This is a genomic window from Streptomyces sp. NPDC101234, from assembly GCF_044767525.1.
GTDB classification, from domain to species: domain Bacteria; phylum Actinomycetota; class Actinomycetes; order Streptomycetales; family Streptomycetaceae; genus Streptomyces; species Streptomyces sasae.
Map to the genome: position 1 here is coordinate 56,229 of NZ_JBIWOA010000024.1, position 57,485 is coordinate 113,713.

49 protein-coding genes (2 of these 49 cut by a window edge) are annotated in these 57,485 nt (G+C 71.2%); 23 read left to right on the forward strand and 26 right to left on the reverse strand.

Annotated features, from left to right (window positions below):
* A protein-coding gene (locus ACIRR9_RS35850; RefSeq protein ID WP_123978284.1) for an ABC transporter permease crosses the window boundary here: on the reverse strand, positions 1–193 show its start. It extends 584 nt beyond the left edge of the window; the window shows 193 of its 777 coding nt (coding positions 1–193); the start codon lies at positions 191–193; its stop codon lies off the left edge, out of view.
* Positions 190–1,125, reverse strand: coding sequence for an ATP-binding cassette domain-containing protein (locus ACIRR9_RS35855; protein WP_403760743.1), 936 nt, complete (start codon positions 1,123–1,125; stop codon positions 190–192). Before ACIRR9_RS35855 ends, ACIRR9_RS35850 begins: the two co-directional genes overlap by 4 nt.
* Positions 1,126–1,188: 63 nt before the next feature.
* On the opposite strand from ACIRR9_RS35855, the gene ACIRR9_RS35860 reads away from it, so the two are divergent.
* Positions 1,189–1,899, forward strand: coding sequence for a TetR/AcrR family transcriptional regulator (locus ACIRR9_RS35860; protein WP_403760746.1), 711 nt, complete (start codon positions 1,189–1,191; stop codon positions 1,897–1,899).
* 86 nt (positions 1,900–1,985) lie between these two features.
* Here the strand turns inward: ACIRR9_RS35860 and ACIRR9_RS35865 are convergent, their stop codons facing one another.
* Genes ACIRR9_RS35865 through hmgA form a run of 3 tightly spaced genes read right to left on the reverse strand, consistent with a single transcriptional unit; the run spans position 1,986 to position 5,285 of the window.
* A complete protein-coding gene (locus ACIRR9_RS35865; protein WP_403760749.1) occupies positions 1,986–3,140 on the reverse strand; it encodes a type ISP restriction/modification enzyme in 1,155 nt (384 codons plus the stop codon).
* 12 nt (positions 3,141–3,152) lie between these two features.
* Entirely contained in the window at positions 3,153–3,902 is a 750-nt protein-coding gene (locus ACIRR9_RS35870; RefSeq protein WP_403760752.1) for a GntR family transcriptional regulator, read from the reverse strand.
* A gap of 27 nt (positions 3,903–3,929) precedes the next feature.
* A complete protein-coding gene (gene hmgA / locus ACIRR9_RS35875; protein WP_403760755.1) occupies positions 3,930–5,285 on the reverse strand; it encodes a homogentisate 1,2-dioxygenase in 1,356 nt (451 codons plus the stop codon).
* 168 nt (positions 5,286–5,453) lie between these two features.
* Here hmgA and ACIRR9_RS35880 point away from each other — a divergent pair, with 168 nt between their 5' ends.
* The 7 genes from ACIRR9_RS35880 to ACIRR9_RS35910 all read left to right on the forward strand — a co-directional run bounded on the left by ACIRR9_RS35880 (position 5,454) and on the right by ACIRR9_RS35910 (position 13,776).
* The gene (locus tag ACIRR9_RS35880; RefSeq protein WP_403760757.1) at positions 5,454–6,047 is read left to right on the forward strand and encodes a hypothetical protein; all 594 of its coding nucleotides are present in this window, start codon (positions 5,454–5,456) and stop codon (positions 6,045–6,047) included.
* Between the two features lie 64 nt (positions 6,048–6,111).
* Positions 6,112–6,726, forward strand: coding sequence for a TetR family transcriptional regulator (locus ACIRR9_RS35885; RefSeq protein ID WP_403760759.1), 615 nt, complete (start codon positions 6,112–6,114; stop codon positions 6,724–6,726).
* Between the two features lie 107 nt (positions 6,727–6,833).
* On the forward strand, positions 6,834–9,074 hold the full coding sequence (locus ACIRR9_RS35890) for a molybdopterin oxidoreductase family protein (protein ID WP_403760762.1): 2,241 nt from the start codon (positions 6,834–6,836) through the stop codon (positions 9,072–9,074).
* A gap of 187 nt (positions 9,075–9,261) precedes the next feature.
* Entirely contained in the window at positions 9,262–10,599 is a 1,338-nt protein-coding gene (locus tag ACIRR9_RS35895) for an ABC transporter ATP-binding protein (protein WP_403760764.1), read from the forward strand.
* A gap of 51 nt (positions 10,600–10,650) precedes the next feature.
* On the forward strand, positions 10,651–11,103 hold the full coding sequence (locus ACIRR9_RS35900; protein ID WP_403760767.1) for a DUF3574 domain-containing protein: 453 nt from the start codon (positions 10,651–10,653) through the stop codon (positions 11,101–11,103).
* A gap of 182 nt (positions 11,104–11,285) precedes the next feature.
* Positions 11,286–12,674: an aldehyde dehydrogenase family protein gene (locus ACIRR9_RS35905; RefSeq protein ID WP_403760770.1), complete on the forward strand. Its 1,389-nt coding sequence runs from the start codon at positions 11,286–11,288 to the stop codon at positions 12,672–12,674.
* A 22-nt stretch (positions 12,675–12,696) separates the two neighbouring features.
* Positions 12,697–13,776 carry a Zn-dependent alcohol dehydrogenase gene (locus ACIRR9_RS35910; protein ID WP_403760957.1) on the forward strand — a complete coding sequence of 360 codons (1,080 nt, stop codon included), beginning with the start codon at positions 12,697–12,699 and terminating at the stop codon, positions 13,774–13,776.
* Positions 13,777–13,789: 13 nt separating this feature from the next.
* Here the strand turns inward: ACIRR9_RS35910 and ACIRR9_RS35915 are convergent, their stop codons facing one another.
* Positions 13,790–14,734, reverse strand: a complete 945-nt coding sequence (locus ACIRR9_RS35915; protein ID WP_403760772.1) for a DMT family transporter — start codon at positions 14,732–14,734, stop codon at positions 13,790–13,792.
* Positions 14,735–14,901: 167 nt separating this feature from the next.
* Positions 14,902–15,558 (reverse strand): TetR/AcrR family transcriptional regulator, encoded by a 657-nt coding sequence (locus tag ACIRR9_RS35920; protein WP_365342236.1) that lies wholly within the window; start codon positions 15,556–15,558, stop codon positions 14,902–14,904.
* Between the two features lie 95 nt (positions 15,559–15,653).
* On the opposite strand from ACIRR9_RS35920, the gene ACIRR9_RS35925 reads away from it, so the two are divergent.
* The 3 genes from ACIRR9_RS35925 to ACIRR9_RS35935 all read left to right on the forward strand — a co-directional run bounded on the left by ACIRR9_RS35925 (position 15,654) and on the right by ACIRR9_RS35935 (position 17,936).
* Positions 15,654–16,805: an acyl-CoA dehydrogenase family protein gene (locus tag ACIRR9_RS35925; protein ID WP_403760960.1), complete on the forward strand. Its 1,152-nt coding sequence runs from the start codon at positions 15,654–15,656 to the stop codon at positions 16,803–16,805.
* Between the two features lie 82 nt (positions 16,806–16,887).
* The gene (locus ACIRR9_RS35930) at positions 16,888–17,175 is read left to right on the forward strand and encodes a YiaA/YiaB family inner membrane protein (protein WP_123978298.1); all 288 of its coding nucleotides are present in this window, start codon (positions 16,888–16,890) and stop codon (positions 17,173–17,175) included.
* A 137-nt stretch (positions 17,176–17,312) separates the two neighbouring features.
* Entirely contained in the window at positions 17,313–17,936 is a 624-nt protein-coding gene (locus tag ACIRR9_RS35935; protein WP_365342234.1) for a TetR/AcrR family transcriptional regulator, read from the forward strand.
* A gap of 12 nt (positions 17,937–17,948) precedes the next feature.
* Here the strand turns inward: ACIRR9_RS35935 and ACIRR9_RS35940 are convergent, their stop codons facing one another.
* On the reverse strand, positions 17,949–18,410 hold the full coding sequence (locus tag ACIRR9_RS35940) for a MaoC family dehydratase (protein WP_384561932.1): 462 nt from the start codon (positions 18,408–18,410) through the stop codon (positions 17,949–17,951).
* Positions 18,411–18,532: 122 nt separating this feature from the next.
* On the opposite strand from ACIRR9_RS35940, the gene soxR reads away from it, so the two are divergent.
* Positions 18,533–18,997, forward strand: coding sequence for a redox-sensitive transcriptional activator SoxR (soxR, locus tag ACIRR9_RS35945; RefSeq protein WP_365342231.1), 465 nt, complete (start codon positions 18,533–18,535; stop codon positions 18,995–18,997).
* A 185-nt stretch (positions 18,998–19,182) separates the two neighbouring features.
* Here soxR and ACIRR9_RS35950 read toward each other — a convergent pair whose 3' ends face one another.
* Together ACIRR9_RS35950 and ACIRR9_RS35955 are read right to left on the reverse strand one after the other, a co-directional pair.
* Positions 19,183–20,250 carry an RNA ligase (ATP) gene (locus tag ACIRR9_RS35950; protein ID WP_403760777.1) on the reverse strand — a complete coding sequence of 356 codons (1,068 nt, stop codon included), beginning with the start codon at positions 20,248–20,250 and terminating at the stop codon, positions 19,183–19,185.
* Between the two features lie 141 nt (positions 20,251–20,391).
* Entirely contained in the window at positions 20,392–20,994 is a 603-nt protein-coding gene (locus tag ACIRR9_RS35955; RefSeq protein ID WP_384561937.1) for a hypothetical protein, read from the reverse strand.
* A gap of 269 nt (positions 20,995–21,263) precedes the next feature.
* Here ACIRR9_RS35955 and ACIRR9_RS35960 point away from each other — a divergent pair, with 269 nt between their 5' ends.
* On the forward strand, positions 21,264–24,047 hold the full coding sequence (locus tag ACIRR9_RS35960) for a penicillin acylase family protein (RefSeq protein WP_403760780.1): 2,784 nt from the start codon (positions 21,264–21,266) through the stop codon (positions 24,045–24,047).
* A 62-nt stretch (positions 24,048–24,109) separates the two neighbouring features.
* On the opposite strand, the gene ACIRR9_RS35965 is transcribed toward ACIRR9_RS35960, so the two are convergent.
* Complete coding sequence (locus tag ACIRR9_RS35965) at positions 24,110–25,453, reverse strand: serine-threonine protein kinase (RefSeq protein WP_403760783.1); 1,344 nt, start codon at positions 25,451–25,453, stop codon at positions 24,110–24,112.
* An 80-nt stretch (positions 25,454–25,533) separates the two neighbouring features.
* Entirely contained in the window at positions 25,534–26,769 is a 1,236-nt protein-coding gene (locus ACIRR9_RS35970; protein ID WP_403760786.1) for an exo-beta-N-acetylmuramidase NamZ domain-containing protein, read from the reverse strand.
* A gap of 159 nt (positions 26,770–26,928) precedes the next feature.
* On the opposite strand from ACIRR9_RS35970, the gene ACIRR9_RS35975 reads away from it, so the two are divergent.
* The 6 genes from ACIRR9_RS35975 to ACIRR9_RS36000 all read left to right on the forward strand — a co-directional run bounded on the left by ACIRR9_RS35975 (position 26,929) and on the right by ACIRR9_RS36000 (position 41,876).
* Entirely contained in the window at positions 26,929–27,693 is a 765-nt protein-coding gene (locus ACIRR9_RS35975) for an SDR family oxidoreductase (protein WP_123978307.1), read from the forward strand.
* On the forward strand, positions 27,690–29,366 hold the full coding sequence (locus ACIRR9_RS35980) for a class I adenylate-forming enzyme family protein (RefSeq protein ID WP_403760790.1): 1,677 nt from the start codon (positions 27,690–27,692) through the stop codon (positions 29,364–29,366). The genes ACIRR9_RS35975 and ACIRR9_RS35980 overlap by 4 nt, the downstream gene beginning before the upstream one ends.
* Before the next feature lie 29 nt (positions 29,367–29,395).
* Positions 29,396–29,989, forward strand: coding sequence for a TetR/AcrR family transcriptional regulator (locus ACIRR9_RS35985; protein ID WP_365342215.1), 594 nt, complete (start codon positions 29,396–29,398; stop codon positions 29,987–29,989).
* A 154-nt stretch (positions 29,990–30,143) separates the two neighbouring features.
* Entirely contained in the window at positions 30,144–34,532 is a 4,389-nt protein-coding gene (locus ACIRR9_RS35990; RefSeq protein WP_403760794.1) for a LamG-like jellyroll fold domain-containing protein, read from the forward strand.
* Between the two features lie 114 nt (positions 34,533–34,646).
* Positions 34,647–41,534, forward strand: a complete 6,888-nt coding sequence (locus ACIRR9_RS35995; RefSeq protein WP_403760797.1) for a polymorphic toxin-type HINT domain-containing protein — start codon at positions 34,647–34,649, stop codon at positions 41,532–41,534.
* A gap of 12 nt (positions 41,535–41,546) precedes the next feature.
* Complete coding sequence (locus tag ACIRR9_RS36000) at positions 41,547–41,876, forward strand: hypothetical protein (RefSeq protein ID WP_365342209.1); 330 nt, start codon at positions 41,547–41,549, stop codon at positions 41,874–41,876.
* Between the two features lie 72 nt (positions 41,877–41,948).
* Here ACIRR9_RS36000 and ACIRR9_RS36005 read toward each other — a convergent pair whose 3' ends face one another.
* The 7 genes from ACIRR9_RS36005 to ACIRR9_RS36035 all read right to left on the reverse strand — a co-directional run bounded on the left by ACIRR9_RS36005 (position 41,949) and on the right by ACIRR9_RS36035 (position 47,255).
* Entirely contained in the window at positions 41,949–43,163 is a 1,215-nt protein-coding gene (locus tag ACIRR9_RS36005; protein WP_403760800.1) for an acyl-CoA dehydrogenase family protein, read from the reverse strand.
* 6 nt (positions 43,164–43,169) lie between these two features.
* Positions 43,170–44,192, reverse strand: a complete 1,023-nt coding sequence (locus ACIRR9_RS36010) for a phosphotransferase family protein (RefSeq protein WP_403760803.1) — start codon at positions 44,190–44,192, stop codon at positions 43,170–43,172.
* 169 nt (positions 44,193–44,361) lie between these two features.
* Positions 44,362–44,658 (reverse strand): hypothetical protein, encoded by a 297-nt coding sequence (locus tag ACIRR9_RS36015; RefSeq protein ID WP_403760806.1) that lies wholly within the window; start codon positions 44,656–44,658, stop codon positions 44,362–44,364.
* Between the two features lie 293 nt (positions 44,659–44,951).
* Complete coding sequence (locus tag ACIRR9_RS36020; protein WP_260328471.1) at positions 44,952–45,266, reverse strand: DUF202 domain-containing protein; 315 nt, start codon at positions 45,264–45,266, stop codon at positions 44,952–44,954.
* Positions 45,263–45,655 (reverse strand): DUF202 domain-containing protein, encoded by a 393-nt coding sequence (locus ACIRR9_RS36025; protein ID WP_316774507.1) that lies wholly within the window; start codon positions 45,653–45,655, stop codon positions 45,263–45,265. Before ACIRR9_RS36025 ends, ACIRR9_RS36020 begins: the two co-directional genes overlap by 4 nt.
* Positions 45,656–45,782: 127 nt before the next feature.
* Positions 45,783–46,301, reverse strand: a complete 519-nt coding sequence (locus ACIRR9_RS36030) for an NUDIX hydrolase (RefSeq protein WP_403760810.1) — start codon at positions 46,299–46,301, stop codon at positions 45,783–45,785.
* 42 nt (positions 46,302–46,343) lie between these two features.
* The gene (locus ACIRR9_RS36035; protein WP_260328472.1) at positions 46,344–47,255 is read right to left on the reverse strand and encodes a DMT family transporter; all 912 of its coding nucleotides are present in this window, start codon (positions 47,253–47,255) and stop codon (positions 46,344–46,346) included.
* Between the two features lie 372 nt (positions 47,256–47,627).
* On the opposite strand from ACIRR9_RS36035, the gene ACIRR9_RS36040 reads away from it, so the two are divergent.
* The 3 genes from ACIRR9_RS36040 to ACIRR9_RS36050 all read left to right on the forward strand — a co-directional run bounded on the left by ACIRR9_RS36040 (position 47,628) and on the right by ACIRR9_RS36050 (position 50,020).
* Positions 47,628–48,599: a hypothetical protein gene (locus ACIRR9_RS36040; RefSeq protein WP_403257021.1), complete on the forward strand. Its 972-nt coding sequence runs from the start codon at positions 47,628–47,630 to the stop codon at positions 48,597–48,599.
* Positions 48,600–48,672: 73 nt separating this feature from the next.
* Positions 48,673–49,413, forward strand: coding sequence for a molybdopterin-dependent oxidoreductase (locus ACIRR9_RS36045; RefSeq protein ID WP_403760813.1), 741 nt, complete (start codon positions 48,673–48,675; stop codon positions 49,411–49,413).
* Positions 49,397–50,020 carry a cytochrome b/b6 domain-containing protein gene (locus ACIRR9_RS36050; protein ID WP_403760816.1) on the forward strand — a complete coding sequence of 208 codons (624 nt, stop codon included), beginning with the start codon at positions 49,397–49,399 and terminating at the stop codon, positions 50,018–50,020. Before ACIRR9_RS36045 ends, ACIRR9_RS36050 begins: the two co-directional genes overlap by 17 nt.
* A 261-nt stretch (positions 50,021–50,281) precedes the next feature.
* On the opposite strand, the gene ACIRR9_RS36055 is transcribed toward ACIRR9_RS36050, so the two are convergent.
* The 4 genes from ACIRR9_RS36055 to ACIRR9_RS36070 are packed head-to-tail and all read right to left on the reverse strand — an operon-like array spanning position 50,282 to position 54,039.
* Positions 50,282–51,289, reverse strand: coding sequence for an L-idonate 5-dehydrogenase (locus ACIRR9_RS36055; protein WP_403760819.1), 1,008 nt, complete (start codon positions 51,287–51,289; stop codon positions 50,282–50,284).
* 14 nt (positions 51,290–51,303) lie between these two features.
* Positions 51,304–52,062, reverse strand: a complete 759-nt coding sequence (locus tag ACIRR9_RS36060) for an SDR family oxidoreductase (RefSeq protein ID WP_403760822.1) — start codon at positions 52,060–52,062, stop codon at positions 51,304–51,306.
* 11 nt (positions 52,063–52,073) lie between these two features.
* Positions 52,074–53,471: a gluconate:H+ symporter gene (locus ACIRR9_RS36065; RefSeq protein ID WP_403760825.1), complete on the reverse strand. Its 1,398-nt coding sequence runs from the start codon at positions 53,469–53,471 to the stop codon at positions 52,074–52,076.
* Between the two features lie 46 nt (positions 53,472–53,517).
* Positions 53,518–54,039: a gluconokinase gene (locus ACIRR9_RS36070; RefSeq protein WP_403760828.1), complete on the reverse strand. Its 522-nt coding sequence runs from the start codon at positions 54,037–54,039 to the stop codon at positions 53,518–53,520.
* 182 nt (positions 54,040–54,221) lie between these two features.
* Between ACIRR9_RS36070 and ACIRR9_RS36075 the strand changes: the two genes are divergently transcribed.
* A complete protein-coding gene (locus ACIRR9_RS36075) occupies positions 54,222–54,923 on the forward strand; it encodes a FadR/GntR family transcriptional regulator (RefSeq protein WP_123978327.1) in 702 nt (233 codons plus the stop codon).
* A 23-nt stretch (positions 54,924–54,946) separates the two neighbouring features.
* Here ACIRR9_RS36075 and ACIRR9_RS36080 read toward each other — a convergent pair whose 3' ends face one another.
* From ACIRR9_RS36080 to ACIRR9_RS36090, 3 genes are all read right to left on the reverse strand, one after another.
* Complete coding sequence (locus tag ACIRR9_RS36080) at positions 54,947–55,369, reverse strand: YchJ family protein (protein WP_403760831.1); 423 nt, start codon at positions 55,367–55,369, stop codon at positions 54,947–54,949.
* A 48-nt stretch (positions 55,370–55,417) separates the two neighbouring features.
* Positions 55,418–56,791: a M1 family metallopeptidase gene (locus ACIRR9_RS36085; protein WP_365346502.1), complete on the reverse strand. Its 1,374-nt coding sequence runs from the start codon at positions 56,789–56,791 to the stop codon at positions 55,418–55,420.
* A 77-nt stretch (positions 56,792–56,868) separates the two neighbouring features.
* Positions 56,869–57,485: the 3' end of a Pls/PosA family non-ribosomal peptide synthetase gene (locus ACIRR9_RS36090; RefSeq protein WP_403760834.1), read on the reverse strand. The gene runs 3,250 nt beyond the window's last position; only the last 617 of its 3,867 coding nucleotides appear in the window; the start codon falls outside the window, past its right edge; it ends in the stop codon at positions 56,869–56,871.

The window sequence follows — 57,485 nt, forward strand, 5'->3', positions numbered from 1 at the left end:
CCAGCAGCCCCGGGACGAGGAAGGAGCGGTACTCCGGGCCGGGCATCGCCAGTGCGCTGCCGAAGACGTAGCCGAAGAACAGCAGCATGTTGACCGGCATCAGCTGGGTGAGGACCGCGAGGCCCGGGCTGTTGCGGACCCGGCGCAGCTGCCGGCCCACCATCGCGGCACCGTCGTACGCGAGCGCGCTCATGCGGCACTTCCCGTCAGTCGGAGGAAGACGTCGTCCAGGGTCGGCGGTCTCAGGCTTGCGTCGAGCAACGGCACACCCGCCGCGTCGAGTTCGCGCACCAGGCGGGGGAGGGTGAGCGTCGGATCCGTGGTGAGGGCGCCGACGGTGTGCCGCTCGTGGTCGAACCGCGGCTCGGTTCCGGTGAGCCGGTCCAGCACGGCGGCCGCCTTCGGCAGCGCGTCGGGGCCGGCGACCACGGCCTCCACGTGCCGGCCGAAGAGCGCCTTCAGCTCGGCGGGGGAGCCGGTCTGCGCCACCCGGCCCCGGTCCATCAGCACGATGTCGTCGGCGAGCTGGTCGGCCTCCTCCAGATACTGCGTGGTCAGCAGCACGGTCGTGCCGTCCGCGGTCAGCTCCCGCACCGCCTGCCAGATGCCGTTCCTGCTGGCCGGGTCCAGACCGGTGGTGGGCTCGTCGAGGAACAGCACCTCGGGCCGCCGGACCAGGCTCGCCGCGAGGTCGAGGCGGCGGCGCATGCCCCCGGAGTAGGTGGCCGCCCTGCGGTCGGCGGCCTCGGTGAGGCCGAAGCGGTCGAGGAGTTCGGCGGCCCGGTCGTTCGGCCCCCGCACCCGGTGCAGCCGGGCGAAGAGGCGGAGGTTCTCACGGCCGGTGAGGTCGCCGTCGACGGATGCGTACTGGCCGGTGACGGCGATGCCACGGCGGACGGCCGCCGCCTCCCGCACGAGGTCGTGGCCCGCGACGCGGGCGGAACCCGCGTCGGGCCGGAGGAGGGTGGTCAACACCCGTACGGCCGTCGTCTTCCCCGCCCCGTTCGGACCGAGCAGCCCGCAGACCGAGCCCTGCCGTACGGCCAGGTCGAGCCCGCGCAGCGCGGGTACCTGGCCGAAGCGCTTCCCCAGACCTTCACTAAGTACAGCGTACGTAGTTGTCATAGGGCGACCATAGCGCACTACGTACGGCGTACGTAACTAGCATGGTGGGCGAGGTGATGACCGATGGCAGTCCGAGGGGCCGAACCCGAGGTGATCTGGGCCCGCCCCGAGCGGGCGGGGCGGGGGCCGAAGCCGGCGTTCACGCGCGCGGACATCGCGGCGGTCGCGGTGCGGATCGCCGACACGGAGGGGCTGGACGCCGTGTCGATGCGGCATGTGGCGGCCGGGGTGGGGTGCGGGACGATGTCCCTGTACAACTACGTCCCCCGCAAGGAGGATCTGTACGAGCTGATGGTTGACGCCGTCAGCTCGGAGCACGAGTTGTGGGAGCCGACGGGGGACTGGCGGGCCGACATGATGCGGGTCGCCGGGCAGACGCGGGAGTTGATGCACCGGCATCCTTGGCTGCCGCGGCTCATGTCACCGGTGTACGGCTTCAGCCCCAACGCGCTGCGGTATCTGGAGCATTGCTTGGCTTGTCTGGATCCGCTCGATGCGTCTTACGGTACGAAGTTCGAGCTCATCGCCATGCTGAACGGTGTGGTGACGACCTATGTGCGCAACGAGATCGACAGTGCCGAGCGGGTTCGGAATCTGCCGTGGTCACAGGAGCGGGAGCAGGCGGTGCGGATCGCCTATCTCGGGGGGCAGGTTGCCTCGGGGGCGTATCCGCGGATGGCGGCGGCGTTCGCGGAGGATGCGGGGCCGATTGACATGGAGGGCGTTTTCCGGCGGGCGTTGGAGAGGGTATTGGGCGGGTTCGCGCCGTCGTAGTGTGCGGGGCGGTGGGGGCTTGTCGCGCCCACGCGGCGGAGCCGCACATCGATACGGCCCCGCGCCCCCAAGAAAAGGAAGGTCGGTCACAGCAGTGTCAGTTGACCTGCTGGGCCTTCTTCTGTGTGGTCCAAGATCGACGCCGGTCTGCGCGACGTCTCCGGGGGTGGGAGTACGCCCGCTGTCGTCAGGTCCGTCGCGGTGATCTGCGCCTCGATCTCCAAGTCCGCCTGCTGGGACCGTACTTCCGCCAGCAGAGCCAGGACCGTGATCAGCTCCAGCAGCTCCGAGGTCCAGGGCTGGGACCAGGTCGCGGGGGTGATGGCCGCCAGGGTTCCCGGTTCCGCCGTCTCCGCCGTGCGGGCTGTGAACCACGCCTCCAGGACCCGTACCTCGCCCGTCCTGAAGTCCCATGCCTCCGGCGGGACCGGGGAGACACGGCCCTCGTCGAGGTGGAGGGTCTCCTCCTCCGTGTCGTAGAAGATCGTGAGAGGGCGGGCGGGGAGCGGGGCCCGGACGTACGGGCGGCGGCCGCCGGGGAGCTTGGGGCGTTCGCCGTCCCGGCGCAGGAGCCACAGGGCCCGGTGGCCCAGTTCCACGCCCCGGGACCAGAGGGCGGGGTCCTCGGTGAGCGGGACGGTGCGGTCGGGGCGGATCGTCGCCAGGGCCCAGGCGAGGACGTCCGGGGGAGTGGGAGCCAGGCCCAGGCGGCCGGTCAGATGGTCCAGCAGACCGGGGGCCAGGTTCGGTTCCTTGCCGCCCGGGCGGCGGTACAGCGGGCGGATACGGCCCGCGCGCAGCGTGGGCAGGAGCGAGGTCGCCAGCAGCGGCATGCCCTCCGCCGACTCCACCGCGAAGATCTGGAGGTCGTCGGTCACCCGCCACAACTCGGGGCGGGCCGTGTCGATCAGGCGGTGGTCCGGGATCAGCCACTGTTCGTCGAAGGGAGAGGACAGGACGCGGACCGGTTCCGGGAACGGGTCCGAGGCCTGTGCCAGCCGCTCCGTGCCGGTCGGCTGCCCGGGGAGCTGGGGCACCGCCGAGTGGACCGTCCGGGCCCGCGTCGGCTCGAACAGGGCCTCGCGGTCAGGGCCCTCGGCCTTGAGCAGGGCGTCCCAGCGGGTCTTGAGGGTCGCCGGGTCGGGGGCCGTCGGCCACTCCCGGCCGAGCCGTAGTGGTGCGACGGACCACGGCATGAGGTCCGCGAGCAGCGGAGCGTCGTCGTGCGTCACGCCCGGCATCGTACGACGAGTTCAGGTGGCGTCGAGGGTGACCGTGAAGGAGAAACGGTCGCCCCGGTAGTGGATCACGGCCAGGTCCAGGACCCGGCCGGCGGTGTCGTAGGTGACCCCCGTGTAGTGCAGGATCGGGCTGAGGAGCGGGACCTGGAGCAGCCGGGCGGTCTCCGGGTCGGCCAGCCTCGCCTCCACCGTGTCCGTGATGCGGCTGATGTCCGCGCCGACGACGTCCCGGAGCACCTTCGTCATCGGCTGCCGGGCCAGGTCCTCCGGATCGATGCGCTCGGCCAGTTCGGGGCGGACGTGGTTGCGGGCGTGGTTGGTCGGCTCACCCGTCTGCTCGTCGCTGCGCAGGCGGTGGTACGTCGCCACCTCGGCGAGATCCGGGAAGTACTCGGTGAGGTCGCCGGTCACGGGGGCCGTGCCGTGGTCCAGCAACTCCGCTGTCATCCCGGACTGCTGGGCCACGATGGTGTCCACCGAGCCGAGCAGTCGTACCGGGGTGCCCCGGCGGGCGTCCGGCTCGATGAAGGTGCCCCGGCGGCGGTGCCGGCTGATCAGGCCCTCGTCCTCCAGCTCCTTCAGCGCCTGCCGCATGGTCAGCACGCTCACGCCGTAGTGCTCCGCCAGCTGTTCCTCGGTGGGCAGCCGGAGCGGGTCCCGGGGCGAGCGGCCCAGTATCGAGGCGCGCAGCGACTGCGACACCTGATACCAGAGCGGCAGCTTGCGGTTCAGGACGATCGAGTCCGGGGCGAAGGAGGTCACGGGCCATCCGTACCGTCGGGGGGATCTTCAGGGCAAGGGGCGGAAGTGACGTTCCAGGCCCCGCCAGACGTCGTCGTAGCCCTGCTGGAGGTGCTCGGCGGTCGCCGCCTGCGGGGTGAGCGTCACCGGCCAGCGGGTCTCGAACATGAACGCCAGGCCGTCGTCCACCTTCTGCGGCCTCAGCTCGGCCGCGCTCGCCCGGTCGAACGTCTCCCGGTCCGGGCCGTGCGCCGACATCATGTTGTGCAGCGAACCCCCGCCGGGCACGAAGCCCTCCGCCTTCGCGTCGTAGGCGCCCTCGATCAGGCCCATGTACTCGCTCATCACGTTCCGGTGGAAGTACGGCGGCCGGAAGGTGTTCTCGCCCACCAGCCAGCGCGGGGCGAAGACGACGAAGTCGACGCCGGCCAGGCCGGGGGTGTCGGACGGGGAGGTCAGCACCGTGAAGATCGACGGGTCGGGGTGGTCGTACGAGATGGTGCCGATCACATTGAAACGGCGGAGGTCGTAGACGTAGGGCACATGTGTGCCATGCCAGGCGACCACGTCCAGCGGGGAGTGGTCATATGTGGCGGTCCACAGGTTGCCGCAGAACTTGTTGACCACCTGCACCGGGCCCTCGATGTCCTCGTAGGCGGCCACGGGAGCCCGGAAATCCCGGACGTTGGCGAGGCCGTTGGCGCCGATCGGGCCGAGGTCGGGGAGCCGGAAGGGTGCGCCGTAGTTCTCGCACACATAGCCGCGGGCGGAGGCATCCAGCAGCTCCACACGGAAGCGGACCCCACGGGGGATCAGCGCCACATGTCCCGGCTCCATATGCAACAGGCCGAACTCCGTGTGCAGCAGCAGCCCGCCGCGCTCCGGGACGATCAGCAGCTCGCCGTCCGCGTCGGAGAAGACCCGCTCCATCGAGGTGTCGGCGTGATAGAGGTGCACGGCCATGCCGGTGCGCTGGGTCGCGTCGCCGTTGCCGCCCAGGGTCCACAGGCCCGCGAGGAAGTCCGTGCCGGGCGGCGGCTCCGGCAGGGGGTTCCAGCGGAGCCGGTTCGGGTCCGGGGTGATGTCCGTGAAGGGGCCGGTGCGCAGCCCGCCGTTGTCGACGGCGCGGGTGAACGCGGGGTGGGCGGCCGAGGGGCGGATCCGGTACAGCCAGGAGCGGCGGTTGTGGGCCCGGGGTTCGGTGAAGGCGGAACCGCTGAGCTGCTCCGCATACAGGCCGAGGGGGGCGCGCTGCGGGGAGTTGCGGCCTTCGGGCAGGGCGCCCGGTACCGCCTCCGAGGAGTGCTCGTTGCCGAATCCCGAGAGGTACGCCAGTCCCTCGGCGGTCTTCCGTGCTGCCCCGCGCTCGAACACGCTCGCGCGGGAGGTGCCCCCATCGCTCATGATCGCTCCCTGAGCCTGCCGAGTCCAAGTGAGTCCCCGATTCCTATGTATCACCGTAGGATTGCGCGGGGGCGCGTGCAAGGGGGCCGGGATGATCCTGGGGAGGTATGACGAGAACCCGACTCCAGGGGGATCCGGTCCGCAGGGCGCTGTTCTACGCTCCCGGGCATGTCGTGGACGCGGGGACTGCCGAGCGCCCTCGCGGCCTGTGTGCTGCTGCTGGTCGCGGCGGCGGGGTGCGGGACGGGGGAGACGCACGGGAAGCGGGGGACGGGGGCGCCCTCTCCGGTGGGCAAGATCCTCGACGGCACGGACGAGGGCGGGCGCCACTACCGGGAGCTGGACAAGAAGCAGGCGCCCGGAGTCGGCACGGAGGTCACCCCCGACGCGGGCGGCGGCTGGGACGTGCGGCTCGAAGTGCACCGTTTCCGCTTCTCCCCGGCCGGTACCGCGGCGCAGGCGGTCGCCGGGCGCGGCCTCGCCTACCTCTTCGTGGACGGCCGCCTGGTGACCCGGCTGCGCACCTCCGCGTACCACCTCCCCGCGAAGCTCGTTCCGCAGGGCACCCACCACATCACCGCCCGGCTCTACGCGGACGACGGCACGGTGTGGGCGGTCCAGGGCAAGCCGGTCGAGAGCACGGCGGACGTCACGGCGTCCGGCGCGGAGACGACGGCACCGACGGCGTCCGTGGCGCGTACGGAGAGCCCCGGGGCGGCCACCCCCTCCGCGGTCGGTGCCAGCGGCGCGTCGGCGGGGTGAGTGTAGGAGCCATCTGTCTCCGTACTGGGGGGTGAGGTTCACCTGATCCTTACGGAAGGGCATCATGAAGCCCGTGCCCCAAGCGACCTCGCTTCGCAAAGCGCCCGTGCAGCGCCGTAGTGCCGAACGGCTGACCAGGATCCTCGACTCCTGCGCCGACCTCCTCGACGAGGTGGGCTACGACGAGTTGAGCACCCGGGCCGTTGCCGCCCGCGCCGGGGTGCCCATCGGCTCGGTCTACCGCTTCTTCGGCAACAAACGGCAGATGGCCGACGCCCTCGCCCAGCGCAACCTGGAGCGCTACACCGAGCGGGTCACCGAGCGGCTGAAGGACGCGCCGAAGGGCGACTGGCGGGCGGCGATGGACGCGGTGCTCGACGAGTACCTGGCCATGAAGCGCACCGCCCCCGGCTTCTCGCTCGTCGACTTCGGCAACCAGATCCCGGTCGGTGCGCGCTCCGAACCCAACCGCAGGGTCGCCGACCGCCTCACCGACCTGCTCTCCGGCTATATCGGCCGCACTCCCGACGAGGACCTGCGCCGTACCTTCCTCGTGGCCGTGGAGACCGCCGACACCCTGGTCCACCTGTCCTTCCGGATGGACCCGGAGGGTGACGAGACGATCATCGCGGAGACGCGGAAGCTGCTGCAGGCGTATCTGGCGCGGGTCCTGGACTGACGTCACCGGGATCACGCGGGTTTGCGACCTCATCCCCGGGAGGGACTCCCCACGCGACATACCGCTCGGTATGCTCGGCGCGAGTTCCCTGACCCCGGGAGGCCCCCATGCCCCGCACCGCCCTGCGAATCTGCCCCCTGTGCGAGGCGACCTGCGGGCTGACCCTCACCATCGAGGGCACCCGCGTCACCGGCGCCCGCGGTGACCGTGACGACGTCTTCAGCAAGGGTTTCATCTGCCCGAAGGGTGCCTCCTTCGGCGCCGTCGACGGCGACCCCGACCGGCTGCGCACCCCCCTCGTGCGCAGGGACGGCGAGCTGCGTGAGGCCACCTGGGCGGAGGCCTTCGACGCGGTCGCCGCCGGGGTCCGGGGCGTCGTCGAGCGGTACGGCGCGGATTCCGTCGGCGTCGTGCTCGGCAACCCCAACGTCCACACCGTCGCCGGCGGCCTCTACCCGCAGGTCCTGCTCGGCGCCCTGGGCAGCCGCAGCGTCTTCACCGCGTCCACGGTCGACCAGATGCCCAAGCACGTCTCCAGCGGCCTGCTCTTCGGTGATGCCAACGCGATACCGGTGCCCGACCTGGACCACACGGACCACCTGCTCCTCATCGGCGCCAACCCCCTGGAGTCCAACGGCAGTCTGTGCACCGCCCCCGACTTTCCCGGCAAGCTCAAGGCGCTCAAGGCCCGTGGCGGCACCCTCACCGTCATCGACCCGCGCCGCACCCGCACCGCGAAGCTCGCCGACCGGCACATCGCCATCCGGCCCGGCGCGGACGCCCTGTTGCTCGCCGCGATGGCCCAGGTCCTCTTCGAGGAGGGCCTGGTGGACCTCGGCGACCTCGCCCCGCACATCGAGGGCCTCGACGGGCTCCGCGCCGAGCTGGGGGACTTCACCCCGGACGCGGTCGCCCACGCCTGCGACGTGGACGCCGACACCATCCGCGTCCTCGCCCGCGAACTCGCCGCCGCGCCGACCGCCGCCGTGTACGGCCGGATCGGCAGCTGCACCGTCCCGCACGGCACCCTCGCCAGCTGGCTCGTCGACGTCCTCAACATCCTCACCGGCAACCTCGACCGGCCCGGCGGCGCGCTCTTCCCGCAGGCCGCCACCGACCGGACCCCGCGACCCGCCGGCCCCGGCCGCGGCTTCGCGCTCGGGCGCTGGCACTCCCGGGTCAGCCGGCACCCCGAGGCGAAGGGCGAGCTGCCGCTGTCCGCACTCGCCGAGGAGATCGACACCGCGACCGCCGAGGGCGAGCCGATCCGGGCGCTCATCGCCGTCGCCACCAACCCCGTGCTCTCCGCGCCCGACGGCGCCCGGCTCGACAAGGCCCTGGCCTCCCTCGACTTCATGGTCAGCGTCGACCCGTACCTGAACGAGACCGCGCGCCACGCCGACGTCGTACTGCCCCCGCCGCCGCCCTCGCAGAGCCCGCACCACGACTTCGCCTTCAACACCCTCGCCGTCCGCAACCAGGTCCGCTACACCCGCCCCGCCGTCCCGCTGGAGCCCGGCCGGATGGCGGAGACCGAGATCCTGGCCCGGCTGATCCTGGCGGCCGGCGGAATGCACGGCGCCGAACCGTCCGCCGTGGACGACATGGTCATCGGCCAGACCCTCGGCAAGGCGGTCAACGACCCCCACTCCCCGGTGCACGGCCGCGACCCGCAGGAACTCGCCGCCCTGCTCGCCGGAGACACCGGCCCCGAGTGCCGGCTCGACCTGATGCTGCGCCTCGGCCCCTACGGCGACGGCTTCGGCGCACGGCCCGACGGGCTCACCCTGGAGCAGCTGCTCGCCCACCCGCACGGCATCGACCTCGGGCCCCTCACGTCCCGCCTCCCGCAGCCACTGAAGACCAGGAGCGGCAAGGTCGAACTGCTGCCGCGGCCGATCGCCGACGACCTGCCCCGGCTGCGCGCGGCCCTCGACACCAGCCCCGCGGCCCTGGTCCTCGTCGGCCGCCGGCACCTGCGCTCCAACAACAGCTGGATGCACAACGTGCCCGCCCTCACCGGCGGCACCAACCGCTGCACCCTGCACATCCACCCCGAGGACGCCGAACGGCTCGGCGTGCGCGACGGCGCCGACGTACGCGTCAAGGGCGCCGGGGGAGAGGTGGTCACCCCCGCCGAGGTCACCGACGGCGTCCGCCCCGGCGTCGTCAGCCTTCCGCACGGCTGGGGCCATGACCGCCCCGGCACCCGCCTCAGCCACGCCGCGACCGCGCCCGGCGTCAATGTGAACCAGCTCCTCGACGGCAGCCTGCTCGACCCGCTGTCCGGCAACGCGGTCCTCAACGGCATCCCCATCGAGGTGACCGCGACAACCCTGTGGGCGTGAACGCGCCGTCGCGGCTCTGCGCTCCTTCGGGGGCGCATGGTCGTGCCGCATGGTGAATAGATCAGTCCGTTTTTCTGCTTTCCTGGCCCCTTGCTGAGTATTCGGGCACGTGTCTTCCCCCTCCCCCACACATTCCGTTAACTTCCGTGACCCACAGGCCCGTACGACCGCCACGGAAGCGACAGCCATGACACGCGCCATCTCCCTGCACAACGTGAGCAAGGCCTTCGCGCGAGGTGTCCGCGTGGTGGACCGGTTGTCCCTGGACATCGCCCCCGGCGAGTTCCTCGTGCTGCTCGGGCCGTCCGGCTGCGGCAAGTCGACCGTGCTCAGAATGATCGCCGGACTGGAGGAGATCGACGAGGGCGAGTTATTCCTCGACGGCGAGCTCGGCAACGATCTCCTGCCGGCCGACCGGGACATCGCGATGGTGTTCCAGAACTTCGCCCTCTACCCGAGCATGACCAGCCGCGACAACATCGGCTTCCCGCTGCGCATCGAGGCGCCCGGCGCGGACCCGCGCCCCCGCGTGGACGCCACCGCCCGCATGCTGGGCATCGAGGACCTCCTCGACCGATTCCCCAGCCAGCTCTCCGGCGGCGAACGCCAGCGTGTGGCGATGGGCCGGGCGATCGCCCGGCACCCCTCGGCCTTCCTGATGGACGAGCCGCTCTCCAATCTCGACGCCAAGCTCCGCAACCACCTGCGTGCCGAGATATCGAAGCTGACCAGGGAGCTGGGCGTCACCACGGTCTACGTCACCCACGACCAGGCCGAGGCGATGTCCCTCGGCGACCGGGTCGCCGTGCTGCGCGGGGGAGTCCTCCAGCAGGTCGACACCCCGCGCACGGTCTACGCCCTGCCCCGCAACGTCTTCGTCGCCGCCTTCATCGGCATCCCGCGCATCAACCTCCTGCGCGGGGTGATCCGCGCCCCGCTCGACGGCGCGATGACCGTCAACCTCGGCAAACAGGCCCTGCCCCTGCCCGAACCCCTCTGTCTGGACCACAGGTTGCTGCGGGTGCAGCAGGGCCGGGAGGTGATCGTCGGGCTGCGTCCGGAGGCGGTGCGGATCGCCAGGCATTCCACGGCCCGGCCCGGCGAGGTGCCGCTCACCGGCCTGGTGGAGCATGTCGAGTTCCAGGGGCACGAGGTGCTCGTCCACTTCAACACCGGCTCCCGGCCCGCCGTCGTACCGGATCTGGAGGCCCCGCGACCGGTCGCCCGGCCGTCCCGGCGCCGGCGGGAGGGGCCGACCATGCTCGATCGGCTGCGGGACCGGGCCGGTTCGAAGCGGGCGGGACCGGTCGTCGTACTGGAGCATCCGGCGGACGCCGAGCCCGAGCCCGCACCCCCGGAGGGGCGGCTGCCCGGCGATCTGGTCGTGCGCACCACGCCCGACATCCAGCTCCGGCACGGCATGCAGATCCCTCTCCTGGTCGACCTCGCCCACCTGTTCGTCTTCGACCAGCACGGCGAACGGATCAGCCCGTCCCCGGCGCGGCTGCCGGACCTGGACGAGTGAAACCCGCCGGAAACCGGGACCGGGACAGGCCGAAACCCGTAGGAAGGGGGCATGCGCACTCATTCCCTCCGTAACCGGTCGGCCCTCGCCGTCGCCGGGCTGCTGCTCGCCGGTGCCCCGGCCGCCTACACGGCGGTGGCCGACGGCCGGCCGTCGGCCGCACCGGCGCGCGGAAAGCCGTACGTCGAGACCACGCTGTTCTTCGGCACCGCCCGCCCCGACGGCGGTCCCGCCGTCACCGACCGGCAGTTCATGGCCTTCGTCGACAAGGAGGTCACCCCGGACTTCCCCGACGGGCTCACCGTGCAGAACGGGCGCGGGCAGTGGCGGGACGGGCACGGCACGATCGAGAAGGAGCGGTCGTACGAGCTGATCCTGCTGTATCCGGAGTCGGCGGCGACGGGCAGCGACCGGAAGATCGAGGAGATCCGGCGGGCCTACGAGAAGGCCTTCGCGCAGGAGAGTGTGGGGAGGGTGGACGAACGGGCACAGGTCGACTTCTGACCGTGTCGACTTCTGACGGTGTCGACTTTTGGCCGTGTCGACTTTTGGCCGTGTCGACTCCGGCCGTGTCGACTTCCGGCCCGGTCTGCCTCTGATCCTGGAGGGGCACGTCTGGTGCGTGAAAACTATCGCCGCTAGTTTGTGAGTCGGACGACGACACAGCCCCGCCGGGAGGAAGCAGCATGAAGGCACACGACGGCCTGTACATCGACGGCGCCTGGCGCGCCGCCGAGAGCCAGGACGTGATCGAGGTCGTGAACCCGGTCGACGAGCAGGTGATCGGCCGGGTCCCGGCGGGCGGCGCGCTCGACGTCGACACGGCCGTACGCGCCGCTCGTGCCGCCCTCCCGGCCTGGGCGGCCACCCCGCCCGCCGAGCGGGCCGCCCGCCTCGGTGGGCTGCGCGACGTCCTGGCGGCCCGCAAGGACGAGATCGCCGAGACGGTGACCGCGGAACTGGGCTCACCCCCGCAGTTCTCCCAGGCCGTCCACGCGGGCGTGCCGATCGCGGTCGCGGGCTCGTACGCCGAACTGGCGGCCTCCCATCCCTTCGAGGAGAAGGTCGGCAACTCGACCGTCTATCAGGAGCCGGTGGGCGTGGTCGGCGCGATCACGCCCTGGAACTACCCGCTGCACCAGATCGTCGCCAAGGTCGCCCCGGCGCTCGCCGCCGGCTGCACGGTCGTGCTGAAGCCCGCCGAGGACACCCCGCTCACCGCCCAGCTGTTCGCGGAAGCGGTGCACGAAGCGGGCCTCCCTGCAGGTGTGTTCAACCTGGTCACCGGCCTCGGCCCGATCGCCGGGCAGGCCCTCGCCGAGCACCCGGGAGTGGACCTGGTCTCCTTCACCGGCTCCACGGCCGTCGGCAGGCAGATCGGCGCGACCGCCGGGGCGGCCGTCAAGAAGGTGGCCCTGGAACTGGGCGGCAAGTCCGCGAACGTCATCCTCCCCAGCGCCGACCTCGCCAAGGCCGTCAACGTCGGCGTGGCCAACGTGATGTCCAACTCGGGCCAGACGTGCAGCGCCTGGACACGGATGCTGGTGCACGCCGACCGGTACGAGGAGGCGGTGCAGCTGGCGGCCACGGCAGCCGCCAAGTACGGTGAGCGGATCGGTCCCGTCGTCAGCGCCAAGCAGCAGGCCAGGGTGCGGGTTTACATCGAGAAGGGCGTCGCCGAAGGCGCCCGGCTGGTCGCCGGCGGCCCCGAAGCCCCGCGCGAACAGGGCTACTTCGTCAGCCCGACGGTCTTCGCGGACGTCACCCCCGAGATGGCGATCGCCCAGGAGGAGATCTTCGGCCCGGTGCTGTCGATCCTGCGCTACGAGGACGAGGAGGACGCCCTCCGTATCGCCAACGGCACGGTCTACGGCCTCGCGGGCGCCGTCTGGGCCGGGGACGAGGCGGAGGCGGTGGCCTTCGCCCGGCGCATGGACACCGGGCAGGTCGACATCAACGGCGGCCGGTTCAACCCCCTTGCCCCGTTCGGCGGTTACAAGCAGTCCGGCGTGGGCCGCGAACTCGGCGCGCACGGCCTCGCCGAGTACCTCCAGACCAAGTCCCTGCAGTTCTGAGGAGGTTGCTCTGATGGCTGTCATGGTCCGAGCCGCCGTGCTGCCCGCGGTCGGCGCCCCCCTGTCCGTCACCGCGATCGAACTCCCGGACCCCGGGCCCGGCCAGGTCCGGGTCCGGCTCGCCGCCGCCGGGGTCTGCCACTCCGACCTGTCCCTCTCCGACGGCACCATGCGGGTACCGGTCCCGGCGGTCCTCGGCCACGAGGGCGCGGGCACCGTGGTGGCGGTGGGGGAGGGCGTCACCCGGCTGTCGCCCGGTGACCCGGTCGTCCTCAACTGGGCGCCCGCCTGCGGACGTTGCCACGCCTGCTCGCTCGGCGAGGTATGGCTGTGCGCCGACGCGCTGACCGGCGCCGCCGGCGTCCACGCCCGCACGGCGGACGGCACCGACCTCCATCCCGGCCTGAACGTCGCCGCGTTCGCCGAGGAGACGGTGGTCGCCGAGTCCTGCGTGCTGCCGCTCCCGCCCGGCATCCCCCTCACGGACGCGGCCCTCCTCGGCTGTGCGGTCCTCACGGGCTACGGCGCCGTGCACAACTCGGCGCGGGTCCGCGAGGGCGAGACCGTCGCGGTGTTCGGCGTCGGCGGGGTGGGCCTGGCCACCGTGCAGGCGGCCCGGATCGCCGGCGCGTCCCGGATCATCGCCGTCGACGTCTCCCCGGAGAAGGAGGAACTCGCGCGGGCGGCGGGCGCCACGGACTACGTCGTCGCCTCCGACACCACCCCTCGTGCGATCCGCGCCCTCACCGGCAGACAGGGCGTCGACGTCTCCGTGGAGTGCGTCGGCCGCGCGGTCAGCATCCGGGCGGCCTGGGAGTCCACCCGCCGGGGCGGCCGTACGACGGTGGTCGGCATCGGCGCCAAGACGGAACAGGTCACCTTCAACGCCCTGGAGCTCTTCCACTGGGGCCGCACCCTCTCCGGCTGCGTCTACGGAAACTCCGACCCGGCCCGCGACCTGCCGCTGCTCGCCGAGCACATCCGCGCGGGCCGCCTGGACCTGAGTGCGCTGGTCACGGAACGGATCGCCCTCGAAGGCATCCCGGACGCCTTCGAGAACATGCTCGCGGGCAAGGGCGGCCGGGCGCTGGTGGTGTTCTGAGCGGGCGGCGTCCTCACGCCGACTCCCGCGCCTCCTCGGGCCGTGTCCCGTTCGCGGCCACGACCCGGGAGGCCCGGACCCGCGACCGGGACACCGCCACACCGGCCAGGCACAGCACCCCGCCCGCGAGCGTCAGCGCACCGGGCACCTCGCCGAGCGCCAGCCATGACATCAGGACGACCAGCGCGGGCACCGCGTAGGTGGTCGCGCCCATCCGGCTGGCGGTCGTACGGGCGAGCGCGTACGCCCAGGTGGTGAAGGCCAGCGCCAGCGGGAACACGCCCAGATAGAGCATGTCGAGGGTCGCGGAGAGCGGGGCCGCGGCCGCGTCGCGGGCGAGCTGCCCGGTGAACGGCAGACAGGCGAGGGCACCGACGAGACACCCGTAGGTCGTCACCTGGAGCGCGCTCGCCCGCCCGAGCGCCGGCTTCTGCGCGACGACCCCGCCGGCGTACGCGACGGCCGCGAGCAGGCAGAGCACCACGCCGAGCACCGAGGAACCGCCCCCGCCCGACATCGACAGCCCGACGGTCACCGCACCCGCGAACGACACGGCCATCCCCGCGAGCAGCCGCGGAGGCATCGGATCGCGGAGCAGCCGGGCACCGAGCAGGGCGATCAGGATCGGGCCGATGTTCACGACCAGGGCGGCGGTGCCGGCGTCCACCTGCTGCTCGCCCCAGTTCAGGACGACGCTGTAGAAGCCGAACCAGAGCAGACCGGATATCAGGATGCCCCGCCAGGCGGACCTGGGCGGCAGGCCCTCCCGCCGTACGGCACAGAGAAGCCCGAGCACGAGGGTCCCGGAGAGCAGTCGGCCGAGGGCGAGGGCGCCGGGGGAGTAGGAGTCGCCCGCGCTGCGGATCGCCACGAAGGCGGAGGCCCAGAGCACGACGGTGACGACGGCAGCGGCGGCCGGGAGGAGGTGGCGGGGAGCGCGAGCGGCGGGGTTCTTCATGGGGTCGAGGGTAAGGAGTGGGGGTGGGTGGGAGCTGGCGGATTTCGGACGGGTGGGTGAGGCGAGCCCCGTAGGGGGCGCTGGGGGTATCCCCGGCCGAAGGCTGGGGGAGGAACTGCGCGATCAGCCCCCACCGGCCCGCAGTCGACGCACGACCGCAGCGTCCCCTACGCCGTCTCCTTCACCCGCGCGAACTGTTCGCTCAACCCGTCCAGCAGCGCCCGCAACCCCGTCTCGAACGCCCGTTCGTCGATCTTCTCCTGGCGCTCCGACAGGAGATGCGCCTGTCCCAGATGCGGGTAGTCGGCCGGATCGTACGCGCTCGCGTCGTCCACGAACCCACCGGCGAACGACCCCAGCGCCGACCCCATGATGAAGTACCGCATCAGCGCCCCGATCGACGTCGCCTGCGCCGCCGGCCACCCCGCGCCCACCATCGCGCCGTAGACCGCGTCCGCGAGCCGCAGCCCGGCCGGGCGCCTGCCGGGGCCCCGTGCGAGGACCGGGACGATGTTCGGGTGGTTCCGGAGCGCCGCCCGGTACGACACCGCCCAGTCGTGCAGGGCGGTCCGCCAGTCCCGGCCGGCGTCGTGCCCGAGGTTCTCGAACATCGAGAGATCGACCTGTGCGCTCACCGAGTCCGCGACCGCCTCCAGGATCTCGTCCTTGGTGCGGAAGTGGTTGTAGAGCGAGGGCCCGCTCACCCCCAGCTCGGCCGCGAGCCGGCGGGTGGAGACGGCCGCCAGCCCCTCCGCGTCCACGAGTTCCCGGGCCGTCGTGACGATCCGGTCGGTGCTGAGGAGGGGCTTGCGCGGTCGGGCCATGGCGCACATAGTAGGGCTGCAGCAAGAAACTAGCAGTGCTAATTTAAATGTACAGGCTTGTACGGCTTTCGAGATCAGACTGGGGTGATCGCATGGTGAACCTGGGGCTCAGCGAGGAGCAGAGCGCCGTACGGCAGCTGGCCCGCGACTTCGTCGAGCGTGAGATCGCCCCGAACGTGATCGCCTGGGATCGTGCCGAGGAGGTCGACCGGGGCATCGTGAAGAAGCTCGGCGAGGTCGGCTTCCTGGGGCTGACCGTCGACGAGGAGTACGGCGGCTCGGGCGGCGACCATCTGTCGTACTGCCTGGTGACGGAGGAACTCGGGCGCGGGGACTCCTCCGTGCGCGGGATCGTGTCGGTCTCCCTGGGGCTGGTCGCCAAGACCGTCGCCGCCTGGGGGAGCGAGGAGCAGAAGCGGCGCTGGCTGCCGGGGCTGACCTCCGGCGCGTACGTCGGCTGCTTCGGCCTCACCGAACCCGGCACCGGCTCCGACGCGGGCAACCTCACCACCCGTGCCGTTCGCGAAGGCGACGAGTACGTCGTCAACGGCAGCAAGATGTTCATCACCAACGGCACCTGGGCCGACGTCGTCCTCCTCTTCGCCCGTTCCACCGACGCCCCCGGTCACAAGGGCGTCTCCGCGTTCCTGGTACCGGCCGACACGCCCGGTCTGACCCGCCGGGCCGTCCACGGCAAGCTCGGCCTGCGCGGGCAGGCCACCGCCGAGGTCGTCCTGGAGGACGTGCGGGTGCCGGCGTCCGCGATGCTCGGACCGGAGGGCAAGGGCTTCTCGGTCGCCATGTCGGCGCTCGCCAAGGGGCGGATGTCGGTCGCGGCCGGCTGTGTCGGCATAGCCCAGGCGGCGCTCGACGCGGCCGTGCAGTACGCCGGGGAGCGGGAGCAGTTCGGGACCCCGATAGCGGGCCACCAACTGGTCCAGGAGCTCCTCAGCGACATCGCCGTCGACGTCGACGCGGCCCGGCTGCTGACCTGGCGGGTCGCCGACCTGATCGACCGCGGGCTGCCGTTCGCCACCGAGTCCTCCAAGGCCAAGCTCTTCGCCTCCGAGGCCGCCGTGCGCGCCGCCAACAACGCCCTCCAGGTCTTCGGCGGCTACGGCTACATCGACGAGTACCCGGTCGGCAAACTCCTGCGCGACGCCCGGGTGATGACCCTCTACGAGGGCACCAGCCAGATCCAGAAACTGCTCATCGGGCGGGCGCTGACGGGGGTTTCGGCGTTCTGAGCACTCCCGGGGCCGGGGGGATGAGTACGTGCTGAGTACTTCGGCGGATGTGGCGCGGCCCACAGCCGCCGAGACTCGACCCATGAGCGACACACCGGTCAGAAACCAGAACACGGCCGCCTTCTACGGCCAGGCCGTCCTCTCCTTCGGTATCGCCATGGCGGCCACCGTCATCGGCATCTTCCAGCTGCACGCCGACGCCTGGGTGCGTGGCTTCCTCGGCATCGCCGTGCTCTATCTCGTCACCTCCGCCTTCACGCTTGCGAAGGTGATCCGTGACCGCCAGGAGGCCGGGCAGATCGTCAGCCGGGTCGACCAGGCCAGGCTGGAGAAGCTGCTCGCCGAGCACGACCCGTTCGAGAAGCTCTGACCGGCCGGAAAGCCGCGTGAAAAACCGTGTGAAAAGCCGCGCCGAAGCTGCGTGAAAAGCTCTGAGCGGGCACACTAAGCGCTCGCTCAGCTTCGGCGGTATGGTGGAGCTCCTGTATCGAGAGGGGCGAGCGAGCGATGAGTACGGCGGAGGAGACGACCGGCGGCGAGATCGAGCCGTGGGAAGAGGTCACCCCTGACGCGGCCAGGCGACTGCTGGTCGCCGCCGTGGAGGCCTTCGCCGAGCGCGGCTACCACGCCACCACCACCCGCGACATCGCGGGCCGCGCCGGTATGAGCCCGGCCGCGCTCTACATCCACTACAAGACCAAGGAAGAGCTGCTCCACCGGATCAGCCGCATCGGTCACGACAGGGCCCTGGAGATCCTCCAGACCGCCGCCCGCCGCGAGGGCACCGCCGCCGAGCGGCTCGCCGACGCCGTCAGCTCCTTCGTCCGCTGGCACGCCGGCCGGCGCACCACCGCCCGGGTGGTGCAGTACGAACTCGACGCCCTCGGCCCCGACGCCCGCGCCGAGATCCTCGCGCTGCGCCGTGAGGTCGACGGCGAGGTGCGAGGGATCATCGAGGAGGGCGTCGCGTCCGGCGAGTTCGACGTCCTCGACGTGCACGGCACCACCCTCGCGGTGCTCTCCCTCTGCATCGACGTCGCCCGCTGGTTCAACGTGGGCGGCCCCCGCACCCCCGAGGAGGTCGGCGCGCTCTACGCCGACCTCGTGCTCCGGATGGTGGGGGCCAAGTAGCCCACGGGCCGCTCAGAGGTAGTAGCGGGACACCGACTCCGCGACGCAGACCGGCTTGTCGCCGCCCTCGCGCTCCACGCTGAAGGCGACGGTCACCTGGACGCCGCCCGTGACGTCCTCCACACCGGTGATCGTCGCGGTGGCGCGCAACCGGGAGCCGACCGGGACGGGGGCGGGGAAGCGGACCTTGTTGGTGCCGTAGTTCACGCCCATCTTCACGCCCTCGACCTTGATCAGCTGGGGGCCGAAGAGCGGGAGCAGTGACAGGGTCAGATAGCCGTGCGCGATGGTAGTCCCGAACGGGCCCGCGGCCGCCTTCTCCGGGTCGACATGGATCCACTGGTGGTCGCCCGTCGCGTCCGCGAACAGATCGATCCGCTTCTGGTCGACCTCCAGCCAGTCGGTGTGGCCCAGCTGCTCGCCCACGGCCGCCTTCAGCTCGTCGGGGGAGGTGAAGATCCTCGGTTCTGCCATGTCGCCGGCCCTCTCGCACTCGCACGGTCACACACACATTGTCTAAGCAACTGCTTAGCATGCTCGGATGGGAGGCCCCTGTCAACGGACCCCGGCCCGGGCGGGTCGGTAGGGTCTGAGGGGTGCCGCAGATTCCCGAGAAGATCCAAGAGCTGAGCGTCGGCCAGCTGGCCGCGCGCAGCGGCGCCGCCGTCTCCGCGCTGCACTTCTACGAGTCCAAGGGCCTCATCAGCAGCCGGCGGACCACCGGCAACCAGCGCCGCTACACCCGTGACACGCTGCGCCGCGTGGCCTTCGTCCGGGCGGCACAGCGCGTCGGCATCCCGCTGGCCACGATCCGCGAGGCCCTCACGGAACTCCCCGAGGAGCGCACCCCGACCCGGGAGGACTGGGCGCGGCTCTCCGAGGCGTGGCGGGCGGAACTCGACGAGCGCATCAGGCAGTTGAACCGGTTGCGCGACCATCTGACCGACTGCATCGGGTGCGGGTGTCTGTCCTTGAGCAGCTGTGTGCTGTCCAACCCGGACGACGCGTTCGGCGAACGCCGGGCTGGGTCGAGTCTGCTGCCGGAGGGGCGACGGCCGTAGTTCGGGTGCGGGCCGGTGGGGGCTGGTCGCGCAGTTCCTCCCCCAGCCTTCGGCCGGGGGTACCCCCAGCGCCCCTTACGGGGCTTACTCAACTGCGGGCATGCGTGCCGCCCGGGGCGGCACGGGTGGGTGCGACGGCACCCTGCAAGCGCCGGTAAGCGTCCCCCCGCCCCCACCCCCAGCACCTACTCGAACTCTGTCCCGCCCTTCCGGGTCAGATAGGCCCCGCTCACCGCCTTGGCGATCGCCCGGCCCCCGGTCACCGTGCTGTAGCGCTCCACCAGCGGCCGCATCACCACGCCCTCGCGCAGGTGCAGCCCGCGCCCGGACACGGTCTCCCGTCCGCTCGCGATCTCCAGTACCCGCTCGATGGCGTAAGGCCCCTCGAACAGCCTTGGTACCAGCGGCAGTTCCTCGGCCAGGAACTCCGCCGCGTCCAGCCACCGCACCGCCCCGTCGATCTCCGCCGACACATCGAACGCGGCGTACCCGAGGGACTCCCGTCGGCCGTCGGCGCCGTAGGCCAGGTCCTGGACGCCCGCGCCGTACACCTCGCCGAAGATCCCGACCCGGCGCGCCCCCAGCCGGGCGGCGAGGCGGGCGGCCGCCTCGGCGACGCCGTGGGCCCGCACGGCCCGCCAGTACAGGTTGCGCGGGTCCTCCTTCAGCGCCAGCGACTTCGCCCCGAAGCCCTTGGAGGAGACGTACACCCGGTCCTCGTCGGCGAGGTAGGTGAGCAGGCAGGCCGAGCCGTGGATCTTCTCGGTGAGGACCACCGGTTCGCCGGGCTCGAAGATGCCGGGGTAGCGCTGGATGTTCTCGATGTCGACCCATGGCATCAGCTCGGGCGCCGCTTCGACGTCGCCGTCCATGGTCGGCGGGACCGGCGGCACCCACTTGGTGATGCCGAGCGCCGCCGCGAAGTCGGTGCCCTCGGCCGCCGCCCGCGCCAGGTCCACGCCCGCCAGCGCCTTCGGCCGGCACACGATCCCCTGGGACAGCTCACCGCGCAGCCGCACCGCCCGCACCCGGTCGGAGCCGCTGCCCGCCAGCCGCCCGGTCAGCCCCAGCTCCTCGATCAGCCCGGCCGGAAGCACGGACTGCTCGGGGATGTAGACGGCGGCCTCGCCGGTGCGGTACGCGCCCTTGGCCACGACCGCGCGGTACAGGCCCACCTGGGCCAGTTCCAGCGCGTCGGCGTTCGGGTGTTCGTGGACGGTCAGGACTTCGGCGGTGACGCGCAGCGTCGACATCGGTGCTCCTGCGGTTCCTCAGACGGGTGTCATCGCCCCCAACTCTCCGCACGGGAAAGGGGTGGAACCAGCGGTTTACCGACTGCTAGCGTCGCCCGCTCAGTTGAGGGGGTGCGGCATCCCCGGCGCACCCCCAGGTGGTCAGGCCGACATGAGCAGCCGCCCGCGCCTGGCGTAGGCCAGGGCCTCGGGGGTGAGCACCGGACGCGGCACCAGGATCCCGCAGTCCGCGCAGACCGGACCGGCGGAGGGCTCGTGGTCCAGGTCGTACTTCCAGATGAGGCGCTCCCCTTCGCACACCGGGCAGCCCGTGCCCGGTTCGCGCTCCAGGGCGGCGATCAGCCGTCGCAGCACCTCGGCGAGTGGTTCGTCGGGATGGACCCGGGGGTCGTCGCACCAGGCCACTCCGAATCCGCCCCAGGTCAGCCGGTGCCAGTCGTCCACGCTGCCGGGACGGCGCAGCCCGTCGTGCTTCTCCTTCTTGCGACGCTCGGCGAACTCGACCTCATAGGCCAGCCAGACCGCCCGCGCCTCTTCCAGCTCGTCCAGCGCGCCCACGAGACGCGCCGGATCGGGGGACCGGTCCTCGGGACCGAACCCGGCCCGCGCACACAGATGGTCCCAGGTCGCGCGGTGCCCGTAAGGAGCGAACCGCTCCAGGCACTTGCGCAGCGAGTAACGCCGTAGCGCCAGATCGCACCGTGGGTCTCGCACCTGTCTCGCCAGACTCCGGAAACCGGCCATCGCCCTGCACCTCCGTCACACCTGCACCTGTACTTCGGTCACTTCGGCGTCGCCGCACGGACTTCGCGCGACGTTGCCGTATAGACGTATCGACACTCGAATCGGCTCCATCCGATTTCCGATGCCGTCCATAAGGCCGCCCGCCTTGACCGACAGCCGTTGGCACCGGACGCTCCGGTGACCACTCCAAAACTTGACGCATGTTCATCTTCAATCCCGGGGATACCGGCGGTAACGTCCGGCACCACCCCTCGTCCAGAGGAGATGTCATGCAACGACGCACCAGACATCACGCGTTGTTCGACAAGTTGAGAACTCCCCGCAGGCTCCCCGGGTTCCTGAAAGCCGCATCCGTGTGCGCGCTGATAGCCGGGCTGCTCTCCCCGCTCGCCCAGGCTCCGGCCGCCGCGGCCGCCTCCAACGACTACTGCGGCGGCCAGTGCTCGGACATCCTGCCGCCCGGCGAGAACGGCAATGCCACCCTCGCCCAGATCCTGCTCAACCAGGCCTTCGGTACCGAGCCCAGTCATGCCGAGGACCAGCTCGGCCCTTACGCCAACCTCGCCACGGGTGCCTCCACCCTCACCGACGCGAAGATCAACACGTTCTTCAACGACGCGTCGTTCGGGGTCGCTTCGAGTCAAGTCGCCTCCACGGAGAGCCCGGCCGGCCGCAGCGACGTCACCATCGTCCGCGACAAGGCCACCGGGGTGCCTCATATCACCGGTACCACCAGATACGGCACGGAGTTCGGCGCGGGTTATGCGGCCGCTGAGGACCGGCTGTGGCTCATGGACGTGTTCCGGCACGTCGGCCGCGGCCAGCTCACCACCTTCGCCGGCGGCGTCGCCTCCAACCAGGGCCTTGAACAGGAGTTCTACCGGAACGCCCCGTACACCGAGGCCGACCTCCAGGCGCAGATCGACAACGCCGTCGCCAACAACGGCACCCGCGGCCAGCAGGCGCTCGACGATGCCAACGCCTATCTCGCCGGTATCAACGCCTATATCGACGCCTCGGACAGCGGCCGTTACTTCCCCGGCGAGTATGTGCTGACCGGTCACAAGGACTCGATCACCAACGCCGGTACGATCGACCACTTCAAGATCACCGACCTGGTGGCGCTGGCCTCCGTGATCGGCACGCTGTTCGGCTCCGGCGGCGGTGGCGAGGTCAACAACGCCATCTCCCTGCTCGCCGCCCAGGAGCAGTACGGCGTGACCGAGGGCACCAAGGTCTGGGAGTCGTTCCGCGAACGCAACGACCCCGAGGCCGTCCTCACCGTCCACAACGGCGAGAGCTTCCCGTACGGCACCAAGCCGTCCGACCCGCAGGGCGAGGCACTGCCCGACGCCGGTTCGGTGACCACGGAGCCGCTGGTCTACGACGCCACGGGCACCGGCGCCGACCAGAGCGCCAGCGCCGCCTCGGCCACGGCGACCGCGACGGCCCTCAGCTCGGCCAAGCGCGGGATGTCCAACGCCCTGGTGGTCAGCGGCAAGTACACCGCGAGCGGACATCCGATCGCCGTCTTCGGACCGCAGACCGGCTACTTCGCCCCGCAGCTCCTCATGCTCCAGGAGATCCAGGGCCCGGGCATCAGCGCCCGCGGCGCCTCGTTCGCGGGCCTGAGCATGTATGTCGAACTCGGCCGCGGCCAGGACTACTCGTGGTCCGCCACGACCTCCGGCCAGGACATCATCGACTCCTACGCCGTCGAACTCTGCACGGACGACTACCACTACCTGTACCACGGCACCTGCACCGCCATGGACAAGGTCGAGCAGAAGAACTCCTGGACCCCGACCACGGCCGACGGCACGGCCGCGGGCTCGTACACCATGCGCGTGTGGAAGACGAAGTACGGGCCGGTCGAGTACCGGGCCACCGTCGGCGGGAAGAAGGTCGCCTACACCACCCTGCGCTCCTCCTACATGCACGAGGCCGACTCGATCATCGGCTTCCAGATGCTCAACGATCCCAGCTTTGTGAACAGTCCGCAGACCTTCCAGAGCGCGGTGCAGCACATCAACTACACCTTCAACTGGTTCTACGCCGATTCCTCGCACACCGCGTACTACAACAGCGGCAACAACCCGGTGCGCCCGAGCGGTGTCGACCCCGAGTTCCCGGTCTGGGGCCAGGCCGCCTACGAGTGGCAGAACTGGGACCCGACCACCAACACGGCCGACTACACCCCGGCCTCCGCGCACCCCCAGTCCATCGACCAGGACTACTACATCTCCTGGAACAACAAACAGGCGCTCGACTACACGACCGCCAGCTGGGGTGACGGCTCGGTCCATCGAGGCAACCTCCTCAACGACCGGGTGAAGAAACTCGTCGCGGCGGGCGGGGTCACACGATCTGCGCTTGTCAAGGCCATGTCAGATGCATCTTTGACGGACCTGCGCGCCGAGGACGTGCTGCCGAACCTGCTGAAGGTGATCAACAGCAGTACGGTGACCGACTCCACGGCCGCAGCGGCCGTCACCAAGCTCCAGACCTGGCTGACGGCGGGCGGCAAGCGCACGGAGACCTCGGCGGGCTCGAAGACCTACGCCAACTCCGACGCCATCCGGATCCTCGACGCCTGGTGGCCGCTGCTGGTGAAGGCCGAGTTCCAGCCCGGCCTCGGCTCCGACCTGTACACCGCGATGACCGCCAACCTGCCGATCGACGAGGCCCCGTGGGCCGCGCACGGGCCCACCGGCTCACACGCGGGAAGCTCCTACCAGTACGGCTGGTGGAGCTACGTCGACAAGGACATCCGGTCGGTGCTGGGCCAGACCGTGTCCGGGCCGCTGGCCGAGCAGTACTGCGGCGGCGGCAGCCTCAGCTCCTGCCGGAGCATCCTGATCAGCACGCTGGACACAGCGGCGGGTACGAGTGCGTCCACCGTCTACCCCGGGGACTCCCTCTGCTCGGCGGGCAACCAGTGGTGCGCCGACTCGATCGTCCAGCGCACCCTGGGCGGCATCAAGCACTACAACATCAGCTGGCAGAACCGGCCGACCTTCCAGCAGGTGGTGGAGTTCACGTCCCACCGGTGAAACGCCTACCGGTGAAACGCCCACCGGTGAAACGGTAGATCAACGGGTGCCGGCGGCCGGGGTCACGCGATCCGCCCCGCCGCCAGCACCACCCGCGCCAGCTCGGGGTGCACGATGTCGCTGTGCGCCCCGGCCGGCGGGCCGCCGTTCTTCACGACCGCCGCCGCGTCGACGTTCACACAACCCGACGCGGCGAGCGGGCCGCGCAGCGCACCCGCCAGGTCCAGCGACTGGGTGTCCGGCACCGCCTGGACCCCGTCGTGACCCATCGCACCCCACTTGACGCCGAGCAGCCGCCCCACGTCGAGCATTTCCTCCGCGTCCGTGCCCACGATCGACTGTGAGTCGTCCGCCATCCGCGAGGCCAGCGGATACAGCGTGCCGAGCGCTTCGTCGAAGTGCGAGTAGCAGCACACCAGCGGGCCGTCGATCCGGTTCTCCTGGCCGTGCAGCACCCCGCTGGTACGCCCGTCCTGGGGCAGCCGGGCGGCGAACGCGTAGTGCGAGAAGGCCCCCTGGAACAGCGTCACGGACTTCACCGTGCGCACCCCGTCCGGCAGCCCGCGCAGTGCGAACGACACCAGCCGACCGCCGAAGCTGTGCCCGACCAGATGCACCCGCACCTCCGGCGCCGCCCCGGCCAACTGCCCGATCACCGGCCCGAGCCCCCGCTCCCCGACGGTCCCCCCGCGCCGCTTCATCGCGTAGTACGTCGCCTGCCGCAGCAGCTCCTTCGCCCCGTCCCAGGGATCCGGAAGCGCGAACTCGGCGGCGCCGGCGCCCTGCCGGAGGCCGGTCAGCGCATGCGCGAACTCCTCGCACAGGGCCGCCGTACCTCCCGTGAACAGCACGGGCTCGCTCTGCGGGACGCCCTCCGCGAGCGTGTCCGCCGCGAACAGCGGCTGCGGACCGCCGGGCACGACCTCGACGAGCTGCCGCACAAGCCGCCCGAACTGCTCCAGTTCGTTCGCCGGGCGCTGGTCCAGCATCCGGGCGATCTGGTCGACCACGGTGGCCCGCCCCGGGAACGTCTCCAGCAGCGCGTGCCGGGTGTCCTTGTCGAGGGCGGGTACCGGTGTCGACCCCGGCTCCGGCACCACGGCCGCAGTGGACTTCGGGAAGTCGGGGATCGGCTCGTCGCAGAACCGCATCGACGGCCAGATCACCCCGACGTACCCGATCCGTGCCTTCGGCGAGAGCTCGGGGATCGGGGCGAAGAAGTGCCGGTACAGGGCGGTCGCGCCCGAACGGTCGTTGTTCCAGCCGTGCGCGAAGACGATCAGGTCACGGACGCCGTGACCGGTCACCTCGCGCAGCAGCCGGTCGCGTTCGGCGCCGTCCGGGTCGCCGTCCGCGTCGAAGGTCAGCTCCCAGTAGGGAGTCACGCTCATCCCAGGATCGGCCATGCCGGGCTCCTCGTCCCCCGAAACGGTGCGATGTGCGCGCATCGTCCCGCCACCGGGCAACATTGGCCATACAACGCGCCTCACCTATAGAGCAGAAACTCCTTTCGGATGCGTCGGAATGCGGACAGTTCGTCCTGCCAGGCCCCGACGATCCCGTCCGGGTCCGCACCCGCGTCGATCATCGTGCGCACGGTCGTGGATCCGGTGAGCGTGTCGATCCAGTTGTCCGGCCGCCACGCGAAGCCGCTCCACACCTTCCGGGCGGTGACGAGGAGTCCGATTCCGGTGCGTACGGGGTCGTAGACGTCCCGGTCGTGCACATGGATCTGCACCCCGCCGACGGTCCGGCCCTGGAACTTCGAGAACGTCGGCGCGAAGTACGCCTCCCTGAACCGCACGCCCGGCAGCGCGAGCGCGTCGGCCGCGGCCGCCCAGCGAGCGTCGACGCCCTCCGCGCCGAGCAGTTCGAAGGGGCGGGTCGTGCCCCGGCCCTCCGACAGGTTCGTGCCCTCGAAGAGACAGGTCCCCGAGTACACCAGCGCCGTGTCCGGGGTCGGCATGTTGGGGCTCGGCGGCACCCACGGCAGGCCGTAGGCGTCGTAGAAGCGGGAGCGCTGCCAGCCCGCCATCGTGACGACGTCCAGTGCGACCGGTGCGGTCAGGAACTCCGCGTTGAACAGCCGGGCGAGCTCGGCGACGGTCATGCCGTGCGCCTGTGCGATCGGCTGCCGGCCGACGAAACTGGCGAACTCCTTGTGCAGGACCGGTCCCCGGGCGTCGCGGCCGGTCACCGGGTTGGGGCGGTCCAGGACGACGAAGCGCCTGCCGGCGAGCTGGGCGGCCTCCATGCAGTCGTACAGCGTCCAGATGTACGTGTAGAAACGCGCGCCGACGTCCTGGATGTCGAAGACGACGGTGTCCACGCCGGAGGCGGTGAAGATGTCGGCGAGGGGCCGGCCGCTCTTGAGGTAGGTGTCGTAGACGGGGAGGCCGGTCGCCGGGTCGTCGGAGCGGCCCTCGGAGCCGCCGGCCTGGGCGGTGCCGCGGAAGCCGTGCTCGGGGCCGAAGACCGCCGTCAGCTTGACCCTGGGGTCGGCGTGCATGACGTCGACGATGTGGCGGACGTCGGGGGTGATGCCGGTGGGGTTGGTGACGATGCCGACCTTCTGGCCGCCGAGGAGGGCGTAGCCGTCGGCGGCCAGGCGGTCGAAGCCGGTCCTGAAACGGGCGGGGGCGTCGGTGACGGATGCGGTGGGTACGGGGGCGACGGCCGCCGCGGTCGTAGCTGCGAGCAGACTTCGTCTGGAAAGGCGCATGGGGGTGGCCTCCGTTTGTCGTCCGGGTGCGGGTCGGTGGGGGCTGGTCGCGCAGTTCCCCGCGCCCCTTAGGTTGGTCCGGTCACCCTTCCCTTCACACATACCGACCGGTTAGTCTGGCCGATGCTGAGCCGTGTCGCGTCGTGTCGAAGGAGACCGATGGTGGGAGCCGTGCAAGATGCCCGAGTCGTCGTCACCGGGGCGGGGGGTGGCATCGGGGCCGCCCTCGCCCGCCGGTTCGCCGCCGAGGGCGCCCGCGTCGTCGTGAACGACCTGGACGGCGACAAGGCCGCCGCCGTCGCCGAGGAGATCGGCGGGATCGCCGTTCCCGGGGACGCGTCCGGCATCGTCGGGGCCGCCCGGGACGCGCTCGGCGGCAGCGTCGACGTCTACTGCGCCAACGCCGGGCTGGGCTCCGGCGGGTCCGAGGCGGCCGACGAGGCCGTGTGGGCCGCCGGCTGGGACGTCAACGTCATGGCTCATGTACGGGCCGCGCAGGAGCTGGTGCCGGAGTGGCTGGAGCGGGGGAGCGGGCGGTTCGTGTCCACCGTGTCCGCCGCCGGGCTGCTCACCATGATCGGGGCCGCGCCCTACAGCGTCACCAAGCACGCCGCCTACGCCTTCGCCGAGTGGCTGTCGCTGACATACCGGCACCGTGGCCTGAAAGTGCACGCCATCTGCCCACAGGGCGTCCGTACCGACATGCTCGCCGCCACCGGCAGCGCGGGCGATATCGTGCTGCAGCCGACGGCCATCGAGCCGGACGCCGTCGCGGACGCGCTGTTCAAGGGGATGGCGGAGGACCGGTTCCTGATCCTGCCGCATCCCGAGGTCGCCGGCTTCTACCAGGCGCGGGCCACCGACCCGGACCGCTGGCTGACGAACATGAACCACATCCAGCAGAAGTGGGAGGCCACCAGGTGACCGAGTCGGAGACCGAGTCCCGCTATGCCGCCAGGCCCTGGGTGGCGCTGCTCAACGAGGCCCAGCGCGGGCCGGTCGATCCCCCCGACTCGCTGGTGCACGCGCTGCGCGCCGCCGTCGCCGAGGCGCCCGACCGGACCTTCCTCGCCTACTTCGACGCCCGGCTCAGCTTCCGCGAGGTCGACGAGCTGAGCGACTCCGTCGCCGCGTACCTCGCCGAGCGCGGCCTGGAGCGCGGCGACCGGGTCGCCGTCGTCCTGCAGAACTCGCCGCACTTCGTGCTCGCGCTGCTCGGCGCCTGGAAGGCGGGCGCCACCGTCGTGCCGGTCAACCCGATGTACAAGTCGGGGGAGGTCTCCCACGTCCTGCGGGACGGCGAGGTCGCCGCACTGGTCTGCTCGCAGCGCGCCTGGGAGTCGTACCTGCGCGACACGGCCGCCGACTCGCCCGTGCGGATCGTGCTCACCGCCAGCGAACTGGACTTCCAGACACGCGACGACGCGCGCGTGCTGCCCTTCGAGCGGCTGCCGCAAGCCACGGATGCGGAGGACCTGGTCGCCGTCGCGCGGCAGGGCGGCAAGGCCCCTGAAGGACGGGAGCCGGCGCCCTCCGACATCGCGCTGATCAGCTACACCTCGGGGACGAGCGGCGCTCCCAAGGGCGCCACCAACCTCCACAGCAACATCATGTACAACGCCGAGCGGCAGCGGACCGGGCTCGCGCTGCCCGACGCGCCGGTCTACTACGCCCTCGCGCCCCTCTTCCACATCACCGGCATGGTCTGCCAGCTCGGCGCCTGCCTGACCAGTGCGGGCACGCTCGTGCTGACGTACCGCTTCGAGCCGGGCCTGGTCCTGGAGGCGTTCGCCGAGCACCGCCCGCAGTACACGGTCGGTCCCTCCACCGCCTTCATGGCGCTCGCCGCCCACCCCGACGTCACCCCGGAGCACTTCGCCTCCTTCGTGAACATCTCGTCGGGCGGCGCGCCGCTGCCGCCGGCCCTGGTGGAGAAGTTCCGGGCGGGCTTCGGGCCGTACATCCGCAACGGGTACGGGCTGACCGAGTGCACCGCGCCCTGCGCCTCCGTACCGCCGGGGCTGGAAGCGCCCGTCGACCCCGTCTCCGGGACCCTCGCGGTCGGGGTGCCGGGGCCCGACGGTGTCGTACGCATCATCGACGACCAGGGCGAAGAGGTGCCCTTCGGCGAGCAGGGCGAGATCGCGGTGCGCGGGCCGCAGGTCGTGCCGGGGTACTGGCGGCGGCCCGAGGCCACCGCCGAGACCTTCCCGGACGGCGAACTGCGCACCGGCGACATCGGGTTCATGGACGCCGAGGGCTGGCTGTACGTCGTCGACCGCAAGAAGGACATGATCAACGCGTCCGGCTTCAAGGTCTGGCCCCGCGAGGTCGAGGACGTGCTGTACACGCACCCGGACGTGCGCGAGGCGGCCGTCGTCGGGGTCCCGGACGGGTACCGCGGGGAGACCGTCAAGGCCTACATCAGTCTGCGCCCCGGCGCTGCAACCGATCCGGACGATCTCGCGCTCTATTGCAAGGAGAGACTGGCGGCCTACAAATATCCGCGCCAGGTGGAGATCCTGCCCGACCTGCCGAAGACGGCAAGTGGGAAGATCCTCCGACGGGAACTGCGTTCCCGACCGCAACAGGGTTAGTGGATCTACGAGAAAGGCAGGTGGCGGCAGTGCCCAGGACGACGGACGGAGACGGGGCTCCTGTTCCGCAGCGGCTTCTCGCCGCCGCCACCCGGCTCTTCGCGGAGCAGGGCTACGACCGGACCTCCGTGCAGGAGATCGTGGAGGCGGCAGGCGTCACCAAGGGGGCGCTCTACCACTACTTCGGCTCCAAGGACGACCTCCTGCACGAGGTGTACGCGCGCGTGCTGCGCGTCCAGCAGGAGCGGCTCGACGCCTTCGCGAACGCGGACGAGCCGATCGAGAAACGGCTGCGGGGCGCGGCCGCCGACGTCGTCGTGACGACGATCGAGAACCTCGACGACGCGATGATCTTCTTCCGGTCCATGCACCATCTGAGCCCGGAGAAGAACAAGCAGGTGCGCGCCGAGCGCCGGCGCTACCACGAACGCTTCCGCGCGCTCGTCGAGGAGGGGCAGCGAGAGGGTGTCTTCTCCACCGCGACCCCGGCCGACCTGGTCGTCGACTACCACTTCGGCTCGGTCCACCACCTGTCGACCTGGTACCGCCCCAACGGCCCCATGACCCCCCAGGAGGTCGCCGACCATCTGGCCGACCTCCTGCTGCGCGCCCTGCGGCCCTGACCGTTGGCCACCTGACGTTCATCTTCCCTTCAACGGAAGACGCCCGTCCGCCATATTTTGACCCTAGCTTTGCCTTTCCTGTGAACTGATCATGCCAAAAACAGGGGGGCGGATGTCGCGTCATGGTGGACAACGGTCGAGACCCGGCCGAGGGGTGGCGCTCGTCCTGAGTGCTGCCCTCACGGCGGCGCTGCTGCAGTTGGGAGCGCTCCCGGCGGCGGCTGCGGCGACGCGGACCGCGCCCGGCGCCAGCCGGGAAGAGCCGGCGGGGGGCGCGGGCACCGCCGGTGCCGCCACCGAGGAGGAGGCTCTCGCGGCGGCCCGGCGGAGCGGCAAGGACGTCGAGGTGGTCTCGCTGCGCGGCGAGAGCAGCGACACGTTCGCCACGCCGGGCGGTCATCTGGAGGCCCGGGAGTACCTGCGCCCCGTTCGCACCCGGATCGACGGCACCTGGCGGCCCGTCGACACCGCGCTGGCCAAGGCCGCCGACGGCATGGTCGCGCCCAAGGCGGCCACTGTCGAACTGGAGTTCTCCGGCGGCGGTACCGACCGCCCCCTGGTCCGGCTGGAGCGCGCGGGCCGCACCCTGGAACTCTCCTGGCCCGGTACCGTGCCCGCCCCGACCCTCGACGGCGACACCGCCGTCTACCCCGACATCCTCCCCGACGTCGACCTGCGGCTGGGCGCCCGGGCCGACGGCTTCACCCAGCTCCTCGTGGTGAAGTCCGCAGCGGCCGCCAAGAGCGACGCCCTCGGCCAGCTGCGGCTGAAGCTGGACGCCGACGGCATGGCGGTCGACGAAACCGCGACGGGCGGACTCCAGGCCGTCGACAAGGGCGCGGGCGGCGTCGTCTTCGAGGCACCCACACCGGTGATGTGGGACTCCAGCACGGGCGCGTCCAGTACGGGCGCGTCCGGCGCGGGTGCCTCGGGCACGGGTGCCTCGGGAACCCCGGCCGCCGGGCAGGCCGACCCCGCCGTGGCGCGGGTGGCCTCGTCCGCCGGTACCACCACTGTGAGTGCGGCTGCCGACACCGCCGCCGCCTCCGAGGGCGACGAACCCACCGCCGCCGAGTCCGGACGTGTCGCGCCGGTCGGCGTCGACGTCTCCGACAGCGGCGACACCCTCGTCCTCACCCCGGACAAGAAGCTCCTGACCGGCGACGACACCCGCTACCCCGTCTACATCGACCCGCAGTGGTACTCGCCCAAGGCCACCTCCTGGACCATGGTGTCCCGGTACTGGGCGAGCTCCCCGCAGTGGAAGTTCAACGGCGACTCCGACGCCGGCCTCGGCTACTGCGGCTGGGACTACTGCGCCCCGTACGACGTGAAGCGGCTCTTCTACCAGATCCCGACCACGAAGTTCGCCGGCCGCTCCATCCTGTCCGCCGAGTTCGTCGTCCACGAGACCCACGCCGCCTCCTGCCAGAAGCGCGAGGTGCAGCTCTGGCGGACCAAGCCCATCTCCTCGTCCACCACCTGGAACAGCCAGGACAACTCCGACTTCTGGATCGGCCGGCTGAAGACCCTCAGCTTCGCCTACGGCTCCGACGGCTGCGCCGCCGCCGACGCGGAGTTCGACGTGAAGGACGCCGTCGCCACCGCCGCGGCCAAGAAGTGGCCGACCATCACCTTCGGGATGAAGGCCAGCGACGAGGGCGACCGCTACACCTGGAAGCGGTTCTCCGACGACGCCTACCTGCGCGTGCAGTACAACCGCGCTCCCGACAAGATCGGCCTCTCCCAGCTCACCATGAGCCCGGGCGGCCCCTGTGTGGCCGCCGACAAGATGCTGCACATCCGCTCCGTGGGGACCATCCGCGCCAACGATGTCACCGACCCGGACGGCGACCCGGTCTCCGTCCAGTTCCAGGCGTCCTGGGACGCGGGCGACGGCGCCGGCTGGAAGGCCCGCTGGAGCTCGGCCCGCACCACCAGCAAGAAGAGCGGCTCCGACTTCTCCCTGTCGCTGCCCAGCTCCATCCCCAAGAACAAGCACGTGGAATGGCACGTCCGCTCCTACGACGGCGCCCAGTGGTCGGCCTGGAGCTACACCGGTTCCCACGGCTGCCACTTCCTGTACGACACGGGCATCCCGGCCGGGCCGTCGATCACCTCCGCGCAGTACGGCCCCTCCGACTCCGAGGACCCGAACGACCCCTGGTGGGACGGCGTCGGCCGGTACGGCACCTTCTCCATCGACACCACCTCCACCGACGTCACCAAGTACTGGTTCGGCGTCAACTCCTCGCCCACCAGCGCCAACACGCTGACCACCGCGGGCGGCGGCGCCAAGACGATCAAGTTCATGCCGACCAGGCCGGGCGTCAACTTCATCACCGCGCAGGCCTTCGACGCGGCCGGCAACGGCTCCGAGCCCACCACCTACACCTTCCGGGTGCGCTCCGGACAGCCCGACCGGCTGTCCTGGCAGCTGGACGAGAACGCCGGGGCGAGCAGTGTCTCCGGAGCGGGCGGTGACTGGCCGGCCGGCCTGCACGGGGCCACACCCGGCGCGGCCGGAGTCGCCGGCCAGAGCCTGACCTTCGACGGCGCCGACGACTACGCCGCCACCGACTCGCCCGTCCTCAACACCGGCAAGAGCTTCTCGGTGTCCCTGTGGGCCAAGCTGCCGGGCACCGATCCGGGCCGGCCGGTCGTCGCACTGTCCCAGGGCGGCCAGAACCACAGCGGCTTCGAGGTCTACTACTCGGCGGCGCTGGGCGGCTGGGTCTTCCTGCGGCACACCGACGACGCCTCCTCCGGCGGCGATGCCGCGCGCGCCGTCCAACCCGCCTGCGCCGCCGGTGACACCGCGTGCACCACCGCCCGGCTGGGGGGCTGGACGCATCTCGTCGGCGTCTTCGACAACCCCGACCACCTGGTCAAACTGTACGTGGCCGGCAAGCTCGTCGGCACCGCGCCCTTCACCAGCCCCTGGGACGCCCGGGGCGGCACCGTCCTCGGCGCGACCCGCCTCTACGGCACCCTGTCCAACTACTTCCCCGGCTCGCTCGACGAGGTCCAGCTCTTCGACTACCAGCTGACCGACGCCCAGGTGACCCAACTGGCCGGCCGGCAGCCGGTCGACACCGGCCGGCCCGCCAAGCTGGTCTGGCCGCTGGACGAGCCCGCCGAGGCCACCGCGGTGACCGGACGCGGCCAGCCCGTCGACGCCGCACTCAAGGGCGGTGCCACCGCGGGCACCACCGGGGTGAACGGACGTGCCCTGACCTTCGACGGCGTCGACGACTACGCCACCGCGGGCCGTCCCTCCCTGGACACCTACCAGAGCTTCGCGGTCTCCGCCTGGGTCCGGCTGCCCAAGGACAAGGAGGCCCGGTCCATGATCGCCGTCTCCCAGCTCGGGTCCGTACGGCGCAGCTTCGAGCTCTACCACTCCTCCGCCCTGGGCGGCTGGGTCTTCACCCGGCCCGAGTCCGACACGGCGGACGGGGCCCTGGTCCGGGCCACCCAGACCGCCTGCCCGGCGAACACCAACTGCGCGGCCGGCAGGTTCGGCGAGTGGAACCACGTGGTGGGCGTCTACGACGCCGACGCCGCCCAGCTCCAGCTCTACGTCAACGGCGTCCTGCAGGCCAGCACCCCCTACACCTACCGCTGGTCCGCCGACGGCCCGCTGACCATCGGCAGCGGCCTCACCGCCGCCGGCGCGGTCACCTCCCCGCTCAAGGGCGACGTGGACGACGTACGGCTCTACGACCGTGCCGTCTCCGGCGACGAGGTACGGCAGCTGTTCAAGCAGCGCCCGCTGATCGGCGCCCGCTGGAAGTTCGAGTCGGCCACCGGCACCCCGCCGGTCACCCCGGACGCCTCCGCGACCGGTGCCGGCATGACCCTCTACAACGGGGCCGCGACCGGATCCGGCTGGGTCGACGGCGGACTGACCCTGGACGGCGTCGACGACTACGCGGCCACCGCCACGGGCGTCCCGACCGTCGACACCGGCGCCAGCTTCACCGTCAGCGCGTTCGTGCAGGCCGCGGCCCAGCCCACCGGGAACGTCACCCTGCTCAGCGCGCCCGGCACCAGCAAGAGCGCGTTCGCCGTGCGCTACGTGCCCGGCGCGACCGACACCGATCCAGGACGCTGGCGCATCGAGACCGCCGACGCGGACACCACGACCGCTGCCACCACCCAGGTGGAGAACGGACAGTTCTTCAGCGTCCAGGACTGGACCCACCTCGCCGTCGTCTACGACGGATTCGCCCACGACCTCAAGCTGTACGTCAACGGCGAACTCCAGGACGTGGCCTGCGCGGACACCGAGGGGGACGGCGATCCGGACGTGGCCGGCTGCACGGACATCGACTCCTCCGGCGAGAACGTCGTGACCTTCAAGGCCGCACAGAACCTCCAGCTCGGCCGCGCCAAGACCGGCACCACCACCTGGGGCGAGTACTTCCCCGGGACGGTGTCGGACCTGTGGACCTTCCAGGGCGCACTGAACGACACCCAGATCAGCCACCTCGCCGTCGGCATGCCGGGCGTCGAGACCGCCGTACCCAGCGGCGACTGACCCCGTCCGGCCCGTCCGGCCCAGGCTCGTTCGACACGCGCCCACCGGGTGCCGTACCGCACCGACCGCGGACCGGCACCCGGTGGGCGCCACAGGGGACCACGAGGGATGACCATGAGACCCGAAGCACGCAGGCTCGCCCGCCTGTTCCTGTTCCGTACTCCACGACGCAGAATCGCCCTGGCCACCGCTTCGGTGCTGACCGCCACCCTGCTCCAGGGCGTCACCGCCCCGGCCGTCGCCGAGGGCTGGCACCGGCCCGCGCTGCCCGCCTCCGAACCACCGGTCGCCGGCGGCCCGGCCGCCAAGGCCAAGCCGCGCAAGCTCATGAAGACCCCGCGCACCCCGCAGCAACCGCCGGCCACCGCCTGGCCGGAACCGGGCGCGGCGACGGTCACACTCGGTGCGAAGCCGGCCCGTGCGAAGGGCCTGCCGCTCACCCTCGCCACCGGGGTCGCCAGTGCCAAGGGCGCCAGTGCCAAGGGTGCCGCCGGAAAAGGCGCCGCCACCGGCAAGGTCGCCGCCCGTGTCCTCGACCGCGCCTTCGCACGGAAGGCCGGCCTGGACGGTCCCGTCTTCACCCTGCGGGCCGGCCGCGCCGAGGACGCCGGCACGGTCCGCGCCGGGCTCGACTACTCCTCCTTCGCCGGCTCCTTCGGCGGCGGCTACGCCGACCGGCTCCGCCTCGTCGAGCTGCCCGCCTGCGTGCTGACCAGCCCGGAGAAGCCGCAGTGCCGCACCACCGAGCCGGTGGCCACGGTCAACGACCCGGAGACGAAGACCCTCACCGCGAAGGCCGTCACCCTCAGCGCCACCTCGGCCACCGTGCTCGCCGCGGTCGCCGGCTCCGGCAGCGGTCTCGGCGACTACAAGGCCACCTCCCTGTCCGCCTCCGCCACCTGGAGCACCGACCTGAGCAGCGGCTCGTTCGCCTGGTCGTACCCCCTGGCGGTGCCCCAGGTGCCCGGCGGCCTGGTCCCCAACCTCTCCCTGTCGTACTCCTCCGGAGCCGTCGACGGCCGTACCGGCAACACCAACAACCAGTCCTCCTGGGTCGGCGACGGCTTCGACCTGTCACCCGGGTACATCGAGCGCCGGTACAAGGCCTGCTCCGACGACGACGTCAAGAACGCCGACGGCAACGTGCCCGGCGATCTGTGCTGGGGCTACGACAACGCGGTGCTGCAACTCAACGGCACCGGCGGCGAGCTGGTGCCGAGCGGCACCGACACCTGGAAGCTGAAGGACGACAACGGCACCAAGGTCGAGCGGATCTACGGCTCCACCTCCGACGTGCGCTCCAACGGCGCCCGCAACGACGAGTACTGGCGGGTGACCACCCCCGACGGCACCCAGTACTACTTCGGCTACAACCGGCTGCCCGGCTGGGCGACCGGCAAGGCGACCGCCGACTCCACCTGGACCGTCCCGGTCTACGGCGACGACTCCGGCGAGCCCTGCCACGCGGCCGCCTTCGCCGACTCCTGGTGCCAGCAGGGCTGGCGCTGGAACCTGGACTACGTCGTGGACACCCACGGCAACGCCGCCGCGTACTACTACAACAAGGAGACCAACTCCTACGGCCGCAACCTCAAGCCGGCCGACGACACCCCTTATGTGCGCGGCGGCACCCTGGACCATATCGACTACGGCCTGAAGAACACCTCCGTGTACTCGGCGAAGGCCCTCGCCCGGGTCGACTTCACCAGCTCCGAGCGGTGCATCCCGGACAGCAGCACCGACTGCTCGTCGATCGGCAAGGACGCCTTCTACTGGTACGACACCCCGTGGGACCTGAACTGCGACGCGGGCACCGACTGCGACAAGGGCCGGGTCTCCCCGGCGTTCTTCACCCGCAAGCGGCTCACCGGCGTCAGCACCGAGGTCCTGGGGTCCGGCGGCGGCTACAGCGAGGTCGACGACTGGAAGCTCGCCCACCGCTGGGGCCAGGCCGACATCGACTACCAGCTGCTGCTCGACTCCGTCCAGCGCACCGGACACGACGGCACCAGCACCATCACCCTGCCGAAGGTCACCTTCGCCTACACCCAGCTCGCCAACCGGCTCGACAAGACCGGCGACGGCTGGGCGCCCTTCATCAAGGCCCGCCTGTCCACCGTCGCCGACGAGTCCGGCGGTCAGATCGACGTCGGCTACTCCGCCCCGGCCTGCGACTTCGCCGCACTGCCCACCCCGGAGACCAACACCACCCGCTGTTTCCCGCAGTACATCGGCGGTGACGCCACCACCGACCCCGAACGGCAGTGGTTCAACAAGTACGTCGTCGACACGGTCACCTCGACCGACCGCACCGGCGGAGCCCCCGACCAGGTCACCATGTACGACTACCTGGACGGCGCCGCCTGGCACTACGACGACACCGACGGGATGACCAAGGACAAGTTCAAGACCTGGTCCGACTGGCGCGGTTACGGCCATGTCCGTGTGCGCACCGGCGGCCAGGGCGGCGCCCCGGCGATGCGGACGCAGACCGACAGCCACTTCCTGCGCGGCATGGACGGCGACCGCAAGAACACCTCCGGCGGCACCAAGGACGTCAGCGTCACCCTGGACCCCGGCGAGGGCGATCCGATCACCGACCACGCCTCGACGGCCGGGTTCGGCTACAAGACCGTCACCTACTCCGCGCCCGGCGGGAAGGTCCTCGCCAAGACGGTGAACCGCCCCTGGCACAACGAGACCGCCAGGAAGGTCCGGGACTGGGGCACCGTCACCGCCGACCTCACCGGCACCGAGAACACCAGGACCTGGACCTCCCTGGACGACGGCGTCGGCGCCAAATGGCGCACCACCTCCCTCACCAACACCCTCGACCCGGCGACCGGCCTGATCACCCGGATCGACGACGCCGGTGACACGTCCACCACGGACGACGACCAGTGCACCCGCTCCACCTACGCCTTGGGCAGCATCGTCCTCAACACCCCGGTGCGCGTCGAGACCGTCGCCAAGGCTTGCGACGCCGCCACCAGCCGTCCCGCCGACGTCCTCTCCGACACCCGCACCGCCTACGACGGCGGCGCCTACGGGGCGGCGGCCACCAAGGGCGACGCCACCCGGGTCGCCAAGCTGAAGAAGTACGACGGCACCACCGCGGTGTACGTGGAGTCCGGCTCCGGCTACGACGGCTACGGCCGCCTGCTGACCACCACCGACCTGACCGCCGACGTCACCGTCACCGCCGCGGGCACACTCACCCGCACCACGCGTTCGGACGGCCGTACCACCACCACCGCCTACAACCCGACCTCGGGTTTCGCCACCTCCTCCACCCTCACCAACCCGCCGGTCACCCCCGGCGACAGCACCACCGCGACCACCACCACCCAGACCTTCGACGCGCTGCGCGGCCAGACGCTGACCCAGACCGACACCAACGGCAAGGTCACGACGTACGCGTACGACCCGCTGGGCCGCACCACCAAGGTCTGGCCGGCCGACCGCACCACGAGCCAGACCCCCAGCTACGAGTTCACGTACACCGTCACCGACGGCAAGCCGGTCGCCGTCGGCACCAAGATCATCGGTAACAACGGCGTGCAGGACACCTCGTACGTCTTCTACGACGGCTTCCTGCGCCCCCGTCAGACGCAGGCGCCCGGCCCCAAGGGCGGCACCCTCCTCAGCGACACCCTCTACGACGAACGCGGCCAGGTGGCCGAGGAGTTCGCCACCTACTACACCGACACCACCGCGCCCTCCACGACGATGTTCAAGCCCGAGAACGCGCTGAGCGTGGAGACCCGGAACCGCTACACCTACGACGGTCTGGGCCGGCAGACCGAGCTGCGGCAGATCGCCGGCAACGGCGACGGCGGCACGGTCCTCGGCATCACGAAGACCCTCTACGGCGGCGACCGCACCACCGTCATCCCGCCGGTAGGCGGCACCGCCACCACCACCCTCAACGACTCGCGCGGTCAGACCACCGAGATCCGTGAACTGCACGCCCGCGCCCCAGAGGCCGCCTTCGACACCACCGCCTACCACTACAGCCCGCGCGGCGAGCTGACCAAGGTCACCGATCCGGGCGGCAACTCCTGGACCTGGACGTACGACCTGCTCGGCCGGCTCACCGACACCACCGACCCGGACAAGGGCGCCACCCGCACCGAGTACGACGACCGCGGGCTCGTGACCACCACCAAGGACGCCCGCGGCACCGTCCTCGCCTACGTCTACGACGGCCAGGGCCGCAGGACCGAACTGCACGACACCTCCGCCACCGGCACCCTGCGCGCCAAGTGGGTCTACGACACCGTCAGCGGCGCCAAGGGGCAGCTCGCCGAGACCGTCCGCTACAGCGGCGGGCAGGCGTACAGCACCAAGGTCCTCGCGTACGACCGCCTCTACCGCCCGCAGCGCACCCAGGTGACGATCCCCTCGACCGAGGGCAGCCTGGCCGGCACGTACCTGTCGACGACCAGCTACAACCTCTCCGGCACGGTGCAGGGCGTCGGCTATCCCAAGGCCGGTGCGCTGGCGGCCGACACGTTCACCTACACCTACGAGAACGGCACCCAGCGGCCGATCGCCGTCAGCGGCCCGAAGAACCTGAAGGGCTCGACGGCCTACAGCACCACGGGCAAGCCGCTCCAGTACGTCTTCACCGCCAACGGCGGCAAGGAGACCGTCGAGAACAACACCTACCAGTGGGGCACGCGGCGGCTCGCGACCTCCGAGGTGAGCCGGCAGGACGTGACCGGTGTCGACCAGCACAACACGTACACGTACGACGAGGCCGGCAACGTCCTGTCCGTCTCGGACACCTCACGCTCCGGCACCGACAACCAGTGCTTCGACTACGACTACCTGGGCCGGCTGACCGAGGCATGGTCACAGCCGGCCACCGACTGCGCCACCGACCCGTCCTCCGGGGTCCTGGGCGGTCCGGCGCCGTACTGGACGTCGTACTCCTACGACGCCGTCGGCAACCGGCTCACCGAGACCCAGCACGCCACCACGAGCGGCGCCTCGGACACCCAGCGCGTCTACCACTACCCGAAGCCCGGCTCCCACAAGCTGGACTCGGTGGACACCACGACCGGCACGGTCAAGTCCACCGACAGCTTCACCTACGACGACATCGGCGACACCCACACCCGCCTCCTCGGCAACGGCACCTCGCAGACCCTGGACTGGGACGCGGAAGGCCATCTGGCCAAGGTGACCCAGCCGGTGGAGGGCGGCAGCGACAAGGTCACCGAGTACCTGTACGACGCCGACGGCGACAGGCTGATCGGCCGCACCCCGACCGAGACCACGCTCTACCTCGGCTCGACCGAGATCACCCTGGCCAAGGGCGCAAGCACGGCGAAGGCCACCCGGTACTTCGACCTCGGCGGCGGCCACCAGGCCGTCCAGCAGGACGACGGGACGATCTCCTTCACCCTGGCCGACCACCACGGCACCGCCCAGCTCTCCGTCAACGCCGACACCCAGGCCCTCACCCAGCGCCGCACCGAGCCCTTCGGCGGCACCCGCGGCACCGAACCGGGCAACTGGCCCGGCACCAAGGGCTTCGTCGGCGGCACCACGGACAAGGCGACCGGCCTGACCCATCTCGGCGCGCGCGAGTACGACCCCGCGACCGGCCGCTTCCTGTCGGTCGACCCGGTCTTCACGGCCACCGACCCACAGCAGATGCACGGCTACACCTACGCCGACAACAACCCGCTCACCTACTCCGACCCGGCGGGCACGGAGATCGGCTCCCGCCCCAACTCCTGCCAGTACGACGTGAAGTACTGCAGCAAGCACGAGCAGGAGGAAGTCGGCTACGACCCGAAGACGGGCACGAGCGACTACCACCGCGGCAACATCTACAAGCGCGCCCATGCCCGGCAGAAGGCCTGGACGGCCGACAACACCCCCGTCACCAACGACATCGACAAGCTCCAGAACTACTGGGCGAGCATGATGGACGGGGAGTTCACGGACGACTTCTGGGACAACCCCGTCTACGAGTCCAAGAAGGCCGGCGCCGCCTGCTACGGGCGCGAAGGCTGCCGTCAGGCCTACCTCTACGTCCTCCACAACGGCGACGACGCCGACGTGGCGACGGCGAAGGAGATCGCGGCCACCTACTGCATCTACAACGCCAAGCAGTGCGCGGACGAGGCCAGGGAGGTGGCACGGGGCAAGGTCATCGAGGGCATGGTCAACGACGCCCTGCTCGCCTACATCGGCGGCGCGGCAGGCGCGGAACGCCCGCGTCCCTGCAACAGCTTCGTCCCGGGCACCGCGGTCCTCATGGCCGACGGCACCACCAAGCCGATCGAGGACGTGAAGACCGGCGACAAGGTCCTCGCCACCGACCCGAAGACCGGCCGCACCGAGGTCAAGACGGTCACCGCGGAGATCCTGGGCCGGGGCCTCAAGCACCTGGTCCGAATCACCCTGACCGTCAAGGACAAGAAGGGCGGGAAACGAACCGTCTCGGTCACGGCGACGGACGGCCACCCGTTCTGGTCGGCGGACCTGCGCCGCTGGATCGACGCAGGCGACCTCAGGACCGCCGAACGCCTGACCACGGCCGCGGGCACCGAGATCCGCATCACCGCCGTCCGCCACTGGACCCAGCCCGCCACGGTCCGCAACATCACCGTGGCAGACCTGCACACGTACTATGTGCTCGCGGGCGCCACGCCGGTGCTGGTCCACAACGCGGGGCTGTGCCCTGAGGGGGCCGCGGCCGTCTGGGACAGGGGCAGTTTCGAGACCCTTGAGCGCAGCTTCGACTACCACTGGGAAAAGCACGCCGAGCCGCTGAACATCTCACGCGAGAAGTACTTGCGGGACTCGAAGGACTGGGCCGAGCAACTGGCCCAGCCTGGTGGCAAGAAGGGCTACAACGCGAGGGGCCAGCGTGACGAGAACGGCAACTGGGCCGTGAAGTACTCGGATCCCAACGGCGGCAAGGGCGGGATCGTCGCACCCGACGGGAAGGTCCTCTCCTTCTGGTACACGGACGCCCACTAGGCAGGGAGCAAGATGCTGAGTTTCATGGACGCCTACATGCTGTGGCGCCGCATGCCGTTCCCGCGAAGCGGTTCGACGGGGGAACTGGTCCTCGCGCACAGTGATCTGGCAGGCGCCGACGAGTACGTGACGACGGTGATCCGGTTCGTCGAGAGCGGGATCTTCAAGCCGGCGCCGGTCGATGTCCTCGCAGAGCTCCAGGAGCTCATGCAGCGGATCGACCGGCTCGGTGAGGCCGCCACGGGCGCCGATCTGGAGATCGCCCGCTCGCAACACGCGTACGCGGCCCTGCTGGACCTCGTCTACCGGCAGTACCTCGAAGCGGGCGGCTCACCCGCGTGAGCGGCCCCGTGACGAAGTGAGGAAGGCCCCGGCGATGACGCCGGGGCCTTTCCGGTGCTTCTGACTGCTCTGTTACAGGTACTTCTTCAGCTCCCGGCGCGCCAGCGACCGCTGGTGGACCTCGTCCGGGCCGTCGGCGATCATCAACGTGCGTGCCGCCGCGTACAGTTCGGCCAGCGGGAAGTCCTGGCTGACACCGCCCGCGCCGTGCAGTTGGATCGCCCGGTCGATGATGTCGACGACCGCACGCGGTGTGGCGATCTTGATGGCCTGGATCTCGGCGTGGGCGCCCCGGTTGCCGACGGTGTCCATCAGCCAGGCCGTCTTGAGGACCAGCAGCCGCAGCTGCTCGACGGTCACCCGCGCGTCGGCGATCCAGTTGTGCACCACGCCCTGCTGGGCCAGCGCCTTGCCGAAGGCCTGGCGGGAGACGGCCCTGCGGCACATCAGCTCGATCGCCCGCTCGGCCATGCCGATCAGCCGCATGCAGTGGTGGATACGGCCCGGGCCCAGGCGGGCCTGGGCGATGGCGAAGCCGCCGCCCTCCTCGCCGATCAGGTTGGCGACCGGCACGCGCGCGTGGTCGAAGATCACCTCGGCGTGGCCGCCGTGGGAGTGGTCCTCGTACCCGAAGACCCGCATCGCCCGCTTCACGGTGACGCCCGGGGTGTCACGCGGGACCAGCACCATGGACTGCTGGCGCCGGATGTCGGCGCCGTCCGGGTCGGTCTTGCCCATCACGATGAAGATCCTGCAGTCCGGGTTCATCGCCCCGGAGATGTACCACTTGCGGCCGGTGATGACGTAGTCGTCGCCGTCCCGCTCGATGTACGTGGTGATGTTGGTGGCGTCGGAGGAGGCCACCTCCGGTTCGGTCATCGCGAACGCGGAGCGGATCTCACCGGCCAGCAGCGGCTCCAGCCACTGCTTCTTCTGCGCCTCGTCGGCGAACTGGGCCAGCACCTCCATGTTGCCGGTGTCCGGGGCCGCGCAGTTCAGCGCGGTCGGCCCCAGGTGCGGGGAGCGGCCGGTGATCTCGGCGAGGGGCGCGTACTGGAGGTTGGTGAGGCCGGCGCCGTACTCGGCGTCGGGGAGGAAGAGGTTCCACAGGCCCTGCCTGCGGGCCTCGGCCTTCAGCTCCTCGACCACGGCCGGGGTGTCCCACGGCGAGGCCAGCGCGGCGCGCTGCTCCTCGGCCACCGCCTCGGCCGGGTAGACGTACTCGTCCATGAAGGCGAGCAGCTTGGCGCGCAGTTCCTCGGTGCGCGCGTCGAACGCGAAGTCCATGGCCGGTCAGCCTTCCTGAAGAGTGGTCAGTCCGTGGTCGATGAAGACGGGGACGAGTTCGCCGATGCGGTCGAAGCCCTGCCCGAGCGTCTGGCCCAGCGTGTACCGGTAGTGGATGCCCTCCAGGATCACGGCGAGCTTGAACCAGGCGAACGCCGTGTACCAGGCGATCTGCGAGACGTCCCGCCCCGAGCGGGCCGCGTACCGCTCGACCAGCTCCCGCGGGGCCGGGTGGCCGGGCGCCTCGGCGGTCGTCGACACCGGTGAGTCCGGCGCGCCCAGCGGCAGGCTGTACATCACCAGCAGGCCCAGGTCGGTCAGCGGGTCGCCGAGCGTCGACATCTCCCAGTCGAGGATCGCCTTGATGCGGTCGTCGTCGCCGATCAGGACGTTGTCGAGGCGGTAGTCGCCGTGGATGACGGTGGGCGCGGGGGAGTCGGGCAGCCGGCGGCCCAGGGTCGCGTGCAGCTCGTCGATGCCGGCCAGCTCGCGGTTGCGGGAGGCGTCCAGCTGCTTGCCCCAGCGGCGCAGCTGGCGGTCCAGGAAGCCCTCGGGCCGCCCGAAGTCGGCGAGGCCGACCTCCTCGGGGTCCACGGCGTGCAGCTCGACCAGCGTGTCCACGAGGGACAGCACCGCGTTGCGGGTGCGCTCCGGGCCGAGCGGGGCGAGCTGGTCGGCGGTGCGGTACGGGGTGCCCTCCACGAACTCCATCACGTAGAACGGCGCGCCGAGGACCTCCTCGTCCTCGCACAGCAGCACCGGGCGAGGCACCGGCACCTCGGTCGGGTACAGAGCGCTGATCACCCGGTGCTCGCGCTTCATGTCGTGCGCGGTGGCCAGGACATGGCCCAGCGGCGGCCGTCGTACGACCCACTTCGAGGTGGAGTCGGAGATCGCGTAGGTGAGGTTCGACCGTCCGCCCTCGATCAGCCTTCCGGTCAGCGGACCGGTCACCAGGCCGGGGCGCTCGTGGTCGAGCAGACCGCGCAGCCGGTCGAGATCCAGTCCGGGCGGGTGGTCGGGGCTCATGCATCGCTCCTACGAACGAATGAACAGGACCCGACTTATGATGCCGACCAGTCGGTATGTCGTCCAGCGGGTGAGCCAAACGTGACCGGGACCACCCTACGACCCGACCGACGGGCGACGGCTCCCCGCGCGCGCAGAGCGGGTAGCCGTCACGGATGCGGGGGCCGGCTCAGTGGTCGTCCCAGTGGCCGTCGTGCTCGGCATGCCGGTGGCCGTCGTGCAGATAGTCGATGTGATCGCCGTGCAGCACGCCGGTGTGTCCGCAGCCGTCGCCGTGCCGGTGGTCGTGGCCGTCGTGGGTGACATGTGTGTCGGGCTCGCACTCGTCCCAGTGGCCGCCGTGCTCGCGGTGCAGATGCCCGTTGTGCGCGTAGTCGACATGGTCGCCGTGCGGCACCTGGTCGTGCCCGCAGTCCGGTCCGTGGCTGTGGCCGTGCGCGGTGTGTTCCTGATGAAGGGTGGTCATGCTGCTCACCTTCAGGGTGTGCGGGGTTCAGGAGTGTGGCGTGATGCCGACGGACAGGCTGCCACGCAAACGGTGCATATACGGGTATCCCGGTTGCGTGGCGCCCGAGTACCCCGGAGGGTCGGCTGCATGAAGGGCTTCAGCTACAGCCGGTACGGCGGACCCGGGGTACTGGAGTACGGCGAGGTCAGGGACCCCAAGGAGTGGCCGCCGTCTTCGACACCGTCGGCGGCGACACCCTGGTCGTGTCGGTCGGCCCGCCGGAGCCGGGGTAGGCGCTCAGGAGCAGGTGCTCATACGACCAGTGCGGCGGCGCAGACCGCGATCGCGACCGTGCACAGCACCGCCGCGGTCGCCTGCCGCGGGGGCAGCGCCCGGGGGCGGTCGGTGGTGGCGAGGGCGCGGATACGGCGGTTGGCGACCAGGAGGAAGCCCAGCCAGAGCAGACCGCACGCGGCGCAGGCGGCCACTCCCACGGCCGAGGCGGAGCCGTGCAGCGCGGTCTTCGCGGCGAGTATGGCGGCGACGGTCGCCGACAGCGTCGTACGCCGCCAGGCCAGCCGGGTCCGCTCCGGCTGCAGCCCCGGGTCGCGGCGCGGCTCGGTCACCCTTCCCACCCGACGAGCACGACGATCACCATCGCGACGGCGACCACGGCGACGACCACGCTCAGCAGGGCCGGGAACCGGGACACCGGCAGATCCTCACCGCGCCGCATCGCCCGCTCGCAGCGCATCCAGTGGTTCACGGCACGCAGCGAGCACAGCACGCCGGCGGCGAGGAGCGCGAGCGCGAGGCCGACGCGCCAGCCCCAGCGGAGGTCGGGCAGGAACTGGTCCACGGCGAAGCCGCCGCCGATCAGGGCGAGGGCGGTGCGCAGCCAGGCCAGGAAGGTCCGCTCGTTGGCGAGGGAGAAGCGGTAGTCGGGCGTCGTGCCCTCCTGCCGGACTACCTCGGGGGCGAACCACAAACGGACGTTCCGCGCGAATTCGATCACGTATAGGAAGACTACCGGGGACGGCCGGTCCTTCGGCTGCGGGCCGGTGGGGGCTGGTCGCGCCCACGCGGCGGAGCCGGATATCGATACAGCCCCGCGCCCCTTGGTTTCTCGGCGCCGCCCCCGCTCACATGTGGCCGCCCCGCCACTCCCGCAGCCGCTCCCACGCCGCCAGCCCGTCCGGCACCCACTCCCACTCACCGAGCCGCCCGGCCAGCTCCTCCTCGGTCAGGAAGTCGTGCCAGGCCACCTCCTCCACCTGGGGCTGGACCGGCAGCTCGCAGCGCACCTCGTACACCGCCGACCACCAGCTCTGGCCCGCGCCGTTCTCGTACAGGAACTTGAAGAGGAACGTCGGCCGGGGGAGCCCGCTCACACCCAGTTCCTCCTCGGCCTCGCGCAGCGCCGCGTCCTCGTAGGACTCGCCGGTGCCGACCACGCCCCCGACGAACATGTCGTACAGGGAGGGGAAGACCAGCTTGGTCGCGGTGCGACGGTGGACGAAGAGGCGGCCGGCGGCGTCCCGGGCCTCGATGAAGACGCAGCGGTGGCGCAGGCCCCGGGCGTACGCCTCGCCGCGCGGGGCCTGCCCGGTGACCTGGTCGTTCTCGTCGACGATGTCGAGGATTTCGTCAGCAGCGCTCATGCCGCCATCCAAGCAGCCGGCGGCCGCGGGTGTCAGCGGGCGTCAGCGCGGCTGGAGGTCCAGCGAGGGTTCCCTCGGCGCCGTACCGCGCGGCATCGCCGGATGCAGCCCGAGCAGCACGATGCCCGCCACGATCGCCGCCAGCGCCGCCGCCTCCCAGGCCAGCGCCCCGGTGTCGGTGCGCAGCCGGTCCCCGAGGAAGCCGACGCCGCACAGGATCCCGGCGAGCGGCTGGGCCGCGGTGAGCGCGGGCAGCGACATGCGCAGCTCCGCCGTCTCGAAGGCGCTCTGCACGAGGATCAGCCCGGTGACCCCGAGGGCCAGCACGCCGTACGGCTGCCAGCCGGTCAGCACCTCCATGATGCCGCCCTCGGAGAAGCGCGTGCCGGTGACCCGGGTCAGCGCGTCCTGGACGCCGTACAGCAGGCCGGCGGCGAGGGCGAGCAGCGTCGGTCCCGCGCTGAGGCGGGAGCGTTTGGCGTAGGTGGTGAGCACCAGGGCTATGCCGACCGTCACACCGATGATCAGCCAGTGGCGCAGCGGGTCGGCGATGGCGTGGCCGCCGCGTGGCTCGCCCGCCACGATGAACGTGGTGACGCCGCCCGCGAGCAGGATGAGGCCCGCCCAGCCCTGGTGGCTGAGGGGGTGCTTGGTCTGGTGCCGGGAGAGCGCGAGGGCGAACAGGAGGTTCGTCGCGAGCAGCGGTTCGACCAGGGAGATCTCGCCCTTGCCCAGGGCGACCGCGCCGAGGATCATGCCGGCGACCATGAGGCCGATGCCGCCGAGCCAGCGCGGCACCTTCATCAGGTCGAGCAGCAGGCGGGGCGAGAGGAAATCGCTGAGCGGGGCCTTCTGTGCGACGTTCTGCTGGAGCACGAACCCGAAGCCGAGGCAACAGGCGGCACTCACGGCGAGAACCAGTACCAGAACGGACACGCTGCGTACCTCGATCATGCGGCCGGGTTACGGGGGTGCGTAGTGGCCGACTGTAGCGCTGCCGGATGGGGATTGCTCCGGGAGTACCGGAACCGGGTGACGGACTCGGACACGTCGCCGGGGCCGATCACGGACGGTGGGTCGGGGCGGCACCGGAACGTACTGCCATGGTCCGACGCACGAGCGGCCCGCGCCATGGCGCACGCCACAGCCGGAACCGGAAGCCCTACGGTCACGGTACGCCAACCGGCCCCAGGCGCGCGTCAAGTTCCGTTCTGCCGACGGTAGTTGAACGAAGGACCAGCAGTGTTCAGCTTGACGCAAAGTCTTGGCTGGGGGTTTGCTGTGCGTGATCGGCCGATGGCAGCCCGACAACCAGGAAGTTCCGCGGTGCCCCCAACCCCGCCCCTCTTAGGCCCAGGCCGGGCCGTCGCCGAAGGTTCCCGCGCGGCAGCGCACCCCGGGTGCGAACACTGTCCCGACGACGCCCTCGACGACGCCGAACTCATCTCCGCCCGTGCCGCGTTGGCCCAGGGCCGCTGGCAGTCCGCCCGCTCCCTGCTGCTCCATACGGGTGAGGACTGGGATCGGCGCGGCCACCGGGCCACCGTCCTCGCCCGCGAGCCCTACGCCATCGCCTGGGCCCGCGAGTGGCTGCTGGCCGAGCCCGGCTCGGCCGGCGCCACCACCCTGTACGCCCTGACCCTGGTCCGGCGCGCCCTGCGCGGCAAGGAGCGGCCCGAGCGGGCCGGCGAGGCCTGCGGCAGCGCCGCCGCGCTCGCCCCGGCCGACCCCACCCCATGGCTCGGCCGGCTGCTGCTGGCCCGGTACCTGGGCACCGACGACGAGACCCGCCGGGCCTTCGGCGAGGTGTGCCGCCGTCATCCCGAGCACCACCACGCACACCACCTGATGGCCGCCCGTCTCGCGGAGACCGAGGCCGAGGGGACGTACGAACTGTGCGCCTTCGCGGAACGCTCGGCCGCCGAGGCCCCGGCCGACTCACCGCTCGCCGTCCTCCCCGTCGTCGCGTACGCCGAACGCCATCGTGTGCTGGCCGTCACCGGCCGGGCCCCCGCCGACCCGGCCGCCGCCGGCCACTGGGACGAGCCGTCCGCCCGGCGCGCCCTGACCGCGGCCTTCGACTGGTGGCTGGAATGGGGTATCGAGGAGCATCCGCGCCGCCATGTCGACCTCAACCACCTCGCCCACGCCACCTCCGGCGCCGGCCGGTACGCCGAGGCCGCGGCCCTCTTCCAGCGCATCGGCCGCCATGCCACCCCGACACCCTGGTCGTATCCGGACCGCGACCCGTGCGAGGCGTTCCGGGCGGCCCGGGAACGCGCGCTGGGAGGTTCATGAGAAGAGGTTGTGGATTCCTTACGGACCGCCGATTCCGTGGCCGCGCCCGCCCCGGGAGTGTTCGAATGAGTACGTGAACTCTGAACAATCCGAGGAGCCACGGCGTACCGAGCAGGGCAGCCCGATCGGCCGCCGGGTGTTCCTCGGCACCCTCGGCCTCGGCGCGCTCGGTGTGGTGACCGCGCCGGTGCTGCAGCGCGTCACCGAGTCGGTGCTCGGCACCTTCTCCGGGAAGGACCCCACGGGCCTGACCGGGCTTCTCCCGAACGGCGGCGGCTTCCGCTACTACTCGGTGACCGGGTCGGTGCCGACCAAGACCGCCGCGAACTACCAGCTGAAGATCGACGGACTGGTCGACAAGCCGCACACCTACACCCTGGACGACCTGCGGGCCCTGCCGCAGACCAAGCTGGTCAAGGACGTCCAGTGCGTCACCGGCTGGCGGGTCCCCGACACGCCCTTCGAAGGTGTCCGCCTCTCGCACCTGCTGGACCTGGCGGGTGTCCGGGACACCGCCAAGGCGATCCGCTTCACCTGCTTCGACGGCGCGTACACCGAGAGCCTCACCCTCGACCAGGCGCGCCGGCCGGACATCCTGGTCGCGCTGCGCATGCAGAACAAGGAGATCAGCCACGACCACGGCGGCCCGGTCCGCCTCTATGTGGCCCCCATGTACTTCTACAAATCGGCCAAGTGGCTCTCCGGCATCACGGTCACGGACAAGGTCCAGCCCGGATACTGGGAGAAGCTCGGCTACGACGTCGACGCCTGGGTCGGCCGCTCGAACGGACGCGACGATGACCCTACGAGCTGAGGCACCGGCCGCGACGGAGCGGCTGCACCGGTTCACCGCCGCCGAGCGCTGGATCCACCGCACGACGGCCGCGCTGATGGGTGTCTGCGTGCTGACCGCCGCGTGCCTCTACATCCCGGAGCTGGCGGTTCTCGTCGGCCGCCGCGAACTGGTCGTCCGCATCCACGAGTGCGCGGGCCTCGCCCTGCCCGTCCCGGTCCTCCTCGGTCTGGCCTCCCGCGCCTTCCGCGCCGACCTGGGCTTCCTCAACCGCTTCGGCCCCCACGACAGACTCTGGCTGCGGGCCGCTCTGGCCCGCGACAAGCGCCCGTCCTCCCGGCCGGCGGGCAAGTTCAACGCGGGCCAGAAGATCTACGCGAACTGGATCGCCGGCGCGACCCTGGTCATGCTGGCCACGGGCCTCATGATGTGGTTCACCCACCTCACGCCCCTGATGTGGCGCACCTCGGCCACCTTCGTCCACGACTGGCTGGCACTGACGATCGGCGTCGTCCTGGCGGGCCACGTCGGCATGGCCATGGCCGACCCGGAGGCCCGCCGGGGCCTGCGGACGGGCAAGGTGAGCCGAGAGTGGGCGAAGCGCGAGCATCCCCTGTGGCGACCATAGCCCTGCGGCACGAGGGCGGGTGCCTGCTGAAGGGACACCGACGGGAGCGAGACTTCGACGGGGTCTGCTGAAGGGACACCGACGGGAGCGAGACTTCGACGGCCGGTTCGGCACCGCCGACCACCACCGCCGTGGCTGATCGCCGTCCCGGCGGAGGAAACCTGCCGCAGGCCCACTGCATCCCGCCGCAACGGTGATCAGCCGGGACGGCGGAGTCCGACGGTGCCGGGCCGGCCGTGCCGTCGGGCTTCGGCGGCAGTCTCAGGCCTCGAAGTCCAGCAGCACCTTGCAGGAGCTGCTTCGGTCGGCGGCCAGCCGGAACGCCTCCTCGGCCTCCCGTACCGGAACGACCGCGCTGATCAGGCCGTCGAACGCGGGCTCCCGGGCCAGCAGCTCCAGCGCCTCGTCGAACTCCCCGTCGAAGCGGAACGCGCCCCGGAGTTCGATCTCCCGGCTCACCACCAGGTTCCCGGCGAACGGGGACCGGCCCGGCGGCAGCATGCCCAGCTGGACGACGACGCCACCGCGGCGTACCAGCCGTAGGCACGTGTCCAGGCCCGCCGCCACCCCCGACGCCTCGATCGCCACATCGACCTCCGTCGGCCATCCGGAGTCCGCGGGATCGTCGGCCCGTACGACCGTGTCCGCCCCGGCGATCGCCGCGTAGCGCAGCGCCTCCGGGAGCAGATCGGTGACCGTGACATGGGCCGCGCCCGCCGCACGGAGCGCCGCCACCACCAGGCAGCCGATCGGGCCGGCCCCGGTGACCAGCACATGCTTCCCGGCCACCGCCCCGGCCCGGCGCACCGCGTGGAGCGCGACCGACAGGGGTTCGGCGAGTGCGGCCCGGCGCAGGCCGAGCCCCTCCGGGAGGGGCCGCAACTGGCCCGCCGGTACGGCCAGCCGCGCCGCGAACCCGCCCTGGACGTGCGGGAAGCGGGCCGCGCTGCCGAGGTAGCGGGTGTCCCGGCAGACGTTCGCCCGGCCGTCCGCGCACTCCGGGCAGACCCCGCACGGAGTCGCCGGGTGCACCGCGACCGGCAGGCCCGCGAGCGGCCCGGTGACGGCGGTGCCCACCACCTCGTGGCCCAGCACCATCGGTTCGCGCAGCCGGAAGTCGCCGACCCCGCCGTGCCGCCAGTAGTGCAGGTCCGAGCCGCAGACACCGCCGTAGCGGACGTCGACCAGGACCTGGCCGGGGCCGGGCTGCGGGGACGGCAGTTCCGCCACCCGCAGGTCGCCCTCACCATGGATCACACAACCCAGCATCCGCCCCGCCCCTTTCACAGCACGCTCGTCATGCCACCGTCGACGTACAGCACCTGTCCGCTGATGAAATCGGCGGCGGGGGAGGCGAGGAACAGCACCCCGCCCACCAGGTCCTCCGTACGGCCCCACCGGCCGGCCGGGGTGCGGCGGCGCACCCAGGCGCTGAACTCCTCGTCGTCGACGAGGGGCCGGGTCAGCTCGGTCTCGATGTAGCCGGGGCCCAGGCCGTTCACCTGGACGCCGTGCGGGCCCCAGTCGGCGCACATGCCCTTGGTGAGCATCTTCAGCGCGCCCTTGGTCGCCGCGTACGGCGCGATGCCGGGGCGGACCACCTCGCTCTGCAGCGAGCAGATGTTGACGATCTTGCCGTGGCCGCGGGCCGTCATGTGCCGGGCCGCCTCCCGGCCCACCAGGAACGCGCTGGTCAGGTTGGTGTTCAGGATGCGGTGCCAGTCCGTGTCCGTGAACTCCAGGAGCGGGGCGCGCAGTTGCATGCCCGCGTTGTTGACCAGGATGTCGAGCGGGCCCACCCGCTCCTCCACCTCCGCGATGCCGGCGGCCACCGACGGCCCGTCGGTCACGTCGAACGCGGCCACATGGGAGCCGGGGATCCCGGCGGCGGCCTCGGCCAGCCGGTCCGGGTCCCGGCCGTTGAGGACCACCGTGCAGCCGGCCCGGGCCAGGCCCCGGGCCAGCGCGTGGCCGATGCCCCGGCTGGAGCCGGTGACCAGGGCGGCCCGGCCGCTGATGTCGAAGAGGGGGTGAGCCGTCATCGTCGTACCGCCTAGATCACGAGGGACAGGAGGAGGACCAGACCGCCCGCGACGACCGAGATGATCGTCTCCATGACGGACCAGGTCTTGAGGGTCTGGCCGACGCTCAGTCCGAAGTACTCCTTGACCAGCCAGAAGCCGGCGTCGTTGACATGGCTGAAGAAGAGCGAGCCGGCGCCGATGGCGAGGACGAGGAGGGCGGTGTGGGCGGTCGACATGTCGGCCGCGAGGGGAGCCACCAGGCCCGCCGCCGAGACCGTGGCGACCGTCGCCGAGCCCGTCGCGAGCCGGATCGCCACCGCGATCAGCCAGGCCAGCAGCAGCGCCGGTATCGACCAGTCCTTGGAGATCTCCAGGATCATCTGGCCCACACCGCAGTCGATCAGCGTCTGCTTGAAGCCGCCGCCCGCGCCCACGATGAGCAGGATGCCCGCGATGGGCATGAGGCCCTTCTCGACGGTCCGCGAGACCCGCTCCCGGGAGAACCCGGCCGGGCGGCCCAGCGTGAAGATGCCGACGATCACGGCCGCGAGGAGGGCGATCAGAGGGGAGCCGATGACGTCGAAGACGCGCTGGACGGTGTGCGTCGGGTCGTCGACGACTATGTCCACCAGCGCCTTGGCCAGCATCAGGACGACGGGGAGCAGGATCGTGGCGAGGGTGGCGCCGAAGCCGGGACGCTTCTCCAGCTCCTCCGACGGGCGCTGCGGGAGCATCCGGTCGGGGGCCTGGACGTCCACCCAGCGGGCGGCGACCTTGGAGAACAGCGGACCGGCGATGATCACGGTCGGGATCGCGACCAGCACGCCCAGGGCCAGGGTCACACCCAGGTTCGCGTGGACCGCGTCGATCGCGACCAGCGGGCCGGGGTGCGGCGGCACCAGGCCGTGCATCACGGACAGGCCCGCGAGGGCCGGGATGCCGATGCGCATCAGGGAGTAGTTGCCGCGCTTGGCGACCATCAGCACCACCGGGATGAGCAGCACGATGCCGACTTCGAAGAAGAGCGGCAGGCCGATCACGGAGGCGATCAGCACCATCGCCCACGGCATGGCGCGCCCGCCGGCCTTCGCGAGGATCGTGTCGACGATCTGGTCCGCGCCGCCGGAGTCGGCCAGCAGCTTGCCCAGGATCGCCCCGAGCGCGATCAGGACACCCACGCCGGCGACCGTGGAGCCGAGGCCGGTGGTGAAGCTGGTGATGACCTTGTCGAGCGGTGCCCCGGCGAACGCGCCCAGCGCGAGCGAGCCGATGGTCAGCGCCAGGAAGGCGTGGAGCTTGAACTTGGTGATGAGCAGGACGATGACCGCGATGCCCGCGAGCACGGCGATGCCCAGCCGGGCGTGTCCGGCCGAGGTGATGGGCGCGACGGTGTCCGCTGCCAGCATCTCGACGCTGAGTCTGGTCACGGGGTTCCTTGGAGTTGTGGGGACGAAGGGGGAGTGGGGCGTTCGGTTACCGCGGGGTGCGGTCGGGCAGCGCGTCCAGCGCCCGTACGGCGCGGGCGGTGATCTCCTCGGGGGTGCCGGAGACGTCCACGGCGACGCCGGGTTCGTCCGCCGCCAGCGGTTCGAGCGTGGCGAACTGGGAGTCCAGCAGCGCCGTCGGCATGAAGTGACCCTGCCGGTGCGACATCCGGTCCTCGATGAGCTTCCGGTCGCCGGTGAGGTGCACGAACACCACGCCGGGGGCGGCGGCGCGCAGCCGGTCGCGGTACGACCGCTTCAGCGCGGAGCTGCTGACCACCCCGCCCAGCCCCTCCCGCCCGTGCGCCCAGGAGCCGATGGCGTCCAGCCACGGCCACCGGTCGGCGTCGTCGAGCGGGTGCCCGGCCGACATCTTGGCGATGTTGGCGGGCGGGTGGAAGTCGTCGCCCTCGGCGTACGGGACGCCGAGCCGGGCGGCGAGCAGGGGACCGATCGTGGTCTTGCCCGTACCGGCTACGCCCATCACCACGACGACGTGGGGGGTCCGCATCGCTGCCTCGCTGTCTACCTCGGGGGTTCCTCGACGAGACGGCGCATGCCCTCGACGAGCGACACCGGCCTACGACATCCGGTGTCGGCCTCACTGAAACCCATTAGGTACGACGAATTCAAGGGTGTGTGACATATAAGTCTGACTTTTTAGGTCTGTGATCCACTCGGTACGCTGAGTGCATGAGCACACCGGGCCGGGGGCTGCACGGCCGCGTACTGGACTCCCTGGGCCCCGCGATCACCGCGGGCGAGTACCCGCCGGGCAGCGTCCTGCGCACGGACGAACTGGCCCAGCACTTCGCGGTGTCCCGCTCCGTGATGCGCGAGGCGGTCCGGGTGCTGGAGTCCATGCACCTGGTCGAGTCCCGCCGCCGGGTGGGCGTGACGGTCCGGCCCAAGGCCGCCTGGAACCTCTACGACCCGCAGGTCATCCGCTGGCGGCTGGCGGGCGCCGACCGCCCACACCAGCTGCGCTCGCTCACGGTGCTGCGCTCGGCGATCGAGCCGGTGGCGGCGGGCCTGGCGGCGAAGCACGCCACGGCGGAGCAGTGCGCCGAGCTCACCGAGTGCGCGCTCGGCATGGTGGCGAACTCACGCGGCCACAAGCTGGAGGGGTACCTCGTCCACGACATGGCGTTCCACCGGGTGATCCTGGTCGCGTCCGGCAACGAGATGTTCGCCCGGCTCGGCGACGTGGTGGCCGAGGTCCTCGCGGGCCGTACCCACCACGAGGTGATGTTCGAGGACCCGGACCCGGCCGCCGTCACCCTCCACGTCCAGGTCGCCGAGGCGGTACGGGAGGGCGACGCGGCCCGCGCGGAACAGCTCACCCGCGAGATCACGGTGGGCGCCCTGCAGGAGTTGGACATCCTCGCGCCGTAGGTCCTCGGGCAGTCCCCGAAGCCCTAGTCCTGGAACTCCCCGTCCACGTACACCCAGGCCCCGTCCAGCCGCTCGAACCGGCTGCGCTCGTGCAGTGAGCCGCCCTTGAAGGAGGCGCGGAAGGTCACGGTGCCGGTGGTGTGGAAGGCCGAACCGTCGGTCGTCCCCAGGATCTCCAGGCCGGTCCAGCGCATCCCCGGCTCGAAGTCGATCCGGGGCGGGCGCGTCCGCGGATGCCAGGTCCGCAGCAGGTACGTCTCGTCGCGCTGGACGAAGGCGCTGTAGCGCGAGCGCATCAGCCGCTCGGCCGTGGGCGCCACGGCCGCTCCCCGGAGGAACCGGCCGCAGCACTCTTCGTACGTCTCCGCGAGACCGCACGGGCAGGCGGGGGTGGGGACCGGGGCGGAGCCGTGCTGCCGCTTGGACTGCGAGGTGCGTCGGGACATGGGCTCCATTCTCGACGATCCGCCCGCCTGTCCCGACGATCCGCCCGCCTAGGCCGACTCGGCGTTGGTGGGCGGCTGGGCCGGACGCGCCGGGACGGTCTGGACGGGCAGCGCGGGCAGCGCCGTACGGTGCACCCAGGCGTCGAGGAGACCGTCCAGGGGCTCGTCCGCGAACCGGTTCACATGGGCCGTGAACATCGCCGTGGTCACGGCCCCGCCGCGGTGCAGCCCCGCCCAGGCGCGCAGCATGTGGAAGAACCGCTCGTCGCCGAGCGCGCAGCGGATCGCGTGGATCGTGACCCCGCCGCGTTCGTAGAGCCGGTCGTCGAACATCGCCTTCTTGCCGGGGGCGGCGATCCGGATGTCCTGCGGCATCCCGGACAGCAACCGGTGGGCCACGGCGGCCAGTTGCTGGGCGCTACGGCCGCCGGACCGCTCCGACCACAGCCACTCCGCGTACTTGGCGAGCCCCTCGTTCAGCCAGATGTGGCGCCAGTCGGCGATCGACACGCTGTTGCCGAACCACTGGTGGGCGAGTTCGTGCGCCACCAGCCGCTCCGAACCCCGCGCCCCGTCCACGTGGTTGGCGCCGAACAGCGACAACCCCTGGGCCTCGACGGGGACATCGAACTCCTCGTCGGCGACGACCACGGCGTACTCGTCGAAGGGGTACGGCCCGAACAGCCGCTGGAACAGGTCCATCATCGCGGGCTGCCGTGCGAAGTCCCTTGAGAACTCCGGCAGTAGATGGGCCGGTATGTGGCCGTGCATCGGCACCCCGCCGAAGCCCGGGTCGCCCAGCAGCACGGTCTGGAACTTGCCGATCGCCAGGCTCACCAGATAGCTCGACGTCGGCGCCGCCTGCTCGTACACCCAGGTCGTCGTGGACGCCTTGGTGGTACGCGTGAGCAGCCGGCCGCCGGCCACCACCGAGTACGCCGACGGGCAGGTGACCGAGATCAGGTACGACGCCTTGTCGGCCGGCCGGTCGTTGCACGGGAACCACGAGGGCGCGCCGGTCGGCTGGCTCGCCACCAGCGCGCCGTCCGTCAGCTCCTCCCAGCCGATCCCGCCCCAGGGGCTGTTCACCGGCTTGGGGTTGCCCGACCAGTGGATCTCCACCGTGAACGCGGCCCCCGCCCGCAGCGGCTTCGCCGGCTTGATCCGCAGTCTGCCGCCCCGGTGCGTCCAGTGCGGCTGGCGGCCGTCCACCCGGATCCGGCCGATCTTGAAGTCGGCCAGGTTCAGCTGGAACTCGGGCAGCGCGGCACGGCCCGCGATCGCGTTGATGCGGGCCATGCCGGAGAGGCGATTGGGTCCGGGCCGGTAGTCCAGCATGAGCTCATAGCGATGCACCCGGTACCGGGAATCGCCGTTGTCCGGGAAATACGGGTCCGGACCCGCTGACTGCTGCACTGCCACTTCCGCGTTCGCTCCCTGCGCCTTGCTGGAACCGTCTCTCGGTGCGCCGATGCCCGCGGCAACCGAGCGGCCCGCGCTCAGGGACGCCATGCCTCGATCGGATTGCCGAGCCAGCGGGTGTCGTCGGGAACCGACTCCGCCGCCATGACGAGCGACGCGGGACCCAGGGTGGTACGGGCCCCGATCATGCTGCCGGGCAGCACGATCCCGCCAGGACCCAACGTGGCGCCCTCACGGAGAACAACAGTATCCGTCCGCAAGATCCGGTCGTGGAAGAGGTGAGTCTGCAGCACACACCCGCGGTTCACGGTCGCCGCGTCCTCCAGGGTCACCAGATCCGTCTCCGGAAGCCAGTAGCTCTCCACCCAGACACCCTTGCCGATGCGCGCCCCGAGGCCGCGCAGCCAGGCCGTCATCAAGGGTGTACCCGGAACCGAGCCCGCCAGCCACGGCACCGCCAGCACCTCCACGAAGGTGTCCGCCAGCTCGTTGCGCCACACGAACGAACTCCACAGCGGGTGCTCCCCGCTGCGGTGCCGCCCGACCAGCAGCCACTTGGCCAGCACGGACACCAGGCCCGCGGCCGCACCGGCGCCGAGCAGCACCAGGCCGGACAGCAGCGGCGCCCACACACCGAGCGCGCACAGCGCCGCGACCGTCAGTCCGGCCAGCGCCACCGAGCACAGCACGGGCA

Bases quoted from the DNA above. Each gene is read 5' to 3' on its own strand.
- ACIRR9_RS35905 (WP_403760770.1), top strand. From the start codon at position 11,286: ATGAAGGCACACGACGGCCTGTACATCGACGGCGCCTGGCGCGCCGCC.
- ACIRR9_RS35910 (WP_403760957.1), top strand. From the start codon at position 12,697: ATGGTCCGAGCCGCCGTGCTGCCCGCGGTCGGCGCCCCCCTGTCCGTC.
- ACIRR9_RS35965 (WP_403760783.1), bottom strand. From the start codon at position 25,453: ATGGCCGATCCTGGGATGAGCGTGACTCCCTACTGGGAGCTGACCTTC.
- ACIRR9_RS35915 (WP_403760772.1), bottom strand. From the start codon at position 14,734: ATGAAGAACCCCGCCGCTCGCGCTCCCCGCCACCTCCTCCCGGCCGCC.
- hmgA (WP_403760755.1), bottom strand. From the start codon at position 5,285: ATGAGCGATGGGGGCACCTCCCGCGCGAGCGTGTTCGAGCGCGGGGCA.
- ACIRR9_RS36005 (WP_403760800.1), bottom strand. From the start codon at position 43,163: ATGGACTTCGCGTTCGACGCGCGCACCGAGGAACTGCGCGCCAAGCTG.
- ACIRR9_RS36035 (WP_260328472.1), bottom strand. From the start codon at position 47,255: ATGATCGAGGTACGCAGCGTGTCCGTTCTGGTACTGGTTCTCGCCGTG.
- ACIRR9_RS35900 (WP_403760767.1), top strand. From the start codon at position 10,651: ATGCGCACTCATTCCCTCCGTAACCGGTCGGCCCTCGCCGTCGCCGGG.
- ACIRR9_RS35955 (WP_384561937.1), bottom strand. From the start codon at position 20,994: ATGGCCGGTTTCCGGAGTCTGGCGAGACAGGTGCGAGACCCACGGTGC.
- ACIRR9_RS35970 (WP_403760786.1), bottom strand. From the start codon at position 26,769: ATGCGCCTTTCCAGACGAAGTCTGCTCGCAGCTACGACCGCGGCGGCC.
- ACIRR9_RS36080 (WP_403760831.1), bottom strand. From the start codon at position 55,369: ATGTCCCGACGCACCTCGCAGTCCAAGCGGCAGCACGGCTCCGCCCCG.
- ACIRR9_RS36000 (WP_365342209.1), top strand. From the start codon at position 41,547: ATGCTGAGTTTCATGGACGCCTACATGCTGTGGCGCCGCATGCCGTTC.
- ACIRR9_RS36015 (WP_403760806.1), bottom strand. From the start codon at position 44,658: ATGACCACCCTTCATCAGGAACACACCGCGCACGGCCACAGCCACGGA.
- ACIRR9_RS35960 (WP_403760780.1), top strand. From the start codon at position 21,264: ATGCAACGACGCACCAGACATCACGCGTTGTTCGACAAGTTGAGAACT.
- ACIRR9_RS35885 (WP_403760759.1), top strand. From the start codon at position 6,112: ATGAAGCCCGTGCCCCAAGCGACCTCGCTTCGCAAAGCGCCCGTGCAG.
- ACIRR9_RS36030 (WP_403760810.1), bottom strand. From the start codon at position 46,301: ATGAGCGCTGCTGACGAAATCCTCGACATCGTCGACGAGAACGACCAG.
- ACIRR9_RS35940 (WP_384561932.1), bottom strand. From the start codon at position 18,410: ATGGCAGAACCGAGGATCTTCACCTCCCCCGACGAGCTGAAGGCGGCC.
- ACIRR9_RS35975 (WP_123978307.1), top strand. From the start codon at position 26,929: ATGGTGGGAGCCGTGCAAGATGCCCGAGTCGTCGTCACCGGGGCGGGG.
- ACIRR9_RS35860 (WP_403760746.1), top strand. From the start codon at position 1,189: ATGGCAGTCCGAGGGGCCGAACCCGAGGTGATCTGGGCCCGCCCCGAG.
- ACIRR9_RS36055 (WP_403760819.1), bottom strand. From the start codon at position 51,289: ATGCTGGGTTGTGTGATCCATGGTGAGGGCGACCTGCGGGTGGCGGAA.
- ACIRR9_RS35865 (WP_403760749.1), bottom strand. From the start codon at position 3,140: ATGCCGGGCGTGACGCACGACGACGCTCCGCTGCTCGCGGACCTCATG.
- ACIRR9_RS35995 (WP_403760797.1), top strand. From the start codon at position 34,647: ATGAGACCCGAAGCACGCAGGCTCGCCCGCCTGTTCCTGTTCCGTACT.
- ACIRR9_RS36060 (WP_403760822.1), bottom strand. From the start codon at position 52,062: ATGACGGCTCACCCCCTCTTCGACATCAGCGGCCGGGCCGCCCTGGTC.
- ACIRR9_RS35950 (WP_403760777.1), bottom strand. From the start codon at position 20,250: ATGTCGACGCTGCGCGTCACCGCCGAAGTCCTGACCGTCCACGAACAC.
- ACIRR9_RS36075 (WP_123978327.1), top strand. From the start codon at position 54,222: ATGAGCACACCGGGCCGGGGGCTGCACGGCCGCGTACTGGACTCCCTG.
- ACIRR9_RS35930 (WP_123978298.1), top strand. From the start codon at position 16,888: ATGAGCGACACACCGGTCAGAAACCAGAACACGGCCGCCTTCTACGGC.
- ACIRR9_RS35920 (WP_365342236.1), bottom strand. From the start codon at position 15,558: ATGGCCCGACCGCGCAAGCCCCTCCTCAGCACCGACCGGATCGTCACG.
- ACIRR9_RS35880 (WP_403760757.1), top strand. From the start codon at position 5,454: ATGTCGTGGACGCGGGGACTGCCGAGCGCCCTCGCGGCCTGTGTGCTG.
- ACIRR9_RS36070 (WP_403760828.1), bottom strand. From the start codon at position 54,039: ATGCGGACCCCCCACGTCGTCGTGGTGATGGGCGTAGCCGGTACGGGC.
- ACIRR9_RS36010 (WP_403760803.1), bottom strand. From the start codon at position 44,192: ATGAGCCCCGACCACCCGCCCGGACTGGATCTCGACCGGCTGCGCGGT.
- ACIRR9_RS35935 (WP_365342234.1), top strand. From the start codon at position 17,313: ATGAGTACGGCGGAGGAGACGACCGGCGGCGAGATCGAGCCGTGGGAA.
- ACIRR9_RS35895 (WP_403760764.1), top strand. From the start codon at position 9,262: ATGACACGCGCCATCTCCCTGCACAACGTGAGCAAGGCCTTCGCGCGA.
- ACIRR9_RS35855 (WP_403760743.1), bottom strand. From the start codon at position 1,125: ATGACAACTACGTACGCTGTACTTAGTGAAGGTCTGGGGAAGCGCTTC.
- ACIRR9_RS35890 (WP_403760762.1), top strand. From the start codon at position 6,834: ATGCCCCGCACCGCCCTGCGAATCTGCCCCCTGTGCGAGGCGACCTGC.
- ACIRR9_RS36050 (WP_403760816.1), top strand. From the start codon at position 49,397: ATGACCCTACGAGCTGAGGCACCGGCCGCGACGGAGCGGCTGCACCGG.